The 52,712-nt window shown below is 46.6% G+C and carries 47 protein-coding genes, 1 pseudogene and 2 riboswitches; of the genes and pseudogenes, 33 read left to right on the forward strand and 15 right to left on the reverse strand.

Annotation, left to right across the window (positions count from 1 at the left end; genetic code table 11):
• Nucleotides 1-83 precede the first annotated feature (83 nt).
• Nucleotides 84-740, forward strand: coding sequence for a class I SAM-dependent methyltransferase (locus Q8K48_02190; protein MDP1851209.1), 657 nt, complete (start codon nt 84-86; stop codon nt 738-740).
• 160 nt (nt 741-900) lie between these two features.
• The gene (locus Q8K48_02195; protein ID MDP1851210.1) at nt 901-1,593 is read left to right on the forward strand and encodes an Abi family protein; all 693 of its coding nucleotides are present in this window, start codon (nt 901-903) and stop codon (nt 1,591-1,593) included.
• A 40-nt stretch (nt 1,594-1,633) separates the two neighbouring features.
• Here Q8K48_02195 and Q8K48_02200 read toward each other — a convergent pair whose 3' ends face one another.
• The gene (locus tag Q8K48_02200) at nt 1,634-3,022 is read right to left on the reverse strand and encodes an NADP-dependent malic enzyme (GenBank protein MDP1851211.1); all 1,389 of its coding nucleotides are present in this window, start codon (nt 3,020-3,022) and stop codon (nt 1,634-1,636) included.
• Between the two features lie 157 nt (nt 3,023-3,179).
• Nucleotides 3,180-3,815, reverse strand: a complete 636-nt coding sequence (lexA, locus tag Q8K48_02205) for a transcriptional repressor LexA (GenBank protein ID MDP1851212.1) — start codon at nt 3,813-3,815, stop codon at nt 3,180-3,182.
• Between the two features lie 155 nt (nt 3,816-3,970).
• Here lexA and Q8K48_02210 point away from each other — a divergent pair, with 155 nt between their 5' ends.
• The 7 genes from Q8K48_02210 (at nt 3,971) to Q8K48_02240 (ending at nt 9,936) form a co-directional block, all read left to right on the forward strand.
• Nucleotides 3,971-4,303: a LysM peptidoglycan-binding domain-containing protein gene (locus Q8K48_02210; protein MDP1851213.1), complete on the forward strand. Its 333-nt coding sequence runs from the start codon at nt 3,971-3,973 to the stop codon at nt 4,301-4,303.
• 57 nt (nt 4,304-4,360) lie between these two features.
• Nucleotides 4,361-4,669, forward strand: coding sequence for an AbrB/MazE/SpoVT family DNA-binding domain-containing protein (locus tag Q8K48_02215; GenBank protein MDP1851214.1), 309 nt, complete (start codon nt 4,361-4,363; stop codon nt 4,667-4,669).
• Entirely contained in the window at nt 4,660-5,037 is a 378-nt protein-coding gene (locus Q8K48_02220; protein MDP1851215.1) for a PIN domain-containing protein, read from the forward strand. Before Q8K48_02215 ends, Q8K48_02220 begins: the two co-directional genes overlap by 10 nt.
• Before the next feature lie 211 nt (nt 5,038-5,248).
• A complete protein-coding gene (nrdR, locus tag Q8K48_02225) occupies nt 5,249-5,776 on the forward strand; it encodes a transcriptional regulator NrdR (protein MDP1851216.1) in 528 nt (175 codons plus the stop codon).
• Nucleotides 5,777-5,811: 35 nt separating this feature from the next.
• Nucleotides 5,812-8,643 carry a vitamin B12-dependent ribonucleotide reductase gene (locus tag Q8K48_02230; protein ID MDP1851217.1) on the forward strand — a complete coding sequence of 944 codons (2,832 nt, stop codon included), beginning with the start codon at nt 5,812-5,814 and terminating at the stop codon, nt 8,641-8,643.
• A gap of 243 nt (nt 8,644-8,886) precedes the next feature.
• Nucleotides 8,887-9,453, forward strand: a complete 567-nt coding sequence (locus Q8K48_02235; protein ID MDP1851218.1) for a winged helix-turn-helix domain-containing protein — start codon at nt 8,887-8,889, stop codon at nt 9,451-9,453.
• A gap of 33 nt (nt 9,454-9,486) precedes the next feature.
• Nucleotides 9,487-9,936, forward strand: coding sequence for a HEPN domain-containing protein (locus Q8K48_02240; protein MDP1851219.1), 450 nt, complete (start codon nt 9,487-9,489; stop codon nt 9,934-9,936).
• Here Q8K48_02240 and Q8K48_02245 read toward each other — a convergent pair.
• Nucleotides 9,933-10,706, reverse strand: coding sequence for a class III extradiol ring-cleavage dioxygenase (locus tag Q8K48_02245; GenBank protein ID MDP1851220.1), 774 nt, complete (start codon nt 10,704-10,706; stop codon nt 9,933-9,935). The two genes, Q8K48_02240 and Q8K48_02245, sit on opposite strands and share 4 nt — an antisense overlap.
• Before the next feature lie 86 nt (nt 10,707-10,792).
• Here Q8K48_02245 and prpB point away from each other — a divergent pair, with 86 nt between their 5' ends.
• The 5 genes from prpB to Q8K48_02270 are packed head-to-tail and all read left to right on the forward strand — an operon-like array spanning nt 10,793 to nt 16,272.
• Nucleotides 10,793-11,674 carry a methylisocitrate lyase gene (prpB, locus tag Q8K48_02250; GenBank protein MDP1851221.1) on the forward strand — a complete coding sequence of 294 codons (882 nt, stop codon included), beginning with the start codon at nt 10,793-10,795 and terminating at the stop codon, nt 11,672-11,674.
• Nucleotides 11,675-12,811 (forward strand): 2-methylcitrate synthase, encoded by a 1,137-nt coding sequence (gene prpC, locus Q8K48_02255; GenBank protein MDP1851222.1) that lies wholly within the window; start codon nt 11,675-11,677, stop codon nt 12,809-12,811.
• A gap of 11 nt (nt 12,812-12,822) precedes the next feature.
• A complete protein-coding gene (locus Q8K48_02260; protein MDP1851223.1) occupies nt 12,823-14,262 on the forward strand; it encodes a bifunctional 2-methylcitrate dehydratase/aconitate hydratase in 1,440 nt (479 codons plus the stop codon).
• Nucleotides 14,262-15,335: a glycerate kinase gene (locus tag Q8K48_02265; GenBank protein MDP1851224.1), complete on the forward strand. Its 1,074-nt coding sequence runs from the start codon at nt 14,262-14,264 to the stop codon at nt 15,333-15,335. The genes Q8K48_02260 and Q8K48_02265 overlap by 1 nt, the downstream gene beginning before the upstream one ends.
• Nucleotides 15,336-15,348: 13 nt before the next feature.
• Complete coding sequence (locus Q8K48_02270) at nt 15,349-16,272, forward strand: 2-hydroxyacid dehydrogenase (GenBank protein ID MDP1851225.1); 924 nt, start codon at nt 15,349-15,351, stop codon at nt 16,270-16,272.
• 19 nt (nt 16,273-16,291) lie between these two features.
• Here the strand turns inward: Q8K48_02270 and Q8K48_02275 are convergent, their stop codons facing one another.
• Both Q8K48_02275 and Q8K48_02280 read right to left on the reverse strand, forming a co-directional pair.
• On the reverse strand, nt 16,292-17,044 hold the full coding sequence (locus tag Q8K48_02275; protein ID MDP1851226.1) for a GntR family transcriptional regulator: 753 nt from the start codon (nt 17,042-17,044) through the stop codon (nt 16,292-16,294).
• Between the two features lie 26 nt (nt 17,045-17,070).
• Complete coding sequence (locus Q8K48_02280) at nt 17,071-18,330, reverse strand: alpha-hydroxy acid oxidase (GenBank protein ID MDP1851227.1); 1,260 nt, start codon at nt 18,328-18,330, stop codon at nt 17,071-17,073.
• Nucleotides 18,331-18,453: 123 nt separating this feature from the next.
• Between Q8K48_02280 and ppdK the strand changes: the two genes are divergently transcribed.
• Nucleotides 18,454-21,135, forward strand: a complete 2,682-nt coding sequence (gene ppdK, locus Q8K48_02285) for a pyruvate, phosphate dikinase (GenBank protein ID MDP1851228.1) — start codon at nt 18,454-18,456, stop codon at nt 21,133-21,135.
• A gap of 44 nt (nt 21,136-21,179) precedes the next feature.
• Here ppdK and Q8K48_02290 read toward each other — a convergent pair whose 3' ends face one another.
• Nucleotides 21,180-23,951, reverse strand: coding sequence for an FAD-binding and (Fe-S)-binding domain-containing protein (locus tag Q8K48_02290; GenBank protein MDP1851229.1), 2,772 nt, complete (start codon nt 23,949-23,951; stop codon nt 21,180-21,182).
• 332 nt (nt 23,952-24,283) lie between these two features.
• Nucleotides 24,284-24,411: riboswitch (FMN riboswitch) on the forward strand.
• Between the two features lie 94 nt (nt 24,412-24,505).
• Here Q8K48_02290 and ribD point away from each other — a divergent pair.
• From ribD to Q8K48_02315, 5 genes are read left to right on the forward strand one after another with little or no spacing between them, the layout of a single operon-like run.
• Complete coding sequence (gene ribD / locus Q8K48_02295) at nt 24,506-25,519, forward strand: bifunctional diaminohydroxyphosphoribosylaminopyrimidine deaminase/5-amino-6-(5-phosphoribosylamino)uracil reductase RibD (GenBank protein MDP1851230.1); 1,014 nt, start codon at nt 24,506-24,508, stop codon at nt 25,517-25,519.
• The gene (locus Q8K48_02300) at nt 25,519-26,130 is read left to right on the forward strand and encodes a riboflavin synthase (GenBank protein ID MDP1851231.1); all 612 of its coding nucleotides are present in this window, start codon (nt 25,519-25,521) and stop codon (nt 26,128-26,130) included. The genes ribD and Q8K48_02300 overlap by 1 nt, the downstream gene beginning before the upstream one ends.
• Nucleotides 26,120-27,328 carry a 3,4-dihydroxy-2-butanone-4-phosphate synthase gene (ribB, locus tag Q8K48_02305; GenBank protein MDP1851232.1) on the forward strand — a complete coding sequence of 403 codons (1,209 nt, stop codon included), beginning with the start codon at nt 26,120-26,122 and terminating at the stop codon, nt 27,326-27,328. The genes Q8K48_02300 and ribB overlap by 11 nt, the downstream gene beginning before the upstream one ends.
• On the forward strand, nt 27,328-27,783 hold the full coding sequence (gene ribH, locus Q8K48_02310) for a 6,7-dimethyl-8-ribityllumazine synthase (protein MDP1851233.1): 456 nt from the start codon (nt 27,328-27,330) through the stop codon (nt 27,781-27,783). The genes ribB and ribH overlap by 1 nt, the downstream gene beginning before the upstream one ends.
• Before the next feature lie 17 nt (nt 27,784-27,800).
• Complete coding sequence (locus Q8K48_02315) at nt 27,801-29,783, forward strand: ATP-dependent DNA helicase (GenBank protein MDP1851234.1); 1,983 nt, start codon at nt 27,801-27,803, stop codon at nt 29,781-29,783.
• A 69-nt stretch (nt 29,784-29,852) separates the two neighbouring features.
• On the opposite strand, the gene Q8K48_02320 is transcribed toward Q8K48_02315, so the two are convergent.
• On the reverse strand, nt 29,853-30,320 hold the full coding sequence (locus Q8K48_02320; GenBank protein MDP1851235.1) for an NUDIX hydrolase: 468 nt from the start codon (nt 30,318-30,320) through the stop codon (nt 29,853-29,855).
• A 79-nt stretch (nt 30,321-30,399) separates the two neighbouring features.
• Between Q8K48_02320 and Q8K48_02325 the strand changes: the two genes are divergently transcribed.
• The 6 genes from Q8K48_02325 to Q8K48_02350 all read left to right on the forward strand — a co-directional run bounded on the left by Q8K48_02325 (nt 30,400) and on the right by Q8K48_02350 (nt 36,550).
• Nucleotides 30,400-31,101 carry a hypothetical protein gene (locus Q8K48_02325; protein ID MDP1851236.1) on the forward strand — a complete coding sequence of 234 codons (702 nt, stop codon included), beginning with the start codon at nt 30,400-30,402 and terminating at the stop codon, nt 31,099-31,101.
• A gap of 7 nt (nt 31,102-31,108) precedes the next feature.
• Nucleotides 31,109-31,654 carry a DUF4192 family protein gene (locus Q8K48_02330; protein MDP1851237.1) on the forward strand — a complete coding sequence of 182 codons (546 nt, stop codon included), beginning with the start codon at nt 31,109-31,111 and terminating at the stop codon, nt 31,652-31,654.
• 27 nt (nt 31,655-31,681) lie between these two features.
• Nucleotides 31,682-31,796: riboswitch (SAM riboswitch) on the forward strand.
• A 74-nt stretch (nt 31,797-31,870) separates the two neighbouring features.
• Nucleotides 31,871-33,196, forward strand: a complete 1,326-nt coding sequence (locus Q8K48_02335; protein ID MDP1851238.1) for a bifunctional o-acetylhomoserine/o-acetylserine sulfhydrylase — start codon at nt 31,871-31,873, stop codon at nt 33,194-33,196.
• On the forward strand, nt 33,193-34,278 hold the full coding sequence (locus Q8K48_02340; protein ID MDP1851239.1) for a homoserine O-acetyltransferase: 1,086 nt from the start codon (nt 33,193-33,195) through the stop codon (nt 34,276-34,278). Before Q8K48_02335 ends, Q8K48_02340 begins: the two co-directional genes overlap by 4 nt.
• Before the next feature lie 99 nt (nt 34,279-34,377).
• Nucleotides 34,378-36,357 (forward strand): RNA polymerase sigma factor, encoded by a 1,980-nt coding sequence (locus Q8K48_02345; GenBank protein ID MDP1851240.1) that lies wholly within the window; start codon nt 34,378-34,380, stop codon nt 36,355-36,357.
• A gap of 1 nt (nt 36,358) precedes the next feature.
• Nucleotides 36,359-36,550 (forward strand): CDGSH iron-sulfur domain-containing protein, encoded by a 192-nt coding sequence (locus Q8K48_02350; GenBank protein ID MDP1851241.1) that lies wholly within the window; start codon nt 36,359-36,361, stop codon nt 36,548-36,550.
• Here Q8K48_02350 and Q8K48_02355 read toward each other — a convergent pair.
• On the reverse strand, nt 36,547-36,762 hold the full coding sequence (locus Q8K48_02355) for a hypothetical protein (GenBank protein MDP1851242.1): 216 nt from the start codon (nt 36,760-36,762) through the stop codon (nt 36,547-36,549). The genes Q8K48_02350 and Q8K48_02355 overlap by 4 nt on opposite strands.
• Nucleotides 36,763-36,948: 186 nt before the next feature.
• Between Q8K48_02355 and Q8K48_02360 the strand changes: the two genes are divergently transcribed.
• Genes Q8K48_02360 through Q8K48_02370 form a run of 3 tightly spaced genes read left to right on the forward strand, consistent with a single transcriptional unit; the run spans nt 36,949 to nt 41,371 of the window.
• A complete protein-coding gene (locus Q8K48_02360; GenBank protein ID MDP1851243.1) occupies nt 36,949-39,033 on the forward strand; it encodes a DNA topoisomerase IV subunit B in 2,085 nt (694 codons plus the stop codon).
• Nucleotides 39,034-39,071: 38 nt separating this feature from the next.
• On the forward strand, nt 39,072-39,518 hold the full coding sequence (locus tag Q8K48_02365; protein ID MDP1851244.1) for a hypothetical protein: 447 nt from the start codon (nt 39,072-39,074) through the stop codon (nt 39,516-39,518).
• The gene (locus Q8K48_02370; protein ID MDP1851245.1) at nt 39,515-41,371 is read left to right on the forward strand and encodes a DUF5671 domain-containing protein; all 1,857 of its coding nucleotides are present in this window, start codon (nt 39,515-39,517) and stop codon (nt 41,369-41,371) included. Before Q8K48_02365 ends, Q8K48_02370 begins: the two co-directional genes overlap by 4 nt.
• 46 nt (nt 41,372-41,417) lie before the next feature.
• Here the strand turns inward: Q8K48_02370 and Q8K48_02375 are convergent, their stop codons facing one another.
• Genes Q8K48_02375 through Q8K48_02390 form a run of 4 tightly spaced genes read right to left on the reverse strand, consistent with a single transcriptional unit; the run spans nt 41,418 to nt 46,362 of the window.
• Nucleotides 41,418-43,016, reverse strand: coding sequence for an ABC-F family ATP-binding cassette domain-containing protein (locus tag Q8K48_02375; protein ID MDP1851246.1), 1,599 nt, complete (start codon nt 43,014-43,016; stop codon nt 41,418-41,420).
• 18 nt (nt 43,017-43,034) lie between these two features.
• On the reverse strand, nt 43,035-44,555 hold the full coding sequence (locus tag Q8K48_02380) for a DNA topoisomerase (ATP-hydrolyzing) (protein ID MDP1851247.1): 1,521 nt from the start codon (nt 44,553-44,555) through the stop codon (nt 43,035-43,037).
• Nucleotides 44,556-44,581: 26 nt separating this feature from the next.
• On the reverse strand, nt 44,582-45,463 hold the full coding sequence (locus Q8K48_02385; GenBank protein ID MDP1851248.1) for a carbohydrate kinase family protein: 882 nt from the start codon (nt 45,461-45,463) through the stop codon (nt 44,582-44,584).
• Entirely contained in the window at nt 45,460-46,362 is a 903-nt protein-coding gene (locus tag Q8K48_02390) for a pseudouridine-5'-phosphate glycosidase (GenBank protein MDP1851249.1), read from the reverse strand. Before Q8K48_02390 ends, Q8K48_02385 begins: the two co-directional genes overlap by 4 nt.
• A 38-nt stretch (nt 46,363-46,400) precedes the next feature.
• Here Q8K48_02390 and Q8K48_02395 point away from each other — a divergent pair, with 38 nt between their 5' ends.
• Nucleotides 46,401-47,507, forward strand: a complete 1,107-nt coding sequence (locus tag Q8K48_02395; protein MDP1851250.1) for an alkaline phosphatase family protein — start codon at nt 46,401-46,403, stop codon at nt 47,505-47,507.
• A gap of 3 nt (nt 47,508-47,510) precedes the next feature.
• Here Q8K48_02395 and Q8K48_02400 read toward each other — a convergent pair whose 3' ends face one another.
• The 3 genes from Q8K48_02400 to Q8K48_02410 are packed head-to-tail and all read right to left on the reverse strand — an operon-like array spanning nt 47,511 to nt 50,505.
• Nucleotides 47,511-48,482, reverse strand: a complete 972-nt coding sequence (locus Q8K48_02400; GenBank protein MDP1851251.1) for a magnesium and cobalt transport protein CorA — start codon at nt 48,480-48,482, stop codon at nt 47,511-47,513.
• A 9-nt stretch (nt 48,483-48,491) separates the two neighbouring features.
• Nucleotides 48,492-49,277 (reverse strand): septation protein SepH, encoded by a 786-nt coding sequence (sepH, locus tag Q8K48_02405; GenBank protein MDP1851252.1) that lies wholly within the window; start codon nt 49,275-49,277, stop codon nt 48,492-48,494.
• Nucleotides 49,270-50,505, reverse strand: coding sequence for an MFS transporter (locus Q8K48_02410; GenBank protein MDP1851253.1), 1,236 nt, complete (start codon nt 50,503-50,505; stop codon nt 49,270-49,272). The genes sepH and Q8K48_02410 overlap by 8 nt, the downstream gene beginning before the upstream one ends.
• A 35-nt stretch (nt 50,506-50,540) precedes the next feature.
• On the opposite strand from Q8K48_02410, the gene Q8K48_02415 reads away from it, so the two are divergent.
• The 3 genes and pseudogenes from Q8K48_02415 to lepB all read left to right on the forward strand — a co-directional run bounded on the left by Q8K48_02415 (nt 50,541) and on the right by lepB (nt 52,602).
• Nucleotides 50,541-51,305, forward strand: a complete 765-nt coding sequence (locus Q8K48_02415; protein ID MDP1851254.1) for an inositol monophosphatase family protein — start codon at nt 50,541-50,543, stop codon at nt 51,303-51,305.
• A gap of 100 nt (nt 51,306-51,405) precedes the next feature.
• Nucleotides 51,406-51,738: pseudogene (rplS, locus tag Q8K48_02420) on the forward strand (50S ribosomal protein L19).
• A 210-nt stretch (nt 51,739-51,948) separates the two neighbouring features.
• On the forward strand, nt 51,949-52,602 hold the full coding sequence (gene lepB / locus Q8K48_02425; GenBank protein MDP1851255.1) for a signal peptidase I: 654 nt from the start codon (nt 51,949-51,951) through the stop codon (nt 52,600-52,602).
• Nucleotides 52,603-52,712: the final 110 nt, after the last annotated feature.

A 52,712-nucleotide genomic window follows, 5' to 3' on the forward strand; every position in this document is an offset into this window, starting at 1 on the left:
AAGGCCAAACTTCCGGGCCATGGAATTAATGATCCAAGCTTCATTCAGCCAACTAGACCGATGTCAGCTATCGGCGGTTAGCAATGAGCGATGAAACACTTGGTCTGGACGAGGCGTATTCGGTAAAGAGCCCCGATGATAATCGTCGCTTGTATGCCAAGTGGGCGGCAACTTATGAAACCTCTTTCGTGGATGCTAAGCAGTATCGCTATCCCAAAGCGATCGCCGAAGTTTTTAACGATGTAGTTGGCCCAGTTACTCGAGTGTTAGATATAGGCACTGGCACGGGTTTAACCGGTATGTATCTGCAGCGATTGCGCCCAGATTTAGTTATTGACGGCATGGATATTTCACCTGAGATGTTGGCACAAGCCCAGTTAAAGTTGCGGCACGATGGTGCAGCCGTGTATCGCGCGCTATATGAGCGGGATTTAACAGGAATGGTTCCAAATGAGAATCCGCCCTATGAAGCGCTGTTTAGCTCAGGAACTTTTACGCATGGGCATTTAGGTCCAGAGTGCATCGCCAATCTTCTGCCACTACTAGAACACAATGGTTGGTTGGTGGTTGGAGTAAATAATGAACATTTTGAAAGTAGAGGTTTTGCGCAAGAGTTATCGACCTTAGTTGACCTTGGATTAATTCAGAGCCCAGAGATTCTGCGCATTGATGTTTACGAGCCGGGCAGTGTGCATCATGGTGATCAAGCACGTGTAATTATTACTCGCAGGATTAACTAAAAAATCAAAGCTATCCACAATCCCAGCTAAAAAATTCGATTCTGTCAGAGCAAATATCTAATCTCTAGAACAAAGACAGAACCCCGGCCGTTTGATCGGTACTCAATCGAGTACTACAGGGACGGTTCCGGGGTGTTCAAGAGAAGGATATCGGTAGGTTATGACAAAATCCAACACAGAGTTGTGGGAGTTCACAGTCAAGCATTTCTCTGTACTTCGAATGAATTCATATCTTCGAACTATGCTCGGGAATCGTGAGATGGCCGTTCAGCTATATCGATGGAACTCTGAATTGGCCGCTGCATATTGGGAGGCCATTGCCTATGTGGAAGTAGCCTTGCGTAATCTTATTGACGAGAAAATGACTCTGCGTCAACTTACATTGGGAAGAGATACTCATTGGATATTTGATGACTTCTTTGAACTTGGCCGAAGTAAAAATACAAATGAACTACCGTCTCAACCTTATAAAGAGATATCCGATGCCATGCGCAGAGTCCGATCCAATAGAAAACCAATGACACCAGACCAGATTATTTCTGAGCTTTCTTTCGGCTTCTGGCATCAAATGCTCTCAAAAAAACAGCTTTTCCTTTGGCCAGGGTTGGCTTCTGGGTTCATAAATGCCCCAAGTCGCAGTCAAAGCTATATCTCAAACCTTACATTTGAGATAAGGAATCTGAGAAATCGAATCGGACACCACCACCGTTTGGACGCACACTCGGCAGTTTTTGGCTTTCAGTTGATTCTCCAATTAGCCCGCGCAATTGATGAAGAGTTAGCTGCATGGATTGTAGAAGGTTCGAGAGTTGATGATTTAATAAAAAGAATTCCGACACTTTCCGACATTTGAATACAAGATTTCGGTGAGGGAGTTTCTTTCTTAATTCATACTATTTTTGAGTGGCGATTTTATACACGGCATTTGATACGGAAGGGGAGACTGCTGGGTCAAAGACGCTAGGGACGATGAAGTTCTCATTGAGTTGATCGGGCTTTACGCACTCAGAAATTGCTCGGGCCGCCGCAACTAACATCTCATCGGTTATCTTTGAGACCCCTGCATCCAAGAGTCCACGAAATAGCCCTGGGAAAGCCAAAACATTATTGATTTGATTTGGGTAATCGCTTCTACCGGTGGCAACTATGCGAGCATGCTTTTGGGCAAGAGCTGGGTCAATCTCTGGGTCGGGATTGGACATGGCAAAGACGATGGCATCGTGGGCCATGGATTCAACATGGGCCTCGGTAATTACGTTTGGAGCGCTCACCCCAATAAAAATATCTGCGCCTTTCATCTCTTCTGTGATTGAGTGTGTTTTGTTTTCTACATTAGTGTTACTAATCAGCCATCTGCGCATCTCGTTATCGGCCTTGCTCTCATTGTGCAAGATACCTTTTGAATCAAAGACCGATGCATGTTTTAAACCTGAAAGAAAGAGTAGACGTAAGATGGCATTGCCAGCAGCGCCCGCACCCATCATCACAATGCGAACTTCGCTCATCTCTTTTTTAACAATGCGTAACGCGTTGAGTAAGCCTGCTAGGACAACAATTGCAGTGCCATGTTGATCATCGTGAAAAACTGGAATATCAAGGCTTTCTTTTAATCGTGCTTCAATTTCAAAGCAGCGTGGGGCAGAGATATCTTCTAGGTTGATGCCACCAAAGCCTGGAGCGATCATTTGAACTGCGCGGATAATCTCTTCAGTATCTTGTGAATCAAGACAGATTGGCCAAGCATCAACATTGGCAAAGCGCTTAAATAAAACGGCCTTGCCCTCCATTACGGGCATTGCCGCATAAGGACCTAGATTTCCAAGACCTAAAATAGCTGAACCATCAGAGACTACTGCCACCGTATTTCGCTTAATAGTTAATCGACGAGCATCGGATTTATCGGCAGCGATTGCTAAACAAATTCGTGCCACTCCGGGGGTATAAGCCCGAGATAAATCATCACGTGTTTTGAGTGGGACTTTAGATGCAACCTCTAATTTTCCACCTAAATGCATAAGAAATGTTCGGTCACTAACTTTTTTAACATTAAAATTTGGAGATGCGGCGCTTATCGCTGCGGCAATTTCTTCAGCGTGATCAGCATCCCGCGTATCGCAGGTGACATCTACTACGACGCGATCATGGTGTGATTCAACGACATCGAGTGCCGTGAGCGTTCCACCGGCTGCAACGATTGCTGCTGGAATCAAGGATGTCGGTGATGATGTCGTTGTGGCTTCGACTCTAATGGTTATCCCATAGCCTGGACTTGTATCGCTCATTGAAAACACTCCATCCAAAATTGCATTTCGTAAAGAAAAATTGTGAAGAATTGACTCTATGGTAACTACATGGCCGTACTAAGGCGAGCCTGGAACCGTAGTGCTATTGCTCACGTATCCGATAAAGTCCCAAGCCATGAGTCAAGGCTACTTAGATTTAACGAAGTGAGCGAAGAACTGCAGTTACTTTGCCTAAGATTTCGCAGGAATCGCCATCGATAGGAGCGAAGTTTTCATTAGCAGGAAGCAACCAGATGTGGCCGTTTTTGCGCGAAAAAACTTTAACAGTTGCTTCACCATCAATCATCGCGGCAACTATCTCACCGTTATTGCAATCTTTTTGGGAGCGAATGACTACATAGTCACCATCGCAAATTGCAGCATCAATCATTGATTCGCCAACGACCTTGAGCATAAATAAATCACCGCTTCCAACAATTGATTCAGGAAGTGGAAAGGACTCTTGAATCTCTTGTTCGGCTGTGATTGGCCCGCCCGCTGCAATGCGCCCGACTAAGGGAATGAGTCGAGTTTTATCCACGGGTGCGCCATGTTCTTCAGGAGTTAGCTCAAGGGCTCGACCCTTGCTCTCATCGCGCCGGATAAAGCCTTTAGCTTCTAGGATTTCAAGCTGGTATTTAACTGAGGCGGTGCTCGTTAATCCGACCGCCGCTCCGATTTCGCGCATCGATGGGGCATAGCCGTGATCGCTCATTGAGGCCTGTATAACTGAGAGGATTTCAGATTGGCGTGGGCTTAAGCCCGCCTGGCTTGGAGTGCGCTGTGTGCTCATGGGTAGATGGTGACAGAGATTGACCGCAAATTCAAACACCTGTTCGAAAATTTCTTGCCTTTGTCAGTGGCGTGGTGTTTAATTGAGTTATTCGAACACGTGTTCGGGTACCTTCCCCAAGGTAATTACAGCTTAAAATGCACGAGGAGAACGACATGAGCGCAGTGGTATTTAATTCATTAGCCCCGCAAAGCAGTGTAAATCAAGGCTTTTCGCGCCGTGGTCGTCTTGCCCGCACTTTGGTCGTTCTCTCACTGACCGTTGTTCTGGCCGCTGGCTTTGCCGCTCGCTCCGGGGCTGGAGATCACGTCAGCAAAGCGTCCTCATTTGTAAACGTCGTCGTTCCTGGGGGTGCCACGCTGTGGTCCATCTCCGCCGCCTATAGCGATGGTGATATCACCGCGATGGTCGAAGCTATCCGCGAGGCAAATAACCTCACTGGCTATGACATAGCCGCTGGCGCTCGCCTTCGAATTCCACTTAATTAATACAAAGGGATTAATTCAGCCTATCCAAATATTGGGCAGAGGTGCTAGCCTTTACTTATGGCTCCTAAGGTAAAGGCTAAGAAAACGGCTCGTAAGCCAGCCCTCAAACGTAAAGTTCCGGTGCAACGTGCCGGTCGAACATCCACATCCCGGTTGAGCTCTAAGAATCAATTGACAGTACCCGTAGATATTCTGCGAAGAGTAGGTCTAGAGGCAGGGGATGAAGTGGAATTCGTAGTTAACGACGCTGGTTTTATCCAGATACAAGTGGAGGGACAAGCAAATCCAGTTTTAAATTTAGTGGGAGCATTTCCTGGAATCTTTGATGAATTTGATCAAGAGAAAGAGCGAGCAGCGTGGGATTAGTTCTTCTGGATTCATCGGTTCTCATAGGTTTAATCAACCCAGATGACAAACACCATGTTCGCATCATGGAAAGTTTTGAAGCCTCTAGTTTGTATGCGATTTCGGCGCTCACATTGACCGAGGTTTTGCCTCATGCTGTCGCAAAAGGCGTCGCCGAAGAGGCACAGGCCCGCTTAGCAGCCAATCTGCATCAGGTAGTCGATGTAAGCCAAGAGATTGCAGTTGCAGCCGCTCATATCAGGGCTAGTAAGGGCCTTAGAACTCCAGATGCGATCATCAGTGCCACCGCAAGCACCATCAAGGCAACGCTCTGGACATGCGACGCCGCCTTGGCCAAAACCCACAAAGGGGCTCGCTTCATCCTCTGAGTGCGGTGAGGTTCAACCCCGACACGCCCTAAATCGCAATTGACGCTCTTCCTAGTGGCAAACCCTCGTCCAATGCTTTATAGTTCCCACTATATATAGGGGTAGGAGAGCCCGAAACTTCCATAAGTAGTGTTTTTACGGTAGTTTTGGAAATCCCCTCTTTAGCGCTAAAAAGGGAAAAAGCAAGCATCATGAAGGGAGACACGCCGAGGTGATTTGCCCGTTTTGCAGACACGATGACTCTCGAGTCATTGACTCTAGACCTGCCGAAGAGGGAACGCAGATTCGCCGCCGCCGCGAGTGCCCACAGTGCGGCCAACGTTTTTCAACTCAAGAGGTCGCTGTGCTCAGCATTATTAAACGAAGTGGCGCCACTGAGCCATTTAGTCGTGAAAAAGTCCTGGTGGGTGTACGCAAGGCCTGCCAAGGACGCCCAGTTAATGAAGATGATTTAGTCTTACTGGCCCAGCGCGTGGAGGAAACTCTACGAAGCACCGGTCAAGCTGAAATCGAGGCCCAAGAAGTGGGCATGGCGATTTTGGCACCTCTTCGCGAGCTCGATGAGGTGGCTTACTTACGGTATGCCTCGGTGTACCGTAACTTTGCCTCCCTTGAGGATTTTGAAGGCGAGATCGCACTACTGCGCGCTATGCCTTCGAACCTAAAAACTGCAGAAAAGCCCCGTGCAGATGTCAGTAAAGAAAAAATAAGTACAAACGCTGCACTTTCAAATGAATAATTAACGGCCTACTAAAGAAATACGGGGAAATACATATGTCAGAAACGGTTATCAACCGACCAGCCAAGATCAAAGCTCACAACACAATCCAGGGCAAGGGCTTAACGATCGAACGCATCTACACCAACGAGGGTATTCACCCATACGATGAAGTTAAATGGGAGCGTCGAGATGTAGTGCAGCAAAACTGGAAAACCGGAGAGACCGTATTCGAACAACATGGTGTTGAGTATCCAGATTTCTGGTCAGTAAATGCATCCACCATTGTTACGACTAAATATTTCCGTGGAGCAGTCGGTGCCGAAAACCGAGAGTATTCACTCAAGCAGGTTATTGATCGCGTTGTACTTACATATACAAAGGCAGGCAAAGAGCATGGCTACTTTGCAACCGATGCCGATGCGGAAATCTTCGAGCACGAACTCACTCACATGCTGATGCACCAGATATTTTCTTTCAACTCCCCGGTCTGGTTTAACGTAGGAACAAATGAGCCACAGCAAGTCAGTGCATGTTTTATTCTCTCTGTCGATGACACAATGGAGAGCATTCTTAACTGGTATCGCGAAGAGGGAATGATTTTCAAGGGCGGCTCAGGTGCTGGACTTAATTTATCTCGCATCCGTTCATCGAAAGAACTATTAAAATCAGGCGGAACTGCATCTGGGCCAGTCTCATTTATGCGTGGCGCCGATGCCTCTGCCGGAACAATTAAATCAGGTGGTGCAACACGTCGTGCGGCCAAGATGGTTGTACTAGATGTTTCACACCCAGATATTGAAGAGTTTATTGAAACTAAAGTAAAAGAAGAGGACAAGATTCGCGCACTTCGCGATGCAGGTTTTGATATGGATCTTGGTGGAAAAGACATCATCTCTGTCCAGTATCAAAATGCTAACAACTCGGTTCGAGTTTCCGATGAGTTCATGCGTGCAGTTGAAAAGGGCGAGCAGTTTGGTTTGACCGCGCGCGGTACAGGTGAAGTCATCGATACCGTTGATGCTAAAACTTTATTTACAAAGATGGCACAAGCTGCATGGGCATGTGCCGACCCTGGAATTCAATATGACGACACAATTAATGATTGGCACACCAATCCAGAAACAGGTCGCATCAATGCATCGAACCCATGTTCTGAGTACATGTCATTAGATAACTCATCATGTAACTTAGCCTCACTTAACTTAATGAAGTTTCTGAAATCAGATGGCTCTTTTGATGCTAAAACATTTGGTCGCGCTGCAGAAATGATTATCACCGCAATGGATATTTCAATCTGTTTCGCAGATTTCCCAACTGAGGCAATTGGCGATACCACCAAGGCTTATCGCCAGTTAGGTATCGGTTATGCAAACCTAGGTGCGCTTTTGATGGCATCGGGTCTTGCCTATGACTCTGATGGAGGACGTGCTCTCGCTGGTGCCATCACTTCATTGATGAGTGGAATTACATATAAGCGCTCGGCCGAACTAGCTGAAATCGTTGGGCCATATGCCGGCTTTGCCCAGAATGCCAACGCCCACGCCCGCGTGATGCGCAAGCATGCCGCAGCATCATCGTCGGCAAAGTCCGAGACCACCCTTGATCGCGATGTCTGGACCCAGGCCAACAAAGCCTGGGATGCTTGTCTTTCAACGGGTGAAAAAAATGGCTGGCGCAACGCCCAGATCTCTGTTCTTGCTCCGACCGGAACAATCGGTTTGATGATGGATTGCGATACAACAGGAATCGAACCAGATTTCTCACTCGTAAAATTTAAGAAGCTTGTCGGCGGCGGTTCTATGCAAATCGTTAACCAGACAGTACCGGCCGCACTTCGCAGGCTCGGCTATACCGAAGAGACTATTGAAGCGATCGTTGAATTCATCTCTACTCATGGTCACGTTATCGATGCTCCAGGATTAAAACCAGAGCACTACGACGTCTTTGACTGCGCACTCGGTGCGCGCTCCATTGCTCCGATGGGCCATGTTCGAATGATGGCTGCCTGCCAACCATTTTTATCTGGTGCGATTTCAAAGACAGTTAACTTGCCATCAGATGCAACCGTTGAAGAGGTTGAAGAGGTGTACTACGAGGGCTGGAAATTAGGGCTAAAGGCCTTGGCGGTCTATCGCGATAACTGCAAAGTCGGTCAACCTTTATCTGATGGTAAAGCGGCAAAGGGCGATGCACCAGCGGTTGCATCACATCCTTCAACGCCGCTTCGCAAACGCTTACCAAAGTCACGCCCATCAACGACTACATCGTTTTCTGTTGGCGGGGCAGAGGGTTACATGACTTCGGGTGCTTATGCAGATGGCGCACTCGGTGAGGTATTCCTAAAGCTGGGCAAGCAGGGATCGACTCTGGCCGGTGTTATGGATGCATTCTCAATCGCAGTATCAATTGGATTGCAATATGGAGTTCCACTGGAAACCTTCGTTGAAAAATTCACTAACTTGCGCTTTGAGCCAGCGGGCATGACCGATGATGCCGATATCCGCATGGCACAGTCCATGATGGATTACATCTTCCGTCGCTTAGCACTAGATTACTTACCCTTTGAGACACGCAGTGCGATGGGGCTGTACACAGCATCTGAACGTGCACGTGCATTAGAGACGGGCGAGTACACCGAGGACGTTGTAGAAGATTATGAAAACCTCGAAGTCGTTGCACCCGTTGCAGTACAGATTTCTGTACCTAAACCAGTTGCAGTCACTATCGATAGCAAGCAACAGTTCGGCTCATCGACAGAACTGATGGAGGCCTTGTCTGGCGTTAAAGCCGATGCGCCCTTGTGTATGACCTGCGGTGTAAAGATGCGCATGTCTGGTGCCTGCTATGTCTGCGAAGGGTGCGGCAACACATCTGGTTGCTCATAACAACATCTTTCTCATTCGAGGTCAACCAATTTCCTTACAAGGGGAGAGGTTGGCCTCGATCTTTTTGTTCTGGCAAAACAATAATTTCGAGCCGATTGCGAAAATAGTTCAAGTAATTTGTTTGAGGACTACCTATATGCCGCCTCACATTCCAGGCAACAAAATCAGTCATAGAAAATCGAAAATCATCTCTATCATTGTGAAAAGAAAGGATTTCTCAATAACTAAGATATATTAAGAGTTATGAAAGAGTCACTGTTACTGCCAATACTTCGCTCGCGGGTTCAAGGGGATCTACTTGCATTACTCTTCCTCAATCCGGATAAAGAGCTAACAATCTCTGATGCGGCACGCACCATCGGATCCTCAATTCCAGGTCTTCACCATGAGGTGGTGCGCCTCATAGATGCTGGCTTTATCAGAGAGCGCCGGCAGGGAAGAAATCGATTAATTCGCGCCGAGGCAAATTCCAGAATTGCGCCATCACTTACTGATTTGCTGGCTCTGACTTTTGGACCTCTTCCCGTCATTGAACGTGAGCTAGCAGGAATTTTGGGAATAAACGAAGGATATATTTTTGGGTCTTGGGCGGCTAGATATTCTGGAATCCCAGGAGCAATTCCAAATGACATCGATGTGTTGATTGTCGGAACCACTTCGCTCGAATTACTCGATGAAGCTGTAGGACGGGCTGAGAAGGCATTGATGAGGGAGGTCAATGTCAGACGCGTTAGCGCCAAAGAATGGCGTGAGGGCAGTCCATTTATTGCGACAATAAAAAAGAATCCACATGTAAAGCTAAATCTCTAAACTTTTGTCAGGTGTGAAATCTAACTTGGCTCAATGGAGATTACAGAGGAATCAGCGCGGCTAACCAAAAAATATCTCAGTAAGAAACTCATTGAGGAGATAGAGATCGACATTAATCAAGCTCATCAAATGATTGCACAGGCGGAAAATCACTTAAGAAGTGCAATGAATGCTTTAGTAGATGACAAAGAAGGTGCGTATGTTCTTTTGTATGACGCCGCTCGGAAAGGGTTAACAGCAATTCTCTATTTACAGGGAATACGTCCTACGGCTTATGGAGGGCACTCGATAATTCTTAACGTGCTGATTCCTCAGTGCAGCACATCCGAGGTAGCGCTAATTAGACCATTCAATCGGCTCCGCAAAATTCGAAATTCAGTTGAGTATCCTAGGACTGATTTTTCTGAGATAGATGAAACTTCCCTTCGTGAAGATTTCAATACGGCAGTAAAAATCGTAAAGTGGGCTAAATCAACAATTTAAGCAACGAGGATACTTCGCTTACTAAGTCCCATAAAGTAGCCATCTATAAGGGTTTGCGGGGCAGCATCGGCCACGCTGGCACTACCTAATGTAATAAATAGCGGTGTGAAATGTTCAACAGTTGGATGGGCGTATGGCATTCCTGGTGCTAATTCGCGGAAATTTGAAAGTGTGTCAACGTCTCCGGCTGCCAGAGCATTTTCTGCCCAAGCATCGAACTCACTAGACCAGGTTGGTGCGAGTGCATCAGGCGACCAGTTGCGTAAATACTGCAACCCATGGGTCATAAAACCAGATCCGATAATGAGAACTCCTTGATCGCGCAATGGTTGCAAGCGTTTACCAAGCTCTAAAAGTTTTGCAGGATCACTCGTTGGCATAGAAATCTGGACAACCGGAATATCTGCATTCGGATACATCACACGCAAAGGCACCCATGCCCCGTGATCCAAGCCGCGGTTGGATTGATGTACTGGCTCGGTTTCGGGCATGATCGATGCGACCAGCGTTGAAACCGCAGTGGCATCTGGGCTGTTATATGTCATCTCATAAAACTTGCGATCAAAGCCACTGAAGTCATAGACGAGTGGGGTATTGGCAGCGGGATTGCTCAAAGTTATTGGTTGCGACTCCCAGTGCGCACTGACAATTAAGATCGCCTTTGGTCGTTCAATTGCCGCTGATATTCCTCGCAACTGAGATGTCCATAGTTGATCATCAAGAAGCATCGGCGCACCGTGGCCGATATAGAGCGCGGGCATTTTCGACATAGCTCATTGTAGCAGAAAGTAGTTGAAAGTTCAACTACAACCGGAACAGTATTTGCCGGCTCTCATAGGCTGGTTAGACTCTTGGCGTGAGCTCAACTTCAGCAGGTGCCCGATTTAAAGCCGCACTTCGCGATGAAACCCCACTTCAAATCATTGGAACTATCAACGCTAATCACGCCCTTTTGGCCAAGCGCGCAGGCTACCGAGCGATTTACTTATCTGGAGGGGGAGTCGCGGCTGGATCTTTAGGAGTTCCTGATCTTGGAATCACCACTCTTGAAGATGTGCTCACCGATGTTCGACGCATTACAAATATCTGCGACGTCCCTCTTTTAGTCGATGCCGATACTGGTTTTGGTGCATCGGCCTTTAATATCGCTCGCACCGTTAAAGATTTAATTAAGGCAGGCGCTGCAGCAATGCATATTGAAGATCAAGTAGGGGCCAAGCGTTGTGGCCACCGCCCAAACAAGGAAGTTGTTAGTACATCTGAAATGGTGGATCGTATTAAGGCCGCCGTTGATGCACGCACTGATGATGAATTCTCAATTATGGCGCGAACCGATGCAATTGCAATTGAAGGTCTAGATGCAGCTATCGAACGAGCGCATGCATATGTCGAAGCCGGAGCTGATTTAATTTTTCCAGAAGCGATTCGCACATTAGATGATTACAGTAAATTTAGCGCCGCCGTTTCTAAACCTATTTTGGCTAACATTACAGAGTTTGGTTTGACCCCTTTATTTTCGCGCGACGAGTTAAGTGCTCATGGGGTCTCAATGATTCTTTATCCACTTTCGGCATTTAGAGCCATGAACAAAGCGGCAGAGAATATTTATGAAAGAATTCGTCGCGATGGCACGCAGTCACATGTTGTTGATACTATGCAGACGCGTGAGGAACTGTACGAGCGAATTAATTATTATGAGTATGAAAAGGCATTAGATAAAACTTTAGGGAGAGATTAATTGGTCGAATTTAAAGCTAAGAAATCCGTTGCACTTTCAGGTGTACCCGCAGGCAATACAGCGCTGTGCAGTGTTGGAAAAAGTGGAAATGATCTTCACTATCGCGGATATGACATTGCAGATTTAGCTGCACATTGCGAGTTCGAAGAGGTCGCCTATCTTTTAATTTATGGGGTATTGCCCACACGCACTCAGTTAAATGCCTACAAAACAAAGCTAAAAGGCCTTCGCGGTCTGCCCGATCACCTAAAGGCGGTACTTGAGCAGATTCCGGCAAGCGCCCATCCCATGGATGTTCTGCGTACCGGTGTTTCAGCCCTAGGAAGCCTAAATCCTGAAGGGTTTGAGCAGACACAAGTGGGCGCTCAGGAGATTGCCGACAAACTAATCGCTTGTTTGAATTCAATGTTGCTGTATTGGTATCACTTTGCTAACTCCGGTAAACGAATCACGGTTGAGACCGATGATGTTTCAATCGCCGCTCACTTTTTGCATCTGCTTCACGGCGCACCTGCGAGTGACCTCTGGATTAAATCAATCCATGCCTCGCTCATTTTGTATGCTGAACATGAATTCAACGCATCAACTTTTACTGCTCGTGTGATTGCCGGTACTGGGTCAGATTTGTATTCAGCGATCACGGGAGCAATTGGTGCGCTGCGTGGACCAAAGCATGGTGGGGCAAATGAGGTCGCCCTTGAAATTCAAGAGAGGTACGCAAATGCCGATGAGGCTGAATCGGATATTCGTGCTCGAGTTGCGGCTAAAGAAGTTGTGATTGGTTTCGGTCATCCGGTTTACACCGTCGCTGATCCTCGAAATGCGATTATCAAGTCTATCTCGCTAGAGCTTTCCAAAGACAATGGCAACACTGCTCTATACGACATTGCCGCTCGCATCGAAGAGGTGATGTGGGATGCCAAAAACATGTTCCCTAATCTGGATTGGTTTTCAGCTGTTGCATACAACCAGATGAAAATACCAACGGCATTTTTTACACCTCTTTTTGTTATCGCCCGAACAACTGGTTGGGCTGCTCACGTCATTGAACAACGAATTGACAATAAAATTATCCGTCCAAGTGCCAACTACACAGGTCCTGAAGATCTAATATTTCAACCAATAGAGAAGCGATAGGTGCATTCTTAATGTCTAGCCAGACAAAAATAACCAACCAACCATATGACCAAGAGATTATCGACATTGTTGACTATGTCCGAAACTATGAAATTACTTCACATCTTGCATATGAAACTGCGTGGAATTGTTTTCTAGATACCTTGGGTTGCGGGCTTGAAGCCCTTGAATACGAGGCCTGTACTAAATTGCTTGGTCCAGTTGTAGGAGGTGCAAACCTAGTCAACGGCGTTAAAGTGCCTGGTACTAACTATGTTTTAGACCCAGTACAAGGTGCCTTTAACATCGGTGCCATGATCCGATGGCTTGACTTCAATGACACCTGGCTCGCCGCCGAGTGGGGACATCCATCCGATAACTTAGGTGCAATTCTTGCCACCGCAGACTGGCTATCACGCACTACTGATAAGAAGTTCACGATTAAAGATGTATTGACGGCCATGATTAAGGCACATGAGATTCAGGGCTGTATCGCTTTGGAAAACTCCTTTAACAAAGTTGGTTTAGATCACGTGCTTTTGGTTAAAGTCGCATCAACGGCAGTTGTTTCGCAGATGATGGATTTAACACGCGATCAGACACTTGCTGCTGTATCTCTTGCCTGGGTAGATGGACAATCTCTTCGCACATACCGTCACTTTCCAAATGCAGGTTCGCGTAAATCCTGGGCCGCTGGGGATGCAACATCGCGCGCAGTTCGCTTAGCGCTCATCGCAAAGACTGGCGAAATGGGTTATCCATCGGCATTAACCGCAAAAACGTGGGGCTTTTATGACGTCTCATTTAAAGGTAATACCTTTAAGTTTCAGCGTCCATATGGCACGTACGTTATGGAAAATATCTTGTTTAAAATCTCATTTCCCGCCGAGTTCCATTCACAGACTGCAGTTGAGGCGGCCATGACCCTTCACGCAGCAATGCTAGCTGCGGGGAAAACTCAGGCAGATATTAAAAAAGTTACAATCCGCACTCACGAAGCTTGCATTCGAATTATCGATAAGAGAGGTCCACTCAATAATCCAGCCGATCGCGATCATTGTATTCAGTACATGGTTGCAGTCCCACTAATCTTTGGTCGACTCACAGCACGAGATTATGAAGATAACATTGCCGCCGACCCTCGCATCGATGCGCTTCGAGAAAAAATCATCTGCGTTGAGGACTCGACCTTCACGGCCGATTATCACGACCCGGATAAACGCTCGATTGCTAACGCTTTAACAATTGAGTTTTATGATGGCAGCATTGTGGGCGAAGAGGTCGTTGAGTACCCAATTGGCCATGCCCGTCGTCGCGCCGCTGGAATCCCATTATTAATCGAAAAGTACGAGGTCAACCTTGCGCGTATTTTTGATGCGCCGGCGCAGGAAAAAATCCTTAGCCTGTCAATGGATTATGAGAAATTGATGGCCACCCCCGTAGATAAGTTCATGGATTTAATGGCGCTTTAATGGCCAGAATACTTATTGCACCTGACTCTTTTAAGGGCAGTGCAACAAGTATTGAAGTGGCGCGTGCAATTGCGCACGGTTGGCTATCAATTCGACCCAATGATGAGTTAATTCAAATCCCTTGTGCAGATGGTGGCGAAGGAACTCTGTTAGCGATTGAATTTGCCAGACCAGATGCAATTCGTATTTATTGCCCCGAAGTTTCACTGGAGGCGTATTGGCTGTTAATCAATGGTTCGACGGCGATTGTTGAATTAGCTCAAGTATCCGGTCTATCTCTCTTGCCACAACTGGATCCAATGGGTGCACATACTTTTGCTTTCGGTCAAGTATTAGCAAATGCTGCACGAGATCTACGAGTGCACCGTATTTATTGCGCACTCGGAGGTTCGGCAAGCACGGATGCTGGCGTTGGCGCTCTCACCGCACTCGGATTTGAATTCTTAGATAGAGCCGATCAACAGGTTGGTCTCGGTGGTGGGCAACTGTCGAAAATTACACAAATTTCAATCGGTAACGCAGTTGCGCCACCTGTTGGCGGAGTAACTCTTTTAGTCGACGTTGATTCACCACTTCTTGGAGTTCACGGCACTGCCACTACCTTTGCAAAACAAAAGGGTGCAACGAACCAGCAGATTGCCCAACTTGAAAGCGCACTGGAAGGTTTTTCAACCGTAATCGCGGCCGATGATTCACCAGGTAGTGGAGCGGCAGGTGGAACGGCATTTGGTTTACGTGCATTATGGGGCGCAACAATTGAAAGTGGTTCGGTATGGATTGCAGATATGTGCGGAGTTGCCGATGCAATTCATGCATGTGATCTCGTGATCACTGGCGAAGGAAAGTTGGATGCTCAGAGCATGAGAGGCAAAATAGTCGGTCACATTACCGAACTCGCCGCCGCTGCAGAAGTACCCATTGCATATTGTGTTGGATCGATAGAAGGTAGATTTCCAATCCCAAATCTGGGAGGTATTGCTTTGTCTGAGTTGGCTGGAAGTACTCAAGAGGCGATTGAAGATCCCCAGAGATATTTGATTGAAGCCGGTGTAAAGCTCGCAGACTTCCTATAGGATTTTCAATCATGTGGAATCGAATGATATGAGTGCAGCAATGATATGGTGTGAATTTTCTGGACTAGATATTCCCGAATCACTAGAAGCCTTCCCAGTGCGTGGAGAATTTCCTGAGTCTGAAATTCTCGACGCAATTAGATTTTATGTTCCCCCATATATGTCAGGTGCGCGATCTCTGGAGCTCATTTCAAAGATGTCTTCGCTTCAAGTAATTCAAAGTCCAAATGCCGGAGTAGATGATGTCCTAGAGATTCTTCCACCAGGAGTTACGTTATGTAATGCTGCAGGTGTCCACGATGCATCTACAGCGGAGTTAGCGATTGGATTGGCGATTAGCGCGCGGCGAGGATTTGCAACTTTCATGACCAACCAAAGAAAAGGTGTGTGGGTCCATGAACGTCGCAACGCCTTAGCCGATTCGCGTGTTGGAATTGTCGGCACAGGAAATATTGGTTCATTGATTGCACGGCAGTTGGAACTCTTTAATGTAGAGGTTATAGGTTTTAGTCGCAATGGGAGAAATTCAAGTACAACTATGGCTGACTTTGATGAATTATTGCCAACTCTAGATGTTGTAATTTTGATTCTTCCTCTAACGAGAGAAACACATCACTTAATGAATCGATCAAGGATCCAGGCAATGAAACCAGGTGCAACTCTTGTCAATGTAGCTCGGGGTGGAATTGTAGACACTGAAGCTTTAATAGAAGCGTTGAATCGTGGTCATATCACTGCTGGATTAGATGTTACGGATCCAGAACCCTTACCAAAAGGTCATCCATTGTGGGAGGCTGAAAACGTAATCATTACACCACATGTTGGTGGAGACTCGAGCGCGTTTAATCCACGCGTGCGCATGTTAATCGAAAGCCAACTAGCCAAGTTTGCAACTGGTAAGCCGCTAGCTAATATTGTTGCCGGTCCGTTTCGCTAGGGAAGTTGAATCGTCATACCTACTGCACTGAAGATGAAAAACGCTTCAATGAAGATTGAATGTGTGAGTGCATACTCGCTCGTGCGGTTTTGGAATCTCCGTCGATAATTGCATTCGAGATAGTATTGTGCTCAATAATTGCAAGTTGTCCTGAACCATTCTGATAGTAGTGTTCAAACAGTTTTTCGACGAAGTTGGCTCCTGAGCTATTTTTGATCAGGTGTAGCCGGTGTGCCATAAAGAGTCGAAACAGATGCAGGTGACAGTGGGTTCGCTCAAAGGCCGATTCAACGGACTTGCTACCAGATAGTTGTGCAACCAGTTTATGAAAGCGCGCATCATGTTCGGTCAAACTCTTAAATTCATCCACATTTTTCTGCTTCAAAGTTCTCAAAGTGCTTTTCATCTCTGAGTTTAGAATTCTTTTCCCTTCAAAAGTAATCCTTTTTGCCGCTTGCTCGGCTGCCCACGGTTCAATGAGAAGTCGAAATTGAAAAAGATCGTGGAACTCATCAAGCGTTAAAAGGTTAGTTGCGCTATATCCCTTCAGAGGCTCTTTTTTTATGAGTCCATCGGATTCTAAGCGGGCTAGCGCCTCCCGAATTGGAGTCTGAGAGGTTTTAAGTTGCAGTGACAATGCATCGATATTGATTCTGGAACCTGGAGAGATCTCATAGGTTACAACCATCGCTTTGATCTTGCCGTAGATATCATCTGAAAGGACCGAGGTACGCGCTGAAGATTTAATAGAATCAGTTTTAACTGCGTTCATTCTCCACCTATATGCGCGATCCGCATTTATTTTCCTCCAGGTAATGATCCGAGACCAGCAAGGGTTGGCAATATGCGGACATGCTTTGGTTCAAGTTCTTCAAGTGAATTAACACCTAAAAGTTTCATTGTGCGCAGCATTTGTGTTTGCAAAATGGTCAACGCGCGCTCTACACCTTCCTGGCCGCCCGCCATCAAACCGTAAAGGTAGGCCCGCCCGATATATGTAAAATCAGCACCAAGTGCAATTGCGGCCAATATATCTGCGCCGTGCATGATTCCAGTATCTATATGGATTGCTAAATCTTTCTTTAACTCTTTCTTCACATCGACGAGAAGGTGCAATGGAATGGGAGCACGGTCAAGTTGTCGACCACCATGGTTAGATAAAATAATTGCATCGGCACCAAAATCTGCAGCTTTCTTTGCATCTTCCACGGTTTGAATTCCCTTTATTGTTAATTGACCATCCCATTGCGCTCGAACCCATGCGAGATCTTCGAATGTCATTGTTGGATCAAACATAAAATCCAAAAGTTCAGCGACTGTGCCATTCCAGTTTTTCATTGATGCAAAATTAATTGCTGGGGTAGTGAGAAAATTAATCCACCATTCAGGCCTCGGTAAAGCATCTATAATTGTTGTGGCAGTCAAAGATGGAGGAACCGTAAGACCATTTCGGGTATCTCTTAAACGTGCGCCAGAAACTGGTACGTCTACTGTGAGAATTAAGTTTTTAACTCCTGCCGTCTGGGCCTTGCGTACGAGCTCCATGCTGGCTTCGCGGTCTTTCCACATATACAACTGAAACCAGTTCACTCCCTCTGGTGCGGCGGCGACTACATTTTCAATAGTTGTCGTGCCTAGGGTGGAGAGCGTGAAAGGAATTCCGAATTTTTGCGCTGCTCGCGCACCGGCTATTTCTCCTTCAGAGTGCATCATTCGAGTGAAGCCCGTGGGGGCAATTCCAACGGGCATCGCAAAATTTTCACCTAGAACTTCACAATCGAGTGAAGCATCCCTTACATCATGCAAAATATTAGGGCGAAACTCAAGATCTAAGAAGGCTCGTCGGGCCCGTTCCAGGGTAATCTCAGATTCGGCTGAACCATCGGTATAGTCGAAGGGGCCTGTGGGTGTGCGCCGCTTAGCGATAAGACGTAAATCCCAGATCGTTAGCGCTCTGGCCAGACGCTTTTTACGGCTTGGGAGGGAGGGAGGATTAAAAGTGAGCAATGGAGCTAACTCTTTGACCTTAGGAAACTGCCGCTTGAAGTTCTTGGCCACGTTTAATCCTCGCCCTCGATGTTTGTCGAATCCTATACGATTCCAACATGTTTTCCCATACTATGGTGAAACTAGCAATGAGGAACGTAGCGCGTTGACCCTCGGAACCAACTAAGGAGAACGATGTCTGAACAATTGATTTTTCCCTTTACTTTCGGGGATATGACACAAAAAGATCTCTTAGGCGGTAAAGGTGCAAACCTCGCAGAAATGGTGCGGATCGGGTTACCAGTTCCACCAGGCTTTACTATTACCACGCATGCATGTCGGCTCTACCTTCAATCTGGAGAAATGCCGGCATCTTTATTTGATGAAATCGATGCTGCGCTGAAGGATCTTGAGAATCAAACTGGAAAGAAGTTTGGTGGAGTGGAAAATCCACTTCTAGTTTCGGTGCGATCTGGTGCAAAGTTTTCGATGCCCGGAATGATGGAAACTGTTCTAAATGTTGGCATGACTCCAGAAGTTACCGAATCTTTAGCAGCATCATCTGGAAATCCACGCTTTGCGTGGGATTCATATCGTAGATTCATTGAGATGTTTGGAAAAATCGTGTGCGAAATCGCCCCCGAGGAGTTTCATAAAGTACAAGAGCGAATTGTATCTTCGATGGGCGTGGAAAATATACAAGGCCTTGAAGTTGAAAGTTTAAAACAATTGTGTGATGGCTTTATGAAGGTTATACAACTAGCAACGGGTGAGGATTTTCCAGCTGATCCTCGCGAGCATTTAATTAGATCCGTTGAGGCCGTTTTTAGATCGTGGAACTCAGAGCGTGCACAGCTCTACCGACGCCGCGAAAGAATTCCCTCTGACCTTGGTACTGCAGTTAATATTCAATCGATGGTCTTTGGAAATTTGAGTGATGACTCAGGTACAGGTGTTGCATTTACACGTAACCCTTCTACTGGTGAAATTGGGCGCTATGGCGATTATCTTGAAAAAGCGCAAGGTGAGGATGTCGTTGCAGGTATCCGCACCCCCATGTCTCTGAATGAGTTCGGCCAACTCACTCCAAAAGTCGCAGAAGAGTTAGATAACGTAATGGAGATTTTGGAGAATCACTACAAAGATCTCTGTGATATTGAGTTCACGGTTGAGCGTGGAAAACTCTGGATTCTGCAGACCCGCGTAGGCAAACGCACTGCCGAGGCAGCATTTCGAATTGCCCTTCAATTTGTTGACGAGAATAAAATTTCAATGGATGAAGCTTTGCGTCGAACGACCGGTGACCAATTAGCAATGTTAATGTTCCCGCAGTTCGACACATCAGGTGCACTCAATGAAATCGCTCGAGGTATTCCAGCATCTCCAGGGGCTGCCGTTGGTGAAGTTGTCTTTGATTCAAAGCGAGCATTTGATCTGTCTAAATCTGGTAAAAAGGTTATTTTAGTGCGCAGAGAAACAAGCCCTGAAGATTTAGTTGGAATGGTTGCATCACAAGGGATATTAACTAGTCGTGGCGGCAAAACCTCTCACGCCGCCGTAGTTGCTCGAGGAATGGGTAAAACGGCAGTCTGTGGCACCGATTCAATTTCAGTTGATGAACGCGCTAATTTGTTTACTGCAGGTGCGAAAACTGTTTATGAGGGTGATGTTATTTCTATTGATGGCACAACAGGTGCGGTGTACTTGGGGGATGTACCAGTTGTTGCATCTTCTGTAACCTCGTATTTGGAAGGCCGTCTATCGGCAGCATCCGATGAGGCAACTCCAGTTGTAAAGGCCGTTGATCGCATCTTGATGCATGCCGATGGTAAGCGACGCTTAAAAGTTCATACCAATGCCGATACTCCAGAAGATGCCATTCGTGCACGAATTTTAGGTGCAGAAGGTGTTGGTCTTTGTCGCACCGAGCATATGTTTTTAGGCCCTCGCCGTTCATATGTAGAGCGTTTAGTTTTGGCCGAAAACGACGATGTTCAGCGTTCAGTTATTGCCGAGATGGAGCCATTACAAAGAGCGGATTTCGTCGGGATCATGATGGCTATGTCGGGATTACCAGTGACAATTCGTTTGTTAGATCCACCTCTGCACGAGTTTTTACCATCTTTAGTTGTTCTCAGCGCTGCGATGGCACGAGCCGAAGCATTGAGCGAAGAGGTATCTACGCGAGATAAAGCACTTTTTGCTGCAGTGAGTCGCTTGCATGAGGCGAATCCGATGTTAGGTTTGCGCGGAGTTCGACTTGGAATTTTAATTCCCGAGCTTTATAAGATGCAGGTGCGCGCACTTGTACATGCATTTCTTGAAGTTCGAAAGTTAGGCCACGACCCACGCCCTGAAGTGATGATTCCCTTGGTCGCGACTCAACGTGAACTCTTGTATCTTCGAGAAACTCTCGAAGCAGAGATATCAAAAACTTTTAAAGGTTCCGGCCTTTCAGTAGAAATTCCAATTGGAACAATGATTGAAACACCACGAGCTGCGATCACCGCAGATAGATTGGGAGTCTATGCAGATTTCTTCTCTTTCGGCACAAATGATCTAACTCAATTAACGTGGGCCTTTAGTCGAGATGATGTTGAATCTACTTTCTTACCCCGGTATTTAGATCTTGAACTATTACCATTTAATCCATTTGAATCTTTAGATGAGGCTGGCGTAGGAATTCTTCTTCGTACGGCAGTTGATCTTGCGCGGAGTCTACGCAGTGATTTTAAATTAGGAATCTGCGGTGAGCACGGGGGAGATCCAAGGAGTATCCACTTCTTTAATTCACTAGGTATTGACTATGTTTCTTGCTCGCCATTTCGGGTACCCATAGCTCGCCTTGAATCCGGTAGAGCTGCAGTAGCTGGTTAGCCGTTACATCTGAAATATTGCATCTACTTCCACATGTCCGCGATTCATGGACGAGAAACTTGCTCGAGTATTTCAAGTAGATGAATGTATGACTTTCCTGTGGCCTGCGACATTGCGATTTCGCAAGGACGATTGGATGATGCGTATGCGGAAAATACTCTTGTAGAAAGTTCTTGCGCCTCGGCAGCGGTTGCAGCTGTGGTGAGTTCTGGATGTAACAAACCGCGATCTCCTGCAAATCCACAGCATGCCCAGTTTTCTGGAATAAAGACCTCTTGGGCGACTGCATGGGCGATGAGAGACATCTTTGCATTCAAACCCATCTGTACTCCCGAACAGGTGGGATGCAAAGCAATTGAAGATATTTTCTCTTTAATCGTGAGTGCAGGTAAGACTCGCTCAGCTATGAATTCGAGGGCGTCAACAACGCGTAGGTCGGCTCCTTTCGTCAATTCCATTAACCCTTCGGTGCAAGATGTGGAATCCGAAATGACTGGCAGGGAATAGAGCTGGAGAATTGAGAGGTTCCGAGTACTCATCCGGTTATATCCCTCGGTTAATCCCTTAGATTTCCAGGGGGTTCCACAGCATAAACTGGCAATACCCTTCGGAACCATAATTTCGATTCCAGCACGAGCGCATAACTGCATGAAAGCTGATTGCACTCCCATAGCACCTTGATTTGAACCAAAGATTGAATTAATGCAGGAGGGGAAATACAAAGCCTCGGCTTGGTTATTTACAACGCTGCTTCGTTTTTTGCCACCGCTTGGCAAATCCTTATTCCAAAGTGGCAGAGCATCGCTACCTAGAATCTTACGAAGCCCGCCATTGATACTTGAAATCAATGTTGGAGGAGAATTCTTTGCCGCACTCAGCAGTAATGAAAGAATGCTGGTGACAGGAGACCAACTACGTGCTGCCAATGAACCCAGTTTCTGAGTCTGCTTTCCATGATTTTCTGCGCGTAAACGCGTTACGAGAGCACCGGTATCAATATGGACCGGGCACGACACTGCGCACATGCTATCGACTGCGCACGTTTGTATACCGTCATAGATGTATCGGCTTGTTAATTCGACATAAAGTTTTTCATCTCCAGCTTTTTTAGCATCAGCTACCGCACGCCGAATGACAATACGTTGACGCGGGGTCATTGTAATATCGTGGCTTGGGCAAACTGGTTCACAATAGCCGCATTCAACACAACGATCTATTTCTGCATCGACAGATGGGTTAATTTTGAGGTTCTCAATATGGACCAGACGATTTTCACTAATGAGAACACCAGGATTGAGTAGGTTTCTTGGGTCGCAAAGTTTCTTTAGTGAAACCATTACCTCATAAAGTTCGTCGCCCACCTGCCTTCTTACATAAGGCGCCATAATGCGCCCAGTGCCATGTTCGGCCTTGAGTGAACCATTATTTCCAAGAACTAATGAGACCATATCTTCAGTAAAATCTTGGTATCGCCGAATTAAATCAGGGCGATCAAACCGCTCATTGAGTAAGAAATGCAAATTTCCGTCTTTTGCATGGCCAAATATCACGCTGCCTTCGTACTTGTGTTTATTCAACAACAGTCTCAATTGCATTGTTGTTTCATGGAGGGCATTCATTGGTACTGCAATATCTTCCAAAATTGCAGATGTACCGGAGGGACGGTTACCTGCAACTGCTGCGTAGAGACCTTTGCGCGCGTGCCAGAGTTCATTGCGCACCTTCACCTCTTGTGAGAGCTCGGCAGAGTCTAGATGAAATGAACTTATTACCCTTTGTGCAGTTGAAATTTGCTCCGCTAATTCGTTTCCGTCCTGTGCTTGGTATTCAACCAATAGCGCAGCATGTTCTTTAAAATCGAACCCACCTAGGACGGAATCCGCCATGTGCTCGCTTTGAGCCACCAGTAGTGAGGAATTGTCAAGCAATTCGATGACCGCAGCCTTTGTTGCTTTAAGCGCAGGCAATGACGTTGTGGCTTCCGCTAAATTCTCAAAAATTAGTAAGCCCGTAGCACATTCTTTAAGAAGTGGAACTGTACAGAAAGTAACTTCGGCAATGAATGCCAAAGTTCCTTCACTGCCGACAATCAGGTGAGCCAGAATGTCAACGGGTTTAGAGTAATCAAGGAAGGAATTTAGGGAATAACCCATCGTGTTCTTGATTGAGTAAAGGCTCTTAATTTTCTCTATCGAGTATGGGTTTTGCAGAATCCGATCGCGAAGGCGCGCGATTCCAGCATACAAAATGGGTTCGCTCAAGCGAAAGTGTTCATCGGCATCAACTTTCTTAGTGTTTATGACGGTGCCACTTGGTAAGACCATTGTGAGTGAATCAAGGGTTGCATACGTATTGAATTCAGTTCCGCAGGCCATCCCACTTGAATTATTTGCAACAACACCGCCGATGGTGCACGCAATTTCACTAGCGGGATCTGGACCAAGTTTTCGACCGAACTTTGCCAATGCAATGTTTACTTGTTTTACGGTGGCACCGGGCTGCACTCGCACTCGTGCACCGTTATCTAGTACTTCGATTTGCTTGAAATTACGGCGAGTGTCGACGAGAATCCCTGAGGAAACTCCTTGACCGCTTAAACTTGTTCCTCCTGACCTAAAGGTCAAACCAACATTTTCTTCCTGACTAATGCGAAAGATCTCACCAACTTGAAATCCATTTTCTGGTTGGACGACAACCGATGGTGTGAGTAAGTAGTGCGATGCATCGCTAGCGATTGCACGTCGATCGAATATTTCGCTAAGAATGCCTCCCGGGACTACGCTCTCAAGCGATGCAATCAGCGAATTAGAAGCCACAACTGAGTATACTTATCATCGCAAGGCGTTCATCGCTCTCATAAGTTGGATAAATGCAATAGTGTCTTGTTAGATTTCACAAAATACTCACCTCCCGAAATACTGCAACGGGTAAGACGATGTACCTGAGGAGGGTAGCTGCAGAAAATGGAAATCTGGTTCCCTTCCTGGCAGTTGCTGGACACCAAGAGAGCTTTGGCAAATCTCGTATATGTGCACTGGAGCAAATAAAACGGATGATTGATACTGATGCATTTGGGATCTAAAACCTAGAAGCTTCGCGGAACATGCGTCAATGTGACGCTAGCCGGTCAAGCGCGATAGACTCATTGTGTTGTTTCCGGGGTCGGTGTAAATCCGAACCGGCGGTTAAAGTCCGCGACCCGCTGGCACCCAGTCATCGGTTGACTCAGTGAAACTCTGGGACCGACGGTTAAAGTCTGGATGGTAGGAAATCAACAAAAGGTAGGTTCTCGCCTACCTTCTTTGTGCATTTCAACTTCAATAGTTGTGAGCACTCACCCCGGTAACTCGATTCTTGAGTGGGGGTAGAGATGGATTACATACCGCTAATGCGCCGTGCTATTGCCCTTGCCGAAAAAGGTTTGGGAAAGACTGCTCCTAATCCAATAGTTGGTGCGATAGTAATTGATGAATCGGGCGTGATTGTCGCTGAAGGTTTTCATGATCGTATGCAGGCACGTGATCATGCAGAGGTTGTTGCAATTAAAGCTGCTGGGGAGCGGGCTAACGGTGCAACCCTTGTTGTGACGTTAGAGCCATGTAATCACACGGGCAGTACTGGTCCGTGCACGCAAGCCATTATCGATGCGGGAATTACAACAGTTGTCTTTGCCGCAAATGATCCACACGCCATTGCTGCTGGTGGAGCAGATGCATTGCGAGCAGCTGGAATTACCGTTGTTGGCGATGTTTTGTGCCGGGAGGCTTCATGGTCAAATCGCGCATGGCTGATGAAGATTAAAAAGAATCGGCCATTTTTTACCTGGAAAGTAGCAACAACACTCGATGCCAAGGTTGCAGCAACAGATGGAACATCCAAGTGGATTACGAATAAGAAATCGCGCTCAGATGTTCAGATGTTGCGTCGGGGGGCCGATGCGATTTTGGTCGGCACCAACACGGTTATTGCAGATAATCCACACTTAATTCCTCAAGTAAATAATGCAGGTTTTACACACAACCCAATTCGAGTTATTTGTGGTGAGAAGAGTGTGCCAACAAGTTCTCAAATCTTTGATAATGCCGCTCCAACGATGCTAATTCAAACCAAGGATTTAGAGCTCCTGGTTGCACAGCTCAATGATAAGGAGCTCAATCATGTCTTAGTTGAGGCTGGCCCAACTCTTGGCAGCGCACTGCTTAATGCCGGATTGCTAGATGAATTAATCATCTATCAGGCAGCATCTTTATTGGGCTCAGGAAAGCAGTTCTTTAACTTTGATTATCCATCGACAATCACAAATCAGATACGCCTTGATCACATCAGCACTGATGTACTAGATGGCGATGTTAAATCTGTTTATCGCATAAGAAATGGTGAGTGATGTTTACAGGACTTATTGCCAAGCTCGGAACAATTACCGCAATTGAAAGAGGTGAAAGTTCAGCGTTCTTTACTATCAATGCCCCCCAAATAATCTCTGAGATCGCACTGGGCGATTCAATTGCCGTCAACGGTGTGTGCCTGACCGCGACATCGGTATCTGGCAATACATTTACCGCCGATGTTATGGTCCAAACTCTCTCACTTACCTCTCTTTCTGCACTAACTGTAGGTAGCCCCGTAAATCTCGAATTAGCCGCACAACTCAATGCGCGGATGGGCGGGCATATTGTCCAGGGCCATGTCGATGGAGTTGGCAGCGTTAGCTCAATTAAACCTGGAGAGAAATGGTCAGAGTTCTCTCTCACAGTTCCAGAGCATCTCCTTCGCTATGTCGTAGCCCAAGGCTCTATTGCACTCGATGGCGTTTCATTAACTGTGGGCTCTATAGATGATGCGAGCTGCACAATTACGGTTTGGCTTATCCCTGAGACGCTAGCAAAGACAAATCTCTCATCGAGGCAGTTAGGTGATTTAATAAATATAGAGGTTGATATTTTGGCAAAGTATGTAGAGCGAATGATCGCAAAGGGGCTAACCCGTGCAGAGTAAATTTCTCAAGGCACTGAAAGAATTTAAAAATGGTGCAATGCTCATTGTAGTCGATGATCACAATCGCGAAAATGAGGGCGACTTGATAATGTTGGCCGAACATGCAACCCCAGAAAAGACAGCATTTATGGTCCGTCATACAACGGGAATTTTATGTGTTGCAATTACAGAGGAACAGGCATACCGGTTGCGCCTTCCCTATATGGTCGAGCAGAATCAAGATCTGCGAAAGACAGCATTTACCGTCTCGGTAGATTCGGCCTCTGGCATTACGACCGGTGTGAGCGCTGCCGATCGCAGCGCGACTATTCGAGCCCTTGGTAGTGATACAACTCGCCATTTAGATCTCATCCGACCAGGCCATATCTACCCACTAATTGCACACAAACGGGGTCTGGGTATGCGCCAAGGACATACAGAGGCAGGTATTGCACTGGCAGAGTTAGCTGGCGCCTACCCTGCCGCCTTACTCGCAGAGATTGTTGCCCCAGATGGCTCAATGGCTCGAGGTGAAACACTGGCCAGCTTTGCCGATGAACATGAGATTCCAATCATCTCTATCGCTGAAATTGAGGAGTATCAGAACTCCCTAGCACTGCCTAAGAAAGACCCGGCATTTCCGCAGTATGAGTTTGAGTGGGTCAACGTCCAACTTGAATCTGGAGAATGGAGCCTTGCAACGTATCCATCTCTTAAACACCGCGAGCAGGTTGTCATGCGCTTTGGCTCAGAGGGCACATCTCCTCTCGTGAGAGTGCACTCAGAGTGCTTTACAGGAGATGTGATGAGTTCAAAGCGATGTGATTGTGGCGAGCAGTTAAATCGCTCAATCATTGCAATCCAAGAGCATGGCTATGGATTCATTATCTATCTTCGAGATCATGAAGGCCGTGGGATTGGACTTAGTGAAAAACTTAAAGCCTACATCCTACAAAATCAAGGCTTCGATACAGTCGATGCTAACGTAGAGCTCGGCCACCCAATTGATGCACGTGATTGGAGCGAAGCTGTTGCAATACTTAAAAATCTCAACCTCACATCTATCATGCTACTAACAAATAATCCACTTAAAGTTAAAGCTGTGCTCGAAAGCGGTATAGCCTGCGAACAGATTTCTTTACCCGTTGAAGTTAATAAATTTAATAAAAAGTATTTAACTACGAAGGCAGAGCGCCTCGGACATGTAAGGAGCAATTAATGGCTGGACCCGGACCCGCACTATCAGTAGTTAAAACTCCAAAGGCAAAGATTGCGATCATCTCATCCTCTTGGCATTTAGATATTTGTAATGACCTGGTTGCAGGCGCTAGGCGCGCATTAGAAGAGGCAGAGGTTTCTACGATAGAAGTATTTTTTGTTCCCGGTTCAATGGAGATTCCACTTGCGGCACAAAAAGCATTTGAAAGAGGCTTTGATGCAGTCGTTGCCGTTGGGCTCGTTCTCAAGGGTCAGACACCGCACTTTGACTATGTCTGTCAAGGTCTGACTCAGGGTGTCATGGATGTTCAACTTAAATTCTCAAAGCCGATTGGCTATGGTGTATTAATGTGTAATGATGAAAATCAAGCCATCGCGCGCTCAGGAGGTGCTGGGAGCATAGAAGATAAGGGTTACGACAGTGGAGCCGCAGCCCTTGCGCTGCTGAATTTCTAACCCACCAAATGAGTGCAATGTCGGAAAAGGTACGTGAGGCACTCGATGCAGCAATCATCGCCATAGGCGGGGCGCCGCGCGAAGGTCAGATTGAAATGGCCGAAGCCGTTGCTAACGCCTTGAGCGATAGCCACCATTTAATGGTTCAAGCCGGCACTGGCACAGGAAAATCACTGGCCTATTTAATTCCACCCCTTGTGCACGGGAAAAAAACCTTGGTGGCAACTGCGACTTTGGCGCTGCAACGTCAGTTAGTGGAGCGTGATCTACCGGCCGTTGTTCCAGCCCTTGAAAAGGTTCTAGGTCGTGAAATTACTTATGCCATTTATAAGGGTGTCGGTAACTATATCTGTCTGCAAAAGATGAATAGCGAAGAGCCCAATCCAGATAGCGACATTATGTTAGGTATTTCATCACTTGAAAAAGATGCCAAACGCCTGCACGAATGGGCCCGAAAACCCGGAGTATCCGGGGATCGCGATGATGCACCTGATGTTGACAGACGAGTGTGGGCAGCCAATTCAGTCTCTGGGCGCGAATGCGTAGGTGCAGATACCTGTGCATTTGGTCGGCAATGCTTTGCCGCTATCGCTAAAGCTAAGGCGCAAACCGCCGATGTTGTTGTTACTAACCACACTCTGTTAGCAATCGAAATTGTGGATTCTCATCCAATTTTACCCGAGCGCGATGTCGTTATTTTAGACGAGGCCCATGAATTTATGGATCGGGCGACACAGGCCGTAACTGAGGAGCTCACTTCGGCCCGCGTCTTACGCGCATCAGCAATGGCACGAAAATTCATGCCGGGCAAGCTTTCAGATAGTTTTCACAAAGCCGCTAATGACTTTCATGAATCTATGGTTGATTATGGTGAATCAATTCGTGGAGATTTTACTGCACAAGGTCGATTAAAAGAGATTCCCCAATCCCTTGAAGCCCCCATACGTAAAGTGCGCGAAAGCGCGCAAGCAATAACTCAATTCCTTTCAGCCGATGATGAAATTATAGACACCGATGTTCTGGCCGAACGTGCACGAGTAAAAGGGGCAGTAAGCGAAATATCTACAACTGCGGCCACACTTTTAAAACTCAGTGACGGTTTTGTTCTTTGGTACGAGCCGGTTTTTTCTACACTTCATTTAGCACCACTTTCAGTATCAGATGTCTTGCGAGAAAACTTACTCACTCAAACTCCGGTAATCGCAACGTCAGCGACATTAACAGTGGGTAACTCATTTAACTCTCTGGCAAAGAGTATTGGTTTCTTAGTGGGAGATGATTTAAATAGCGATGTTAAGAGCGGAGAAGTTGATCCAGCAAATGTGCAAATGTTAGATGTTGGTTCTCCCTTTGATTTTGCAAATCAAGGTGTTCTATATATGCCTAAGCACTTACCTGAACCTGGTCGAGAGGGTCCAAGTATTGAAGCATTAACTGAATTGGGCGAATTAATCGATGCCGCTGGTGGCAGAACTCTCGCACTTTTTTCATCGTGGCGTGGGGTGGAGGCCGCCGATGCACATCTGCGCAAAGTTTTGGCCGAACTTCCTATAAAGATCTTTACTCAAAAGCGAGGAGATGCCGTCGCTCCGCTAGTTGAACGCTTTGCAAAAGACGAAACTTCGATTTTGCTGGGCACAATGTCACTGTGGCAAGGCGTTGATGTACCTGGTAGAAGTTGCATCCTTGTTGCTATTGACCGGATTCCCTTTCCGCGACCCGATGAACCAGTTATGTCGGCGCGTGCATCTCAGGCCGATGCCGCTGGCGGAAGTGGTTTTATGCAGGTTTCTCTGCCAAGAGCGGCGCTGCTTTTGGCACAGGGCACAGGTCGACTCATTAGATCTGTTAATGATCGAGGCGTAGTTGCAATTCTAGATTCGAGAATCGTCACAAAGCGATATGGGAGCGTACTTTTGAATTCTATGCCACCGCTTTGGCGAACATCCGATAAGGATATTGTTCGAGAGTCATTGCGCAGGCTTAACGAAACCCTTTAGAAATAGCGCTATCTCGCAAATGGCTGCACAATGTTGAGCGGGTATTCAGAACTAATTCCAGAACATGATTTAGCCAGAGCCGACAAGTTCATTAAGAATTTCGCGTAAAGCTGGCCAGGAGTTCCCAAAACTTGGATGAAGATTTAAATCTGCGACCCTGTCAATGTCTACCCACCGTACTTCGTGTGACTCATCATTTACTTCATGTGCAACCAAGTCAACTGTGGCTCTTGCAATTACGGTGTCGTAGCGCCAGTTGCCATGCTCATCACTATATATCTGGAGGGGAGTAAGGAAAGCTGGATCTATCCCGGTCTCTTCAATCGCTTCACGAATCGCACCCTGGATCACGCTCTCATGACTATCGCGCGCACCACCTGGGATTCCCCAGGTATCACCATTATGTACCCATGGGGCTCGATGTTGTAAAAGAATCTGATGACCACGCACAATCAGGATTCCGGCGGCGCCATTTAGACCCCAGTGCTTATTACCGCACTGGCATTGGATCCAACCATCTCCATCTCTATGCGCCATGATGTAAGAGTGGCATAACTATCCACAGTTAGTATTGTGAGGGCGCTAACGGTTGGCGCTCGCACTTATCGTCACGGGCATGAAAGCTTTAATAATCCCACTTCTTGCCGCACTCTTGATCGCGCCGCTTCCAGCTTTTGCCGATTGCACCGACTCAGCCTGCGTAGATGTGTACACGAAAAATAACCAGATAATAATCGAAGCCCATAAGGGTAGTAGTGCCACAGTTACACAACGCGCACCAAAGGCAAAACCATCTCCTACTTCAACATTGTGGTTTCCGCCCAAATATTCGCCTGCACCGAGGCCATACGTAAAGCACAGCCACAGAGCGCGTACAGCTGCGCCTAAGAGAGTTACGCGAACAGCCAATCTCAGTGATCGTTTAACTAAATTAGTTCCAACGGCCGGTATCGCCTTCCAGCCCGAATTCGAAGCTCTGACAAATGTGCCGGTGATTTTTTGGGTAGATGTGCCTCAGGTTTTTCAAAGCCGCGTGAAGATAATTGGTGAAGTTGTCGATGTCACTCTGCGTCCAGGCTTTATCTGGTCCTATGGCGACGGCGCAATGTGGGCTACTACCAATCCTGGCGCTCCATTTCCAAAAGCGATGATTACTCATATGTACTCAAAGCCCGGCACTTATCCAGTACTGCTCCTAACAACATGGAATGGCAGTTTTACACATAACGGAGCAGTTCGAGCAATCACTGGAAAAGTAGTAAACGCCTCGGTGGCAACCGTCACCGTTGTATCGGCCCCAACACGATTCACGAAATGAGAAGAGCATGACAACTGAAAAAGAGGCACCATCGATTGAATCGATCGACCAAGCGCATGATGTAAATTTCATCGCACTTGTTAAGAGTTTCGCCATTATTGAGGATTCACCCGATTTAAATAACTCTCAACGCGATGGTGCAACTGCAGTCATCGATTTAGCTCTTGAGTTTGAAAAGTTTGAACAAAAAAGTAGTCCTGAAAACATTGCTAAAGTTTTGGGACGCTTGAGCGATGTTCAAGTACGTGATTTTGCACTTGGATCCCATAACGCCGCAAGCTTTCACACATATTGGGGGATGTGGCAGTACTTACTTCAGATAGCACCAGATGGATTTGTCGCACCGGTTGCCTGCCTTTTTGCAACACTGGCATACGAGAGTGGGGATATTGCACTGGCCTATCGCGCATTAGATCGGGCAAGTATTGACCAACCTCAATACTCATTGACGATTTTACTGCGTCGTGTCTTTGGTTCAGGCTGGCCCGCCGCCGCTTTTGCCGCAATGCGCTGCGAGCTGCACCCAAAGGTCACGGCCGGCATTTTTGACTAGCGCCGACTCTCTGTTAGAGTCCACCCAGGTCACGAGTTCTAGTGTTTAGCCCCGGCTTACTAGACGGCAACCCTCCACCACGGTGGGGTGCTCCGGGTGAGGACCAGATCGATAGCAACAACGCCATCGATAAGCGTGGATCACTCGAACCGTCTTAAATAAGCCAGCGTCGGCATAAGTACTCGAGTGGTCCCATAACTGGGAGGAATGTATTTAATGTCATCGTTTACATTTGAAGAGGCAGCTTTTGAAACCCGTCAGATCCATGCCGGGCAGGTTGCAGATCCAACAACTGGCGCTCGTGCGCTTCCGCTGTATCAGACCACTGCATATCAGTTCCGCGACACTAAACATGCCGCGGATTTATTTGGCTTGGCTGAGCTTGGAAATATCTACACACGCATTATGAATCCAACGCAGGATGTTGTTGAAAAACGCATTGCATCTCTTGAAGGTGGTGTGGCGGCATTGCTTTTAGCATCAGGTTCGGCAGCAACTACATTTGCAGTCTTGGCAGTTGCAACTGCTGGAGATCACATCGTTTCATCAAAGTATTTATACGGTGGAACATATAACTTATTCCATTACACTCTGCCGACTTTTGGAGTTGAAGTCACTTTTGTCGATAATCCAAATGATCCAGAGGAGTGGCGCAAAGCGGTTCGTCCTAATACCAAAGCATTTTTTGGCGAAACAATTTCAAACCCTAACAACGATATTTTGGACATCGCAGCCGTGGCAAAAGTTGCCCACGAAAGCCATGTTCCATTGATTGTTGATAATACAGTTGCGACACCATATGTTATTCGGCCAATCGAATTCGGCGCAGATGTTGTAGTGCACTCAGCTACTAAGTTCCTCTCCGGACATGGAAACGCCGTCGTGGGAGCGATTGTGGATTCAGGTAATTTCGATTACGCGCTGTATCCAGAGAAGTTCACGAGCTTTAATACGCCAGATCCCTCATATCACGGACTGGTTTATGCCCAGGCTCTCGGTGTCGGTAGTGCCTTTGGCGCAAACCTTGCCTACATCTTTAAAATCCGCCTGACTTTGCTTCGCGATATTGGAGCTGCAGTGTCGCCATTCAACGCCTGGTTACTCGCCCAAGGTTTAGAGACACTCACACTTCGTATGAAACAACATTTAGAGAATGCGAAGGCCGTTGCAACCTGGCTCGAGGCACATCCGCAGGTGGAGAAGGTAAATTATTCATGGCTACCGAATTCGCCATACAACGCGCTCGCCACTAAGTACGCACCTAAGGGCTCTGGCTCAGTTCTCTCTTTTGAAATTAAGGGCGGAATTGAAGCGGGAAGGAAGTTCGTTGAGGCCTTAACTCTGCACTCTCACGTTGCAAATATTGGCGATGTGAGATCCCTGGTGATTCACCCAGCATCGACCACGCACTCACAGCTATCGGCCGAGGAGCTACTAGATGCCGGAGTCACACCTGGTTTAGTTCGCTTATCTGTGGGTCTTGAAGATATCGATGACATAAAGGCCGATCTAAGCGATGGGTTTGCTGCAGCTAAGCAATGAGGGATTCACGGGGATTGGTCACCGGGGCATGGCTTGAAAGCCATGATCCCGGTGATCGCCTCTTCGTAAATATCGGCGGCCTACTTCTTGAAAGTGGAGAGCGCTTAGAAAACATCACGATCGCTTATCAAAGTTGGGGATCGTTGAATGAAAGAGGTGACAACGCCATCTTGGTCAACCATGCAATGACTGGCTGGTCCGATATTCCAAGCTGGTGGCCATCGATGGTGGGGCCGGGGCTGGCCTTTGATAGCGATAAGTATTTTATCGTCTGCCCGAATGTTATTGGTGGCTGCCAAGGCTCAACTGGACCATCTTCGATTGCACCCGATGGTCAACGCTATGGTTCACGCTTTCCATCGGTGACGATAAGAGACATGGTTGACGCTGAAATTGCATTTAGTAATGTGCTTGGCATCCATAAATATCGACTTGCCGTGGGACCATCCCTAGGCGGAATGCGTGCCCTGGAGTGGGCCGTTGCGCATCCAGATCGAGTGAGTGCAATCTGTACAATCGGCTCGTCGGCCGTAGCTACGGGAGATCAAATCGGCACTTCCTCAATTCAAATCCGCGCAATAAAGTCGGACCCAAACTTTTGTGGTGGGGATTATTACGATACATCAGCAGGTCCTATTGAAGGTATGGGCATCGCTAGGCGAATTGCCCATCTGACCTATAGAACTGAGGCTGAAATGGATGTGCGTTTTGGCCGTGAGCTTCAAGGCGATGACACTGGCCGCTTTGCCGTTGAGTCATATTTAGATCACCAAGCCGAAAAACTATCTCATCGCTTTGATGCCAATACCTATATTGTCCTAACTGAGGCGATGAACAGCCATGATATTGGGCGTGGACGCGGGGGAGTTGCCGCAGCCCTGGCGGGCATTCAGATTCCTGTAATCGCCGTCGCGATTGATACAGATCGTCTCTTTCCAGTGCGACTTCAAGCAGAGATTGCGGATTTAGCGCCCCTTGCTCAATCCTTGGTAACGATTTCATCGCCTTTTGGCCATGACGGCTTCCTCGTTGAGGTGGAATTGGTCGGAAATGTGATCAAAGAGGCGCTCGCGCTCTCTTAATCGCGTTAAAAAGGTGAATTCGATGTGCATTTTACCCTGTGGATAAATTATAATATAGACATCGCTTCAGCGCATAGCTGATAAAACCAAAGGACGAATGTGGCTGTATCTAGTGCGCTCAAAAACAAGGCAGGCAAGAAACCGGTAGCAAAAAAAGCACCCGTTAAAAAAGTAGTGGCGAAAAAAACTGCACCGGTAAAAAAAGTGGTGGCAAAAAAAGCACCAGTTAAAAAAGTAGTGGCGAAAAAACCCCCTATAAAAAAGACCGGAGCGAAGAAAGCAGCTCCAGTTAAAAAAATAGTTAAGCCTGTAAAGATAGAGTTGAAAAAGGATTTAAATATCAAAGATGTTCAAGCGATTGTCGATGCGAAAAATGCAGTAATTCGGCACAATGAAATTCTGGCCGAACTCGAAATGCGCGGCATCACATCTATCAACCGTATTCCTAAAAAGATTGATAAAGAATTAGTAGATGAAGCTCGAGCCTTAGCCGTTTCACTTCCAGTAATGATTGAAAAGCTCCGAAAATCTGGACTTGGCTCACCCTCTCGTATTCTAAAAAAATCTGATTATGCATTGATCGAACCGAAGCCCGTAGTTGAAAAAATTACACCAGAAAAAATCGTACTTCCAAAAATAGCAATTGTTACGATTGACGGCGAAGAAGTTGAACTTGAAGAAGTTGAACTCGAGGATGATGAAAAGCTTATCGCCGATGCAGTCGATGTTGTTGATCTTGAGACTGAAGATAAAGTCCGTGTAGTAACGCTTTCTGATGAATCTAGTAAGGCGAAAGGTTCATTTACATTAGCTGATTCAGAGGCTGATGATGAAGAAGAAGATAAGAATGAGCGTGAGAAGTTAAAGAAAGATTTAAGAAACATCAATATTGTTATTGAAGCGATTAATTCAAAAAACAATTCAGTCAGCGCCCCCACACGTTATGGTATTAGCGAAGCAGAATCAAGGGCTTTGACGTACAAGCAGATTCAACAGCAGTTTGAAATGAAGACTTTTACTGAAAGATCTGCAAAGACTGTAGCAGAAGCAGTAACTATCGGTTCGCTCAAGAATCTTGAGGATCTACTTAATTATTTCATCGAAAAGATGAAGGCCGTGCAGCGAGAAATTAAGTATCTTCCACCTGAGCAAACGGTAATGACCGCCGGTGCAACTGCCGACCCAGTCAAGGATTACTTAAAGCAAATTGGTCGCGTGGCACTTCTAAACGCCGAGCTCGAAGTTGAGTTGGCAACTCGTGTTGAAGTCGGCCTATTCGCCGAATCAAAGTTAAAAAATGAAAAGAAGTTGGACAAGAAATTAAAGCGCGAGCTCGAATGGTTGGTAGAAGATGGCAAGCGCGCTAAGAACCACTTACTAGAGGCAAACCTTCGATTGGTTGTTTCCCTTGCTAAGCGCTACACAGGTCGAGGAATGCTCTTCCTTGATCTGATTCAAGAGGGAAACTTAGGCTTAATCCGTGCTGTAGAAAAATTCGACTACACAAAGGGTTATAAGTTTTCAACGTATGCAACGTGGTGGATTCGCCAGGCGATTACACGTGCGATGGCCGATCAGGCCCGCACAATCCGTATCCCGGTACACATGGTTGAAGTTATTAATAAGTTGGCACGTGTGCAGCGCCAGATGTTGCAGGATTTAGGTCGCGAACCGACTCCAGAAGAACTCGCAAAAGAGCTCGATATGACCCCTGAGAAAGTCGTTGAAGTCCAAAAGTACGGCCGCGAACCGATCTCACTTCACACTCCACTTGGTGAAGAAGGCGATAGCGAGTTCGGCGATCTCATTGAAGACTCTGAAGCTGTTGTTCCTGCTGATGCGGTCTCATTTACTCTGCTTCAAGAGCAGTTGCACTCTGTTCTAGATACTCTATCTGAGCGTGAGGCCGGTGTTGTTGCAATGCGCTTTGGTCTAACCGATGGTCAGCCAAAGACTTTGGATGAGATTGGAAAGGTATATGGCGTCACTCGCGAACGTATACGTCAGATTGAATCTAAGACAATGTCGAAACTTCGTCACCCATCACGCAGCCAAGTGCTGCGCGATTACTTAGATTAAAATGGCTAATCCAACTATCTACATTAACCCCGTCAGTGGATCGATAAAGATCCTCGGCGCAGTTGATTTTGTAGATGCACAAGGCAACATCCTTGAAACGAAAGAGAACGTGAAATTTTGTGGCTGTTCTTTAAGTAAAGATAAGCCTTGGTGTGATGGCAGTCATAAAGCCATCACACAACCTGATAGTTAAAAAGCCGAGGTTTGGACGAGCTTTTCGCTTTCATCAATAATCGTGGCTGCTACGCTCTTGAGTTTTTCAGCGTATTCCTTGCCATGATGAGCGCAAAACATGAGCTCTCCACCAGTGAGAAGTACGGCACGTACATATGCCTGGGCTCCGCAGCGATCACAGCGGTCAAGGGCGTTAAGAGGTACTGATTCGAGCATCACTTGATCTGACATATCTCTCTCCGTTCTCGTTGGTGGTTCTCTCTATGGAATATCAAACCACGTATAGGTATTTTCCGCACCTTAATATCCACGTTATTTGCTCAGAATACCCGGAGAAGTTGGAAAATATCAGTAACGGCTGACACATTCGGCGCGTTTGTCAGTGATTAATCGCCTCGCGCGATAACCTTTCGCCCCGTGGCTGAAAAAGTTGTACCAACCTCAAACACTGTGCAGGATAGCTATACCGCAAAGGATTTAGCAGTCCTCGAAGGACTTGATGCCGTTCGAAAACGACCTGGAATGTATATCGGCTCCACTGATTCACGTGGACTTATGCACTGCTTATGGGAGATTATCGACAACTCAGTCGATGAATCTCTTGCCGGACATTGCAAGAAAATTGAAATTAACCTTGAATCCGATGGTTCGGTTGAAGTCCATGATGATGGTCGCGGAATTCCAGTTGATAAAGAGCCAAAGACTGGATTAACAGGAGTTGAAGTGGTCTTAACAAAACTACATGCCGGTGGAAAATTTGGTGGCGGCTCTTATGCCGCATCGGGCGGCCTTCATGGAGTTGGTGCATCGGTTGTTAACGCCCTTGCATCTCGACTCGATGCTGAAGTCGACCGCGATGGAAAGATTTATTGGATGTCTTTTCAACGCGGAATTGCCGGAATATTTGATGGTGATGGACCGAAGGCTCCATTTGAAGCTAAGTCAGGTTTGCGCATCATTGGAAAGATTTCTAGCAAAGTCACGGGCACGCGAATTAAATGGTGGTCAGATAAACAGATCTTCCTAAAAGAAGCTGAATTAGAGCTTTCAGAAATATATGACCGAGCTCGCCAAACCTCATATTTGGTGCCTGGTTTGACCCTTATCGTCAATGATAATCGCAGTAAAACTAAGACGAGTGAAGTTTTTTTTCATAAAAGCGGTATTACCGAATACTGCAATTTTTTACAGCCCGATGAGCCCATTGGTGACGTCATTCGAATTTATGGTAGTGGACACTATCAAGAGACGGTCCCGGTATTAGATGATAAAGGCCATATGGTTTCAACCGAAGTTGAGCGCGATATGGAAGTAGATATTGCGATGAAGTGGGGTAATGGCTTTGAAACAACTCAACGCTCATTCGTAAATATTATTGCGACTCCAAAAGGCGGAACACACTTGCTTGGCTTTGAACGCTCATTGGTTAAAGTTATTAACGAAGCGCTTCGATCGACTAAAACTCTCGCAAACAAAGAGGCCGATGTCATTAAAGATGACATTCTTGAGGGAATGACCGCCGTCGTGACAGTGCGAATGTCTGAGCCACAGTTTGAAGGTCAGACCAAAGAGGTTCTTGGCACCGCTGCTGCAACTCGAATCGTTGCCGCCGTCGTCGCGGACAAGATGAAGGAGTATTTCAATACCACTAAGCGAATCGATAAAGCTAACGGTCGCTTAGTGCTAGAGAAGATCGCTGCAGCATCGCGAACACGAATTTCTGCACGTGCCCATAAGGATTTACAACGTCGCAAGAATGCATTGGAGTCATCATCGCTGCCCACGAAACTATCCGACTGTCGCTCAGAGGATGTAACTCGTACTGAACTATTTATCGTCGAAGGTGATTCAGCACTTGGTACAACAAAGGCGGCACGCAATAGTGAGTTCCAGGCAATCTTGCCGATTCGCGGAAAGATTCTTAATGTGCAGAAAGCATCACTATCGCAGATGCTCGAAGATAAAGAGTGCGGTTCGATAATTCAAGTAATTGGTGCGGGCTCTGGAAAATCCTTTGAACTCGATGAAGCGCGATATGGTCGAATAATTTTGATGTCCGATGCCGATGTTGATGGTGCGCATATTCGTTGTTTACTCTTAACCTTGATGTATCGCTATATGCGCCCACTTATTGATTCCGGCCGGGTATTTGCCGCTATCCCACCACTTCACCGAATTGAGGTTCTAGGTGGGGGAGGCAAAAAGGGCCAATATATTTATACATATAGCGATGATGAGATGAAGAAAATCACTTCAGAATTAAAGAAGAACGGTAAGAAGTGGAAAGAGCCGATTCAGCGCTACAAAGGTCTGGGCGAAATGGATGCCGACCAGCTGCGCGAAACTACTATGGATCCCGATGCCCGCACGTTGCGCCGCATTACAGTCTCCGATGCAACTGCCGCTGAGGCGATGTTCGAACTCTTGATGGGCAGCGATGTGGCCCCGCGTAAAGAGTTCATCGCTAACGCTGAAATCGATCGCGACCACATCGACGCTTAATACAGAGCCTTAAAGCAGGGATGTTATACGATCAATCCATGAGGAAACTCTCAAAATCACCCAATAGCGTTTTACTTGTTGCAGGATTAATTTTGGCGTTATTAGCCACTATATCCCTTGCGATTTCCAGCAATCCAGAGAAGAACTTCACCGAGGGAAGTCCTGAGGCAACGGTGCAGCTCTATTTAGATGCAATCATCAAGGGCGATAACGATCTTGCCTTAACTTTTCTCGATCCCAATAACTCCTGTGAATCCGCAGACTTAGATCGCGCATATATTCATGATTCCTACAGAGTGAATCTCATTAGTAGCGTGATTTCAGGTACGAGTGCAACTGTAAAAATAGATGTGGAGTATGCCTCTTCAATGCCCTTTGATCCGAGTTATTCAAATCCACAAACTATGAGATTAGAAAAGATTTCCTCGAAATGGTTGCTTACGGGAATACCTTGGCCACTTTACGACTGCGGACCACCCAAATGAGGATTTTCGGAATCTTTGGTTACCTCTTTGTCTTTGTCTTAATTTTTCTAGCAGTTAAACGTGTATTTTCCAATGACGGTGTTGCGACAAATAGGGGAGACCAAGTCCGTCGCTTCTTCCAATTTGGCCTTCTATTTGCCTTAGTTGTGATTTCAGCGACCGGCGTATCTGGAATCATTAGTCGAATTATTGGATTTAGCAACGAAATCGTTTCTAGCCAAAGCGCCCTTGCAAGAGATACTTCATTTTCATTAGTTGGCCTCCCGCTCCTCTTCCTTGTGGCGAGATGGGTTCGAAAGAGTGTTGCTGAAAATAAATTAGAGATTAAGACTTTTGGCTGGAATATATATTTTGTTGCGATTTCAATAGTGAGTTTAATTGTGACTATGATCGCTGCAAATGCAGTTCTCACTTGGCTAGTTGCCGCTGAAAACTTCAACTCCGGCTCTGTTGCACGATTCATTGTGTGGATGCCAGTTTGGTTTTTGCATTATCGACTGCATACCCATCTCATTTTTGGTCCTGATCTCACTAATACTTTGATAATCGGTTCAGTCATTGGTTTAGTAACTGTTGTAACCGGTGCGATTGAGACGCTTCAGAATCTTATTAATCTCATATTTGGAAGTGAAAAAACCTTTTTGTTATTTGAATCTTCGCATCCGCTCATGGAAGGATTTATTACCTTTTTGATTGGCGCAACCGTCTGGTATCTATATTGGCTAAGAATTACCATTAAATCGGAGCGAAATACGCTCTGGTATGCCTATGTACTGCTTGCTGGAACCGGTGGCGGAATAGTAATGATGATCGTTTCAGCAAGCTTTACTCTCTACCAGAGTTTAATTTGGTTTATTGGTGATACAAAAAATGAATCAGCTTCCTCCTTCTTTAACGATCTACCCGGCACAGTTGCAGCATTTGCCGTTGGGTTGGTTCTTTGGTGGTACCACAAGGAGGTTTTGGAAAGTAAAAAATCCGGTGAAAGTGATGAAGTTCGGCGTATCTACCAATACCTCATGGCTGGAGTCAGCCTCATTGCAGCGGCCGCCGGTATTTCTATGATTTTAATTTCAGTTTTGGAGAAATTTTCAGCCAAGTCTGTAATTTATGGAGCTGGCTCAATTAATACATTGATTGGTGCCCTCACTCTCATTATTGTGGGCGCGCCTATTTGGTGGATTTATTGGAACAAAATCGAGGGGCAGTTAGTTGCTCATCCAAGCGATGAGTATGCTTCGCCAACACGCCGCTTCTACCTCTTCCTCCTCTTTGGTGTTAGTGGCGTAGTCGCCGTTGTGATGTTATTAATCGGCGTCGCAATCTTCTTCGAAGCTGTGTTTCAATCGAATTTAGGTTCTGAAACGATTAGAAAATCTAGAACTGCTGTTTCTCTACTAATTACGACTGCAGGTATATCGTGGTATCACTGGCTCATTTACCGGAATGAGAAAAAATACTCTGTTGCAAAAATGACACCAGTGGCCAGTCATCATTACCCAGCGATCGATTGCGAAAAACCTATCGCGTTAGCTCAGTTTTATGCCGCCCTTACTGGCTACTCTGCTCAACTTTTAAAAGATGTTAGGCCAGAAGTTGAGTGGGTAGATTTATTTCATAATGGAAAGCGCATGATGGGATTTCAAAAGATCGATAATTACCGACGACCAACCTGGCCAACGGGGGAAGTGCCTCAGCAAATGCATCTAGATTTCGAGGTTCCTGATTTAGATGAAGGCGAGAGGCGAGTAATCGCACTTGGCGCAAGTAAAGCGGAGTACCAACCAGGAGAGAGTTTTCGCGTCTATCTCGACCCCGAGGGCCATCCATTTTGCTTGGTGATGAGCTCCTAGGTTTCTTGCCTTTGTCCACACAGGATTTTCTATGTACGGGGCTTAATTAATCGATAGAGACTAAGTCGAAATACTCCTCTTTCCACAGATCTTCATCACCATCTGGCAGCAAGATAACGCGCTCAGGTTTTAATGATTGAACTGCACCTTCATCGTGGCTCACCAAAATAACTGCGCCTTGATACTCACTCAGTGCACCTAGAATTTCAGCACGCGATGCAGGATCTAAGTTATTTGTTGGCTCATCAAGGAGCAGTACATTTGCCGCTGAAACAACAAGTACTGCAAGGGCTAAACGTGTTCGCTCGCCACCCGATAAGACTTTAACGGGCTTATGAACATCATCACCGATAAATAAGAATGAACCAAGAGTATTTCGCGCCTCTGGTTCGCGCAGATCTGGCGTTGCAGACATCATGTTTTCAAGCACTGTACGTTCGAAGTCTAGTGACTCGTGCTCCTGGGCATAGTAACCAATCTTTAATCCATGACCATGCTCGACGGTGCCTGTGTCAGATTCAAGTTCTCCAGCTAAAATTCTAAGAAGCGTAGTTTTACCGGCGCCGTTAAGACCAAGGATGACAACGCGTGATCCTTTGTCGATGACACATGAGACGTCAGTGAAGATTTCCAGCGAGCCATAAGATTTTGAAAGCTCTTCACCAGATAAAGGAGTTTTGCCACATGGGGCGGGGGTTGGAAAGCGCAGGCGAGCAACTTTGTCGCTTACGCGAACATCTTCAAGACTGGATCTAAGTTTTTCAGCACGACGTAACATGCCTTGGGCCGCCGTTGCCTTGCTAGCTTTAGCGCGCATCTTTTCGCCTTGCTTCTGCAAAATCTCGGCGCGCTTTTCGGCGTTAGCGCGTTCTTTCTTGCGGCGATGTTCATCTTGTTCGCGTTGTAATAAATAAGCTTTCCAACCTAAGTTGTATACATCTATGACGTTACGGTTAGCGTCTAAGTAAAAGACTTTATTAACAACCGTCTCAATCAAGTTAGTATCGTGAGAAATAATCACAAGTCCACCAGAGTATTTAGATAAAAAATCACGCAGCCAGACAACTGATTCAGCATCTAAATGGTTAGTTGGCTCATCCAGAAGTAGCGTTTCAGCGCCACTAAAGAGAATTCGGGCCAGCTCAATTCGGCGACGTTGACCACCAGATAATGTTGAGAGCTCATGGCCAAAGACCGCTTCGGTCACACCTAACGATGTTGCTATCGCTTCAGCTTCGGCAGTTGCGGCATATCCACCTGCTGCACTGAATTCATGTTCAACACGGGTGTATCTATCCATAGCCTTTTCAAGGGCTTCGCCCTCGGTAGTAGACATCTCCTCTTCTACTTGACGCATGCGATGTGAAATCTGATCTAAATTACGGGCCGACAAGATGCGCTCGATTACCGAACCAGGTTCATCGCCTGTACGAGGATCTTGTGGCAGATATCCGATTTTCCCTGTCCGATTTACCGCCCCACCTGCAGGCATTGTCTCTCCGGCCAGCACTTTTGCAAGCGTTGATTTACCCGCACCATTTCGACCCACAAAGCCGATACGGTCGCCGCTATTTATACGCACGGTGACACCCTTAACCAGCAGGCGGGCACCTGCACGTAGTTCGAGGGCTTGAGTAGAAATCACACCGTATTCTAGCCGAGTTTATGCAGCGCCAATTCTCGTCTTTCGAGGCGTAGCAAATGACTTAGATACGGCAGTTAACTCCTCAGACACTTGGGCTTTGATCGCATCATCGCTCTTGAGTAGTTTTGTTAACTCAGTGATTATCGATTTTAGTTCTTTCTGTTCGCTCTCAAGTTCTAATGTGCTCATCTTGGTCAGACGGCGAAGTGGCATATCTAAGATATACGTTGTTTGCTCATCATTTAAGGAGAAATCCTTCATGAGCTTTTCTTTGGCAGTTGCAGCATCATCACTAGCGCGGATTATCTTTATAACTTTATCGATATCGATAATCGCCTTTAAGAGTCCGTCGACTAGAGTCAAACGTGCCTGAGCCTTAGCTTTGCGGTACTCACTTCGTCGACGCACTACTTCTATTCGGTGATCAATGAATACTCGGAGGAGCTCTTTTAATCCAAGAACCTGCGGGCGACCTTTAACTAATGCAACTGCATTTATCGAGAAGGCATCTTCCATAGGTGTTAATGAATATAGTTGTTCAAGAACTTTCTCGGGCTCAAAACCATTTTTGATTTCAATCACAACGTTAGTGCCGGTCTGTCCATCGGTTAAATCGATGATGTCGCTAATGCCCTGAATTTTTTTGGACTTTACAAGGGCTGCAATTCTCTCCACGACTTTTTCAGGTCCGATAGTAAATGGAAGCTCTTTGATAACAAGACCCATTTTCCGTGACGTAACTTTCTCAATCTCAACACTTGCACGCACTTTAAATGAACCTTTACCGGTGGCATAAGCCTCACGGACGCCGTCAAGACCAACTAGTTCGCCACCAGTAGGAAAATCTGGACCGGGAATATATTTCATTAACTGCTTAACTGTAGCTGTTGGATTTTCAATCAAGAACTTAGTGGCCGCGATTACTTCTCCTAAGTTATGTGGCGCCATATTAGTTGCCATACCCACAGCGATTCCTGAACCGCCATTTACGAGCAGGTTGGGATATGCAGCCGGTAGAACTAACGGCTCAGATAGTTGTCCATCATAGTTAGGGCCAAAATCAACAGTATTTTCATCGGCCTCAGCGACCATGGCCATTGCAGCAAGAGCTAGGCGGGCTTCGGTATAACGCATCGCTGCAGGACCTGCATCGAGTGAGCCAAAGTTTCCGTGGCCGTCAATGAGTGGAAGACGCATTGAAAAAGACTGCGCCATACGTACTAAGGCGTCATAGATTGCGCCATCTCCATGCGGGTGCAACTTACCCATTACTTCACCGACAACGCGGGCGCTTTTTACATGTCCGCGCTCTGGTCGCAGCCCCATATCGGCCATCTGATGAAGGATGCGGCGGTGTACCGGCTTTAAACCATCACGCGCATCGGGTAAAGCTCGAGAGTAAATTACAGAGTAGGCATACTCAAGAAATGACTCAGAGATTTCTTTGGAGACATCGATATCGACGATCTTGCCCGGATACTCTCCTGGTCTTGGGCCAATTACTTTTTTAACCTTGCTTTTCATCGGTGTCTTTGCCATGGGGGAGATTGTGCCAACTACATGGGTTAATTCAGGGGAGGGCGCGCCCCAACAGTTGCAACACACTTTGCAGCTAACGCTGTTCCGGCCGATAGGGCGGTCTCAAGGTCACGTGTTTCAAGCCACATGGGAATAAAGCCTGCGGCAAATGAATCTCCAGCTCCAGTTGTATCGACGACATTAGTTGTGACCGCCGCGACTCTTGCCGATTGGTCGTTATAGATGGCCATTGCACCGCGTGAGCCGAGTTTAATAACGACTAAAGGTGTGAACTTCTTCAAATTCTCTTCTGCCTCTTCAATGGTTGTGGCATCACCCAGATAAAGCGCCTCCTCGGCGTTGAGCAGGATGCCATCCATGAGACCTACCCACGATAAGACCTCTTCAAGGGGCACAATCTTCATCGCACCAGTTGTAGTTGGATCGAAAAATATAGGAATTGCGGCGGCTTTAATTTTTTTTATCATTGCCAAAACGGCATCGCGGCTGCGAAAATCAAGTAAGGCATAACCGCTTATGTATACACCATCGACATCTTCCAGAAGTGGCAGGTCGCTAACTTCTAGGTCGGCATTAGCGCCGTTATCCGGAAACATAGTTCGCTCACCATTGGCATCGACCAAGATAACAACGACACCGGTTGGCCGTCCGGAGCGCATTAAATTCAAATGCTCCACACCGTATTTATCTAAATCTGAGATTAAAGCAAAACCGACTGGATCATTTCCTACCCGTGCAACGAGTTGGGCTTTGGTATTTGTCCGCGTGATCCATGTTGAGACATTAGCTGCCTGTCCACCTGGGTGTGTTGAGATTCGACTTGCAGTGTCATTGCCGTAGTTAATACTCTCTTTGAGCAGGGCGATAACATCTAGAGCAAGGTCACCGATACATAGGATTTTCTTCATTGCAGAGCGACCGCAATGTCAGCAGCTAAGGCACAGTTAGATTTTATAATTTCTGTATTAATGGAGAGAGATTCACCATGGGATGCAATATGAAAATGCTCTAAGAGAAATGGAGTCACTGCTTTTCCATCAACTCCGTCATAGGCCGCTTTGGCTAAACCTGCAGCAAGAATTTGATCATGGCGTGCCTTTGCCATCTCTTTCTTAACTGGATTTGCAACTATTAATGATTTGAATTGAGTCGATATTGAAGTACGAGCTTTAATAATTGCAGCAATTTCATCGGGGCTATCAACTCGGTGCTCTATATCAAAACCCGAATCAGTTAAGTAGAAACCTGGAAAGCTATTGGTCTTAAAGCCAACAAGGCCTATTGCAAGGGTTTCAAGGCGCTCAAGTGTTGCATGAACATCAAGAATTGACTTTACACCGGCGCATACCACGGTCATATCTAGTTGAGACAAGGCTGTTAGATCTGCTGATTCATCGAAGGACTCATTTGCTCCACGGTGCACGCCGCCAAGACCGCCCGTGGCAAAGATCTTGATGCCTGCGATTGCAGCGATGTGAGCTGTGGCAGCAACAGTTGTTGCCGCACTTTTTCCCTGGGCAATAATGATCGCTAAATCGCGTATTGAAGCTTTGGAAATATCTTCACGATTGGCAATTGCCTCTAATTCGAAGTTTTCGAGTCCAACATGCACAACACCATCTAGAAGGGCGATAGTTGCTGGTACTGCGCCATGTGCACGGATAATCTCTTCACATTCGATAGCGACAGATAAATTGCTCGGACGTGGCAAACCATGAGAAATAATCGTAGATTCGAGGGCAACTAAAGGATTTCCAGCTGCGATTGCATCTGAAACTTCGGTGGAGTATTTAATTGCACTCTTCATATGCATAACCTTAGCGGATGTAGTGAGAAGATTGGCTCGTGCATTTATCGCAGATTACTCCATCGATTTTTTCAAGCCTTGGGCTAGGCACGGCCGAAGATTCAATTGATGCTGGGACTAGTCTGATGGGTCGCGAAATCCTTTTCCTGGTTGATGGTTTTGGAGCAGACGTTTTAGAAACTTTTGCCAGCGTTATACCAAACATCACACAGCTTAAACGGCATGCAATCGTTGACACTGCCTTTCCTTCGACTACGGCAACGAGCCTTGCGACGCTAACAACTGGAACGTTGCCAGGTGTGCATGGAATGTTGGGTTATACGGTGCAAGTCCCACGCAGTGGTGGTCGAATATTAAATGCACTTAAGTGGGATGAACGCGTTGATCCAACGAATTGGCAACCAGTGCCTACATTGTTTGAACGTGCAATGGCCGAAGGTATTAACGTTGCACATGTTGCCGCTAAACGCTACGAAAATAGTGGTTTTACACGTGCGGTCTTTCGGGGCGCTGAGTACAGAGGTGCCAACGTCGTGCCTGATTTGATAGCACACACTAAAGATGCACTTCGCAAGACACCATCGTTCGTCTATCTCTATATGAATGAACTCGATGTGGCGGGCCATAGTGATGGCGTGGGTAGCAAAAAATGGTTAGCAGCTTTAGCCATGATCGATTTGATGGTTGCAAACCTAATGAAAGAGATGCCGAAGGGAACCCGTATCTGGCTAACATCCGATCATGGAATGATAAATGTAGGTGAAAGGATTGTTATCGGCGATGAGAATCCGCTCCTAGAAAACATTGCAACAATTGCTGGCGAACCTCGAGCCCGTCATCTGTATTTGCGCCCTAACCACGATAACGCAGCGGCTCGCAGCGATGTTGCAAGTGTGTGGCAAGAGTTTTTAGGCGATCGCGTTGACATTTACACGCGCGAGCAGGCGATAGATAATAATCTATTCGGTGAATTGGTTAGCGCTGATTCACTTGATCGTATGGGCGAAGTCATTGCCGTAGCACAAGGCACGGTCGTGTTAATCGATCCGACTCGCATTGACAAAGAGAGTTCGATGGTAGGCCATCACGGCGCAGATAGCGATATAGAAACGCAGGTTGCTTTACTTACAACAACCTTAAATTAAAGCTTAGAGCCAATCGGCTTTTCTAAACTTGTAAAACAAAAATGAACTGAGTGCTGTGACAACTCCGAGCACTAATGGGTATCCAAACTTCCAACCGAGTTCAGGCATGAATTCAAAATTCATTCCGTAAATTCCAGCGACCATTGTTGGGCCGGCAGCCAAAGCAACCCACGCTGAAATCTTTCTAACATCCTCATTTTGGCGCATTTGAACATGAGCCAGATCGGCCTGCAACGCAGTAGTTAAAAGTGAATCCATGCCAGATGCATACTCGCAGGCACGTAGTAAGTGATCGAGAGTGTCTCTAAAAAAGGGCTTTAATGTTTCAGGTGTTTCCGTGTACGTTGAAGATACTAATTTCTGCAGTGGAATAACTAGAGGCTCAATTGCGTGTCGATACTCAATGAGTTCACGCTTAAGAAAGTAAATCTCTTGAGAAAAAGTCTGACGTTTGCCACCAAATACTTTGGTCTCTAAGTTAATCACATCATTTTCGAGCTCAGTTGCAATCACTTTATATTCATCGATTACACGGTCGACTACGGCGTGCAATACGGCAAACGGCCCTAGTTTTAAAAATTCAGGCTTTGCCTCTAACTCATGTCGAACAGTAACTAATGGAGTACCTTCGCCGTGGCGGACAATCACTATGAATTCTTTTTCAACGAAACAAATCAACTCACCCGTTGAAATTGCGCTATTGCGTTCATTGTAGAAAACCGTTTTTAAAGTGAAGAAAGTTAGTCCTTCATACTCTTCAATCTTTGGTCTTTGTTGGGCATGTACGGCATCTTCAACTGCAAGTGGGTGAAAGTTAAGCTCACCGACGACATGTTCGAACTCTTCATGAGTTGGTTCGGACAGACCAAGCCAAACAAATCCTCCAGATGAGTGAGCGATATCTACTAAATCAGAGATGTCATCAGGACCGTTAACGCGGATGCCATTTTGATAAAGAGCTGAATCAACAATCATTCCTGTATTTTACTGATCCTCGGTTGGTTTTATTCCAAACATTATTTCATCCCAGCTGGGCACTTTTGCTCGAGCAACGATTCCATCACGTGTGGCCTCATCATCTGGGGCTTCGCGGATTACCGCTAGTCGCGGAATCTCTGATTCAAAGTTAGTTGCCTCGCGCATTGATGGATGATTTGATTCTGAGTACACAAGCCCCGGAGTAGACAAATGTGTTGGTCGCGGTGCGGGTTCGTCTCCCATCATCCAACGAGCATTTTCATCGAGGGATGCTATGAGACGACGCGTCGGATCAAAACTCCATTGTGCAACTCCACGTCCACTTGTGTGTGGGTAGTGAAGTTCGATGCTCCAAGTTCCATCTTCATGACGCCACGTCAGCCATGAGAGATCTGAGAGATCGATATTTCGTGGGGCGAGGCGCGAAAGAACTACCCCAAGAAGAGTTACGGGATCTCTTCCGCCCTCTTTGCGAACAGGTATCTGTTGTGCTTGATCAATAATATAAATGCGCTCTTGCAGAATTGGCCCAGAGAAGCGCTCAATCTTTTCGAGGCTAACATTATTTTCACGCGCGAGAACCTCTGGCAACTCACCGGATCGCAATCGACGCTGAATCTCTTTTATAGAGATAGCACCGCTTGGTTGCTCTGGCACCGACATCAGGTGCGGCTGATTAACCGAGGCACGTAATGAATCCGTTAGATTCACTGTGAACTCATTGCCATCACTATCGTGCAGCCGTAGATGGGTACCCTCATCGCTCTTGCCGATGAATTGCAGTTCAGTCATGTTTGGAAGAATAACTGATGAGCGCCTTATATGTGGTGAAGTAAGGCAGCGTGGCTACAAGTGAGGCTATTAAGAATCCTAAAGGAACCCAAAAAGAAATCTGCGCCCCAAATCGATCGATACTCCAACCAGAAACGGTACTGGCTAGAGCTCCACCCAGCGGCATACCCGCAACTACCCAACTCAAGGACTGCGTTATTTGATCGGGGGGAAGCGATGATTCAGCCACGCCATATGCGTTAATAATGAGAGGTGCTACTGCAACTCCATTGAAGAAAAGAGCGAGTGCAAGCGCCAGAATGGAGTGAGCAAATAGAAGCGGTATTGCTAACAGGGTCAAAGAGATTAAGAAAATTAAGAACCTCGCCGCATGTGAGAGCCTCCATTTGACTAAGCCATTAATCAGGGCTGCCACTGCGCTGCCACAAGCCCAAATGGCTAAAAGAATCCCCGAGGTAGATGAACGCCCCAATTCTGCGGTAAAGGCGACGGTAACAATTGCAATGGCACCAAAAAAACCGCCTACGAACATAATCGGAATCACAACGGCTTGTAGAGCTTTGCTCCTCATGGCAGCTGGAGGGCGTATTGTCCCGATGCGTGGAGATGGTGGAGGTTCAGTTGCTCGAAGATTGGCAAAAACCGGCATTCCAATAGAGAGAAAGACAAGTCCGGCAAGTAATCCTGCCGATGGGTCTATCGATGTTGCGCAAGCGGTAGCGATAATCGGGCCAACTATAAATACAAACTCATCATTGAGGGCTTCAAGTGAGTAAGCGGCATTAACGATATCTCTTTCATTGTGGCTCTTTGATGATGTATCGGCGCCGAGGACGTACAGCCATCGACGTCGAACTAAACCACCCAGATTAATAGAGCTCGCCTCTGCAACAATTATCGAAGCGAACCAACTCCACTTTGGAGCATCGTTCTGGACCAGAGCAATGAAAATTCCAATACCTATAAGTTTGAGTGGAAAAACTCTCATCAGTAAAGCCCGCTGTCCGAATCGATCGGCAACTCCCGACCAATAAGGCATCGCTATCGACATAGTTATCGCAGCCGTGGCACTTAAAGCACCGGCCAGAGCGTAGGAGTTGCTAGCTGCCACCACAATAAAGATGAGTGCGAGCGGGTCCATCGAAATCGGCATCCGCCCGATGAGACCGAAGAGAGAAAATTTCATTGCGCCGGGGCTTCGTGCCACAGTCGAATACGCCGAGAACATAGTGGGCAGTCTATGGCAGGGTTAGACTGGTCAGCATGAGTAATGAAAATCCGATTCTTGAGTTAGCGTTATCAATTGCACGCCAAGCTGGAGAGCTGCTAATGAATCGCCCGGCCTCATGGGATTTAACCGTAAAATCAACGGCAATAGATATCGCAACGCAGATGGATCATGCAAGCGAGAAACTTATTGTTGATGCAATTCTTGCCGCTCGTCCAGATGATGGAATCATTGGTGAAGAAGGTGCAAACCGTGAAAGCACTAGTGGAGTTACGTGGGTCATAGATCCTGTAGATGGCACCGTAAATTATTTTTATGGACTTCCTGGTTGGTCAATTAGCATCGCAGTTAAAGATGAAAACGGCGTATTGGCTGGAGTAGTTCATTCACCGACAACTCATTCGACTTGGAAAGCATCACGTAGAGGCGGAGCATTTCTAAACGATGTGAGAATTGAGTGCAACGATCCTGTCGAACTTAACCGTGCACTCTTATCGTCGGGCTTTGCCTATGATGTTGCCTCGCGATATGAGCAGTTGAAGATAGTAAACGCATTACTGCCACAGATCCGCGATCTTCGACGAATTGGATCTGCCGCGGCAGATATCTGCCATGTAGCCACTGGCTTAGTTGATGGATACTTTGAAACCGGGTTAATGGAATGGGATTTAGCTGCCGCCGAGCTCATTGCCCGAGAGGCAGGGGCGATTGTGGAAACTAAAGAATGGCATGGCTTCAATCTGACTATCGCCGCCGGTCCACATCTTTTCGAGCAGATTTCACGCGCAATTCCGGAGTAGCTCGACCTCGATTTACGCTCAGAGCCCCTTATATGGCAGGATACGCAGTCTGCACCGCCACAGCGAGTGCTGTTATCAGCAAAGAGAAAAAGGTACGTAGATGAACATCCTTGACGCCGTAGATGCAGTATCCCTACGCAATGACATTCCCCAGTTTCGTGCCGGCGATGAACTCAAGATCCATGTACGTGTTATCGAAGGTAGCAAGAGCCGCCTTCAGGTTTTCCAAGGAATTGTTATGCGACGCCAAGGCGATGGAGTCCGCGAGACTTTCACAGTCCGAAAAATCTCTTATGGTGTGGGCGTAGAGCGTACTTTCCCGGTTCACACACCTGTCATCGAAAAGATTGAGCTCGTTAAGAAGGGCGATGTTCGTCGTGCCAAGCTCTATTACCTTCGCGATCTTCGCGGTAAGGCTGCAAAGATTCGCGAAAAGCGCGATGGCATTGAAGGGTACGGCGACGGAATTCTCTCAACCCCAGTTGCAGTTATACCCGAGGCAATTGTTGTTGCTGAGCCAGTTGCAGTGTCCGAACCAGTAGCAGTCGAAGCGGTGTCCGAGGTTCCAGCGGAAGTTACGACAACAGATGTCGTGGCTGAATCTCCAGCTGACGAATCTCCACAAGCTTAAAGCTCCCAACTAATGCGCCGTAAGGGCTCAATATTCCGAGAGCTCCCTTTCCTTGTAGTGGTTGCACTTGTAGTCTCATTGTTAGCTAAGACTTTTATAGTGCAATTTTTCTATATCCCTTCGGGCTCTATGGAAAATACTTTACAAATTCAAGATCGTGTTGCCGTCAATAGACTTCCATTCTTATCTAAAAATATTTCGCGAGGCGATGTAGTTGTGTTTAGAGATCCCGCGAACTGGTTGCCAGAGGCGAGCGATAACTCCTCCTCACCTATTATTGCAAAAATCAAAACTGGATTAGTCGCAGTCGGAGTTCTTCCAAATCCTGCAAAGCAATATTTAGTGAAACGCGTCATTGGCGTTGCCGGTGATCACGTTGTCTGTTGTACAAAAGATGGCCTTATAACGGTGAATGGAACACCAATTACCGAACCATATATTTTTGCAGGAAATGCTCCAAGTGATTTGAATTTCGATGTGACGGTTCCAAAAAGGAAGATTTGGGTAATGGGTGATCACCGTGGGGCAAGTGCCGATTCGCGCTATCACCAAGATGATATAAATAAGGGAATGGTCCCTATATCTCGTGTAACTGGCAGAGTTTTTGCAGTTATCTGGCCGTTGAAAAGTGCAGCCTATATTCCACAGATAGACGTTGTTAAGTAGCACTTAGTGAAAGTGATTGAGCAAGGGCTCATCAATGCAGGTATCGCACCGATTGCAGGTGTAGATGAGGCAGGACGCGGAGCATGTGCGGGTCCACTCGTTATCGCTGC

The organism is Candidatus Planktophila sp. (genome assembly GCA_030681675.1).
Classification (GTDB): Bacteria; Actinomycetota; Actinomycetes; order Nanopelagicales; family Nanopelagicaceae; genus Planktophila.

What these genes read in the sequence shown, in the direction of transcription:
- Q8K48_02190 (MDP1851209.1), top strand. Translation starts at nt 84, where the DNA reads ATGAGCGATGAAACACTTGGTCTGGACGAGGCGTATTCGGTAAAGAGC.
- Q8K48_02195 (MDP1851210.1), top strand. Translation starts at nt 901, where the DNA reads ATGACAAAATCCAACACAGAGTTGTGGGAGTTCACAGTCAAGCATTTC.
- Q8K48_02200 (MDP1851211.1), bottom strand. Translation starts at nt 3,022, where the DNA reads ATGAGCGATACAAGTCCAGGCTATGGGATAACCATTAGAGTCGAAGCC.
- lexA (MDP1851212.1), bottom strand. Translation starts at nt 3,815, where the DNA reads ATGAGCACACAGCGCACTCCAAGCCAGGCGGGCTTAAGCCCACGCCAA.
- Q8K48_02210 (MDP1851213.1), top strand. Translation starts at nt 3,971, where the DNA reads ATGAGCGCAGTGGTATTTAATTCATTAGCCCCGCAAAGCAGTGTAAAT.
- Q8K48_02215 (MDP1851214.1), top strand. Translation starts at nt 4,361, where the DNA reads ATGGCTCCTAAGGTAAAGGCTAAGAAAACGGCTCGTAAGCCAGCCCTC.
- Q8K48_02230 (MDP1851217.1), top strand. Translation starts at nt 5,812, where the DNA reads ATGTCAGAAACGGTTATCAACCGACCAGCCAAGATCAAAGCTCACAAC.
- Q8K48_02235 (MDP1851218.1), top strand. Translation starts at nt 8,887, where the DNA reads ATGAAAGAGTCACTGTTACTGCCAATACTTCGCTCGCGGGTTCAAGGG.
- Q8K48_02240 (MDP1851219.1), top strand. Translation starts at nt 9,487, where the DNA reads ATGGAGATTACAGAGGAATCAGCGCGGCTAACCAAAAAATATCTCAGT.
- Q8K48_02245 (MDP1851220.1), bottom strand. Translation starts at nt 10,706, where the DNA reads ATGTCGAAAATGCCCGCGCTCTATATCGGCCACGGTGCGCCGATGCTT.
- Q8K48_02260 (MDP1851223.1), top strand. Translation starts at nt 12,823, where the DNA reads ATGTCTAGCCAGACAAAAATAACCAACCAACCATATGACCAAGAGATT.
- Q8K48_02265 (MDP1851224.1), top strand. Translation starts at nt 14,262, where the DNA reads ATGGCCAGAATACTTATTGCACCTGACTCTTTTAAGGGCAGTGCAACA.
- Q8K48_02275 (MDP1851226.1), bottom strand. Translation starts at nt 17,044, where the DNA reads ATGAACGCAGTTAAAACTGATTCTATTAAATCTTCAGCGCGTACCTCG.
- ppdK (MDP1851228.1), top strand. Translation starts at nt 18,454, where the DNA reads ATGTCTGAACAATTGATTTTTCCCTTTACTTTCGGGGATATGACACAA.
- ribD (MDP1851230.1), top strand. Translation starts at nt 24,506, where the DNA reads ATGGATTACATACCGCTAATGCGCCGTGCTATTGCCCTTGCCGAAAAA.
- Q8K48_02300 (MDP1851231.1), top strand. Translation starts at nt 25,519, where the DNA reads ATGTTTACAGGACTTATTGCCAAGCTCGGAACAATTACCGCAATTGAA.
- ribH (MDP1851233.1), top strand. Translation starts at nt 27,328, where the DNA reads ATGGCTGGACCCGGACCCGCACTATCAGTAGTTAAAACTCCAAAGGCA.
- Q8K48_02315 (MDP1851234.1), top strand. Translation starts at nt 27,801, where the DNA reads ATGTCGGAAAAGGTACGTGAGGCACTCGATGCAGCAATCATCGCCATA.
- Q8K48_02320 (MDP1851235.1), bottom strand. Translation starts at nt 30,320, where the DNA reads ATGGCGCATAGAGATGGAGATGGTTGGATCCAATGCCAGTGCGGTAAT.
- Q8K48_02325 (MDP1851236.1), top strand. Translation starts at nt 30,400, where the DNA reads ATGAAAGCTTTAATAATCCCACTTCTTGCCGCACTCTTGATCGCGCCG.
- Q8K48_02330 (MDP1851237.1), top strand. Translation starts at nt 31,109, where the DNA reads ATGACAACTGAAAAAGAGGCACCATCGATTGAATCGATCGACCAAGCG.
- Q8K48_02335 (MDP1851238.1), top strand. Translation starts at nt 31,871, where the DNA reads ATGTCATCGTTTACATTTGAAGAGGCAGCTTTTGAAACCCGTCAGATC.
- Q8K48_02340 (MDP1851239.1), top strand. Translation starts at nt 33,193, where the DNA reads ATGAGGGATTCACGGGGATTGGTCACCGGGGCATGGCTTGAAAGCCAT.
- Q8K48_02350 (MDP1851241.1), top strand. Translation starts at nt 36,359, where the DNA reads ATGGCTAATCCAACTATCTACATTAACCCCGTCAGTGGATCGATAAAG.
- Q8K48_02355 (MDP1851242.1), bottom strand. Translation starts at nt 36,762, where the DNA reads ATGTCAGATCAAGTGATGCTCGAATCAGTACCTCTTAACGCCCTTGAC.
- Q8K48_02365 (MDP1851244.1), top strand. Translation starts at nt 39,072, where the DNA reads ATGAGGAAACTCTCAAAATCACCCAATAGCGTTTTACTTGTTGCAGGA.
- Q8K48_02370 (MDP1851245.1), top strand. Translation starts at nt 39,515, where the DNA reads ATGAGGATTTTCGGAATCTTTGGTTACCTCTTTGTCTTTGTCTTAATT.
- Q8K48_02380 (MDP1851247.1), bottom strand. Translation starts at nt 44,555, where the DNA reads ATGGCAAAGACACCGATGAAAAGCAAGGTTAAAAAAGTAATTGGCCCA.
- Q8K48_02385 (MDP1851248.1), bottom strand. Translation starts at nt 45,463, where the DNA reads ATGAAGAAAATCCTATGTATCGGTGACCTTGCTCTAGATGTTATCGCC.
- Q8K48_02390 (MDP1851249.1), bottom strand. Translation starts at nt 46,362, where the DNA reads ATGAAGAGTGCAATTAAATACTCCACCGAAGTTTCAGATGCAATCGCA.
- Q8K48_02400 (MDP1851251.1), bottom strand. Translation starts at nt 48,482, where the DNA reads ATGATTGTTGATTCAGCTCTTTATCAAAATGGCATCCGCGTTAACGGT.
- sepH (MDP1851252.1), bottom strand. Translation starts at nt 49,277, where the DNA reads ATGACTGAACTGCAATTCATCGGCAAGAGCGATGAGGGTACCCATCTA.
- Q8K48_02410 (MDP1851253.1), bottom strand. Translation starts at nt 50,505, where the DNA reads ATGTTCTCGGCGTATTCGACTGTGGCACGAAGCCCCGGCGCAATGAAA.
- Q8K48_02415 (MDP1851254.1), top strand. Translation starts at nt 50,541, where the DNA reads ATGAGTAATGAAAATCCGATTCTTGAGTTAGCGTTATCAATTGCACGC.
- lepB (MDP1851255.1), top strand. Translation starts at nt 51,949, where the DNA reads ATGCGCCGTAAGGGCTCAATATTCCGAGAGCTCCCTTTCCTTGTAGTG.